Source organism: Paenibacillus sp. J53TS2 (genome assembly GCF_018403305.1).
Lineage (GTDB): Bacteria > Bacillota > Bacilli > Paenibacillales > Paenibacillaceae > Fontibacillus > Fontibacillus rhizolycopersici.
In genome coordinates, this window is record NZ_BOSK01000005.1 from 346,028 (window position 1) to 401,037 (window position 55,010).

The window sequence follows — 55,010 nt, forward strand, 5'->3', positions numbered from 1 at the left end:
GCAGTTGGACGTTCCTACATGGAGCATCTCCTGCTGCAGCATGCTTGCCGGGAGTTGATTCCGCTGTTGGACGAGGCGTTATCCCATCGCTTTGTTGATAACCGCGAGCTCAACCTGTTTTGCGCGAACCAAGGGAAAGCGAAGGCGTTTTTGTTCCGAACGGCGGTCATTCCCGGACTGCAGGGCGATCCGGACGTCTTCATCATGACCGGCGTGGACATCGAGGAGCGGAAGCAATTCGAGAATAAACTGCATCAAAGCTATCAGGAACTGGAGTCCGCCAATCTGGAGTTAACCGCCACCCAAGAGGAGTTAAAGGAGAACTACGATAAGCTGCTGGAAAACCAGGAGAGGCTGAGACGAAGTGAGGAACGCTATCGGCTGGTCGCTGAAGCCTCGAACGGCGGCATTTGGGAGTTGGATCTGGAACGAAATCGCCGGTACTACTCGCCAAGGTGGTTTGAGCTGCTTGGGTATAGTCAAGAGGACCCGATTAGCACCGAGAGGCTGGAACAGGTGATCCACCCCGACGATACCCCGAAAATTCAGCAGGAGATCACGGCACTGCAGGCAGGGGAAAAGGAAGTTTTCGAGTGCGAATACCGCCTGCTCTGTAAAGACGGGGAATACCGGTGGTTCCTGGGTCGGGGAAAAGCGCTGTTTAATGAACAGGGGCGCGCCTACCGGATGGTGGGCTCGAATATCGAGGTGCACCAATTGCGAATGTACCAACAGCGGATGCGGCATCTCGCTTATTACGACACGCTTAGCGATTTACCGAATCGGCTGTATTTGCTCGAAGAAATGGATGCCCTGGTTTCCAGGACGAACGCCAAAGCGGCCCTCTTTTTCGTGGATACCGACAATTTTAAGTATATCAATGATACGTTAGGTCATAAATTTGGCGACCGTCTGCTGATGCAAGCAAGCTCCCGCTTGACCTCCCTGATCGAGGATACGGGTATGTTATTTCGGTTGGGCGGGGACGAATTCGTGATTTTGCTGAAAGATGTGGAGAGGGAACAGGCGACAGCACTGGCGGACAAGCTGCTCCAGGGCTTCCGTGAGCCGTTCCGGATCGACGACAGCGATCTGTTCGTGTCGGTCAGCATCGGGATTTCGTTCTATCCGCAAGACGGCCGCACGCCGGAAGAAATCCTCAAGAACGCCGACGTGGCGATGTACGCAGCCAAAGAGGCGGGGAAAGGCAAATACGTCGTCTTCGATCCCGTATTTTTGCAAGCGTTTAATGAACGGGTACATTTGGAAAAAAACCTTCGGCAAGCCCTGACCCGGGGCGAGTTTACCATCCACTATCAGCCTCAACTCGGGGTGCGCGATGGCCATATTTGCGGCTTCGAGGCGCTGATTCGCTGGAACAGCCCGGAACTCGGTTACGTGTCGCCCTTATCTTTCATTAAGATCGCCGAGGACAGCCGCCTGATCGTACCGATCGGTGAATGGGTGCTGAAAGAGTCCTGCGCCTTCGCCAAACGTCTGGAGGACGATGGATTCGGGATGTACAAAATCGCCGTTAATATCTCGGTCGTTCAGCTTCTCGAAGAAGACTTCGTCAGCAGAGTTCTGCGCATCCTGCAGCAGACGGGGCTGGCACCCGTGTGTCTGGAGTTGGAGATTACCGAGTCCATGATTATGGAAACGGTGGATTCGCTTGTGCCTAAGCTGAACGAACTGAAAGCCTTAGGTATTCAAATCGCTTTAGACGATTTCGGCACGGGTTATTCGTCACTGGGATCATTGAAGCAGATGCCGATTACGACGCTGAAGGTGGACAGAACGTTCATCGAGCATTTGCCGGAGCAGGACGACAGCCGCTCCCTCGCCAAAGCGATCGTGCTCATCGGACGAAAAATGGGACTTCAGGTCGTCGCTGAAGGCGTGGAGACGGAGCAACAGATGCAGCATGTTCGGCGAGCCAAATGCGATATTATTCAAGGGTATTATATCAGTAAGCCGCTTCCGGAGGCCGGTATCCGCGAGTTGCTGCGAAGCTATCGGCCACAGATGATCTAACGCAACAAATAACCCGCAGGATCGTGAAGTAAACTCACGAATCCTGCGGGTTATTATCTATCGCTTAAATTCCGGCCGGCGTGTTGCCTTCCTGCGCTGGAACGGGATCCGGCTCGCTGAGGAACATGGTAATCGGCATGGATGCCGCGCCCAGCGCTGTAGAACGGATACCTAGATTGGCGAAGGCGACTCCGCTTTTCTTCCGGTGATAGGATAAGCTGCGGTTCTCGATGGTGCGCAACATGGCGTCTTGCAATAGGTCTCCGGCAAGCGACAGGCGGTTGCCGATCACGATCAGCTCCGGATTCAGGATGTTAACCAAATTGGCCAATCCCACGCCAAGCTGGGCGCCGATTTCATTCAGGAGCTGCACGGCCCGAGGTTCGCCGTCGCGAGCGAGCCGGATAATTTCCTCCAGATCGGGGTGCGAATCGTTCCACAGCTTGGCTGCCCGGTCGAGCAGCGCCTTCTCCGAGGCTAGCGTCTCCCAACAGCCGCGGTTGCCGCAGCGGCAGAGGGGACCGTTCTCGGCGACGGTCATGTGGCCAACCTCGCCGGAGAAATTCGACGTGCCTCGGTACAACTCGCCGCCAACGATGATACCGGAGCCGATACCAATGCCTATACTCAAGTAAATCAAATTTTGGGCCTCGCGGCCGGCGCCGTAAAGCTTCTCGCCAATGGCTCCGGCGTTGGCCTCGTTATCAATATGCAGATTGGTCCCTAATTCGGAGGCCAATGGATCGTACAGGTCCACCTGGTTCCAGTCCAGGTTGGGCGCCGATACAACGCGGCTCTTGTCGTCGACGAGCCCAGGCACCCCGATCCCGATCCCAACGATACCGTACGGGGATTCGGGGAGTTTTTTGCTAAACTGGCGGATCGTTTTGCGAATCTGTTCGACCACATGGTCCGGGGTGAAATCGGCGAGCGCAACCGTTTTTTCTAGCAGAACGTGGCCTTCCAGGTCGACGAGCACGGCCAGCAAATCATTTACGCGGATATCGATGCCGACCGCATAACCGGCGCTGCGGTTAAAGAGAAGCAGAGTAGGCTTGCGTCCGCCGCTAGATTCGCCGGGGCCGATCTCGGTGACAAGCTGGCTGTCGATCAATTCAGAGACGAGGGACGATACGGTCGCCTTGTTCAACCCAATCGCGGCGGAAATATCCGCGCGAGACAATGGCTGACGTTGACGGATCGTATCCAGGACGATGGTTTTATTCATTTTTTTGATGAGCTGCTGGTCGCCTGTGATTTTCATATAAACTCCCTCGTTATACCCATGCCTCTAGGCACGGTGAATGTATGTCTATACGCATCATAACATAAATGACCCGGGTTTAATCAATAACTTTGTTAGTTTACTAGACAAACTAAGTGGAACGTGATACGATCTAGGTGTAGAAAGCATGCTCCCGTGATCGGGTGGGCATGCTACTTATAATCCACAGGATGTAAAGGCTTACTTAAAATTTAATTTCTGGCTGGGAGGAATTAGTGGTGAGTTATTTTAAGAACATTAGCAAAATTCAGTATGAAGGCGCAGGTTCCAACAATCCGCTGGCATTTAAACATTATAACGAGAATGAAGTCATCCTCGGCAAATCGATGAAAGAGCACCTGCGTTTTGCAGTTGCTTACTGGCACACGCTGACGATGAACGGTAGCGACCCGTTCGGTCAAGGTAACATGATTCGTCCTTGGGAAACGGTAAGCGGCTTGGATCTTGCGAAAGCCCGCGTAGAAGTGAACTTTGAATTCCTGGAAAAGATCGGCGCTCCTTATTTCTGCTTCCATGACGTTGACGTTTCTCCGGAAGGCGCTACGCTGAAAGAATCGAACGAGAACCTGGACGTTATCGTTGCTAAAATCAAGGAAGGCATGAACCAAACCGGCGTGAAGTTGCTGTGGAACACAGCGAACATGTTCTCCAATCCGCGTTATGTACATGGCGCAGCAACAACTTCGAACGCAGACGTATTCGCTTATGCTGCGGCTCAAGTGAAGAAAGGTTTGGAAACGGCTCTTGAATTGGGCGCTGAAAACTATGTGTTCTGGGGCGGACGTGAAGGTTACGAATCCCTGTTGAACACGGATATGGGTCTGGAACTCGACAACCTGGCGAGATTCTTCCAAATGGCAATCGACTACGCGAAGGAAATCGGCTTCAAAGGCCAATTCTTGATCGAGCCGAAACCAAAAGAGCCAACCAAACACCAATACGACTTCGACGCAGCTACAACGATTGCGTTCCTGCAAAAATACGGCTTGCAAGACCACTTCAAACTTAACCTGGAAGCAAACCATGCGACGCTGGCTGGTCATACGTTCGAACATGAACTGCGCGTAGCTCGCATCAACAACATGTTGGGTTCGGTCGATGCCAACCAAGGCGATATGCTGTTGGGCTGGGATACCGACGAATTCCCAACTGACCTGTATTCCGTAACGCTGGCTATGTATGAAATCCTGCAAAACGGCGGCCTGGGCTCCGGCGGCGTCAACTTCGACGCGAAGGTAAGACGTAGCTCCTTCGAGCCGGAAGACCTGTTCTATGCTCATATTGCAGGGATGGATACCTTTGCGAAAGGCTTGAAAGTAGCCGGCAAAATGATCGAAGACAAGTTCATCGAGAACCTGTTGAATGATCGTTATGCCAGCTTCAAGACGGGAATTGGCGCGGATATCGTATCCGGCAAAGCCAACTTCAAAACACTGGAAGCTTATGCTTTGGAGCACAGCCATATCGTCAACAAGTCGAACCACCTCGAGCTGGTTAAAGCCCGCCTGAACGAATACATTTTCGGAACGAAATAAGATTCAAAAGTCGGCTTTTCACGCACAACTTTTTCAAAAAGGGACGCTTGCCGTCCCTTTTTGTGGTATAAAGCCCCTTTCGGGGACATGCGAAGGGAGAGTATCGCAATGAAGTATGTGATTGGCATCGATCTAGGGACCAGCTCGGTCAAGACGCTGCTCGTGAACCAAAACGGGGAGATCGCCGGGGAGGCGTCGGCTTCTTATCCGCTGATTCAAGAACGTCCCGGGTTCAGTGAGCAAGATCCCGAAGAATGGGTAAAAGGAACAATGACTTGCTTGAAGCAATTGCTGAAAGAGAGCGGCGTAGCGGCTGGAGACGTGGAGGGCGTATCCTTCTCCGGTCAAATGCACGGATTGGTCCTGCTGGATGAGCAGAACAATGTGTTGCGCAACGCCATCCTGTGGAACGATACACGGACGACCAAGCAATGTCGTGACATTGATGCAAAGCTGGGCAGCAAGCTGCTCGACATTACCCGCAACGCCGCGCTGGAAGGCTTCACGCTGCCGAAGATCCTCTGGGTTCAGGAGAATGAGCCGGAGCTGTTCGCTAAAGCTGCGCGGTTCGTGCTGCCGAAGGATTATTTGCGTTACCGCATGACCGGCCAAGTGCAAATGGAAATCTCCGATGCGGCGGGAACGTTGTTGCTTAACGTACCGGAAGGCCAGTGGAGCGAAGAGATCGCTGCAGCCTTCGGGCTTCCGGCTGGCTTCTGCCCGCCGCTCGTAGGCAGTACCGAGAACACCGGCTCGCTGCAGCCAGAGTTTGCCGCAGAGTCCGGTTTGTCGGCCGGCACGAAGGTATTCGGCGGCGGCGCCGATAACGCCTGCGGCGCGGTTGGCGCGGGCATCGTCCGCAAGGGCGACGCGCTTTGCAGCGTCGGCACATCCGGTGTCGTGTTGACGTACGAAGAAGACAAGAACAAGGATTTCGCCGGGAAGGTGCATTTCTTCAACCATGCGCATCCGGGTGCTTTTTACGCCATGGGCGTGACGCTGGCTGCAGGTTATTCCTTGAGCTGGTTCAAGGAATCGCTGGCGCCGGAGCTTAGCTTTGACGAGCTGCTGAAGCCGGTGGGCGATATCGCGCCGGGTTCGGAAGGGCTGCTGTTCACCCCGTATCTGGTTGGGGAACGTACGCCGCACGCGGACAGCGTGATCCGTGGCAGCTTCATCGGCCTGTCCGGCACGCATCGTCGGGAGCATTTGGCTCGCGCGGTGATGGAAGGGATCACCTTCTCGCTGCAGGAGTCGTTTGACCTGTTCGGCGCAGCCGGCATTGAGGTCGAACGCGTCATTTCCATCGGCGGCGGCGCGAAGAATCCGGTCTGGCTGCAAATGCAAGCGGATATCTTCGGTAACCCGGTTGTGGCGTTGAAGAACGAGCAAGGCCCGGCGATGGGTGCCGCGATGATGGCAGCTGTCGGCAGCGGCTGGTTCGGCAGCTTGAAGGAATGCGCCGACGCCTTTATCGGCTACGCCAAGACGTATGAGCCGATTCCGGCCAATGTGGAGAAGTACGCTCGCCTCTTCAAGCTTTACCAGCAAGTCTACGCGGCGACCCGTTCGCTGAACGAAGGGCTGCAGGAATTCCGCGGGTAAGATCCCGGCTCGGATCAATCCGCTATACATGAGAAGCGCCTGTTCCTATGAGGAACAGGCGTTTTAATTTTAGGAATGTTGCAGTACATGCAACATTTCAGCCTATTCGCCGCATTACAGGGTGGCAGCCCGGGAGCTTGCCGCTACCCCGTCAAGAACGGCTAATCCCATGTAGCCCCAAAGGCATGGTATAATTGACCTTGCACGAGGAGGGAAGACATGTTCATTCGGAACATTTATCGGAATTACTTCAAGAACAACTTGTTCATGAAGATCATCTTGTTTTTCTCGGTGATTACGATCGTTACGATCATTACGTTTTCATATTTAATGTTCATGTTTATGTCCGAGTCCGCGGTGCAACGGCAGCTGGATATCCAGAAGCGAGCGATCGAAAGCGTCAGCGATTACATCGGTGGCAAATACGACTCCGTGCAGTCCATGGTGCGGGACATTTATCGCGATGAGGAGCGGGCCTCGAATACTTCCTTTTTCCTGGAGCATCCGTATCAGGATTACGTGAATTACCGTCTAGACCGATTCTATATGGAAAATAGTTCGTCTACGGACACCGTGTTGTATTTCCGCAACGTGGTCGATGATGATCCGGACATTCGTAGTTTGATGTTATATAGCGCGGATCTGCAGCAGCTGTATGTCTTTGGCAGCGATAAGCAGTTTAAGATTATCCCCACCAATCAGGCCCGATCGTTCGTGCCCGATGTGATGTATCAACAGGAAGGGATGAACGTGGGGATCTCCAATATATGGGTGCGCAAAACGGTGGGTTTACCGAATACCCCGATGTATTCGGTTCGCATCCCGATCAGTAATAAGCTTACGCTTCGCAACATTGGTCAACTGGATGTTTATTTCGATACGGCGAATGTGTGGGGCAGTCTGGCGATGTACAGAGAAGACCTGAAAGGTTCAATCCTGGTCTTGTCCGCGGATGGCAACGTGCTGTTCGATACCTCCGGAACTTATTATGGCCGGAAATATCCCTATACCGAGCAAATTAACTCATTGTACGACACCGGGGTGCTCGGCAACGGGATGATCGCCACCAAGCTGACGCAAAGTCAGGGGGGATTCACGGTGCTCAGTACGGTCCCGAAAGAGGAGTTGGCCAAAACCTATCAAGGACTGCGCAACACGATCCTAACGATCAGTTCCATTTGCATTCTGTTTGCCATCCTCATCCCGGCTCTATTCATCAGCAATTTCGCGAAACGAACGAACGGCATTATCCGGTTTACCCGGAGAGTTCGCAATGGCGATTTCACGGCACGGATCGCCGATGTACGGGAGGACGAGCTGGGGCAAATCTCGAAAAGCTTTAACGACATGTTGGACGAGTTGAATTTGTATATCGACCGGGTGTTTAAAGCAGAGATCAAGCAGCAGCAAACGGAGCTTGTTGCCTTACAGGCCCGGATCAACCCGCATTTCCTGTACAATACGCTTGAGGTCATCCGCATGCGTGCGATCTCCCAAGGGGCCAGGGATGTGGGCGAGATGATCTACAGCTTATCCGTTCTGTTCAAAAGCATGGTGCAGCAAAAGAAAAACTATACGCTGAAAGACGAGCTGGAAGCCTGCCGGTTGTATCTGGAATTGTTCCGCATCCGTTACAAAGATCGCTTTAACTATGAGATCGAAGCCGATCCGGCGCTCTACGGCAAAGCGCTCGTCCGGCTTTCCCTGCAGCCGATTGTGGAGAATTATATCGTTCATGGGATTCGAACGGACCAATTTGATAATCAGATCTCGATCGATGTGCGGGAAGACGGGGATACCCTGGTGGCCGTGGTACATGATAACGGGAAAGGCATCGAACCGGATCGGCTTACGGAAATCCGCCGGGAGCTGGAGCGGGAGGAAGAAACCGGGCAAATGTTCGGTTTGCGTAGCGTGCATACGCGATTGCGTTTCTTGTACGGTCCGGCTTACGGGATAGAAATCGACAGCGTGCCCGGTTCAGGGACAACGATCATCGTTCGTTACCCCAATCGGGAAGGAATGGAGGGCGAAGATGTATAAGGTGTTTATCGTCGATGATGAACCATTTATCATCGAAGGTTTATATGATATTGTCGACTGGCCGCAGTTTGGCCTCGAAATCGTCGGGCATGCGGAGAACGGTCAGCAGGCATTGGATGCTCTGGGTTCAACGCCGGTCGATGTATTGATCACAGACATCTCCATGCCGGTGATGAACGGGTTAACGCTGATCTCCGAGGCGAGGAAGCTTCACCAGGAACTGAAAGTCATTATTTTAAGCGGATTTAACGAGTTCGATTATCTCAAAGAAGGCATGAAGCTAGGCATCGAAAACTACTTGCTGAAACCCATTAACCTGGAGGAGCTGGAGTCGACGCTGCGCAACACCGTGCAGAAGCTGGACAGCCTGCAGTCGGACGGACTATATGACGCCTATGATGTCCAGATTCTAAAGGATAACACGCTGTACCGCTGGCTGAACGGGCAAATCGCAGCCGCCGAATTTGAGGAGCGGGCCGAGCTGCTCGGACTGAATTTACATGGGCCTTGCGCTGCGGTTGCCGTATTGCGCACGGATGGCAATTCGGCCGAAATATTCGAACGAACCGAACGTTATCTCAAAGAGCAACGGGGAATTACCCTGTTCCGTGATGTGGACGGCGATATCGTGATTGTGGGTTCCCTCCCCAAAGGGGCAGTGGAAAAACGGACATTTGCAGAGTGGATGGAGCACCTGTCCCTCGAGCTGTCTGTCATGAACCGGACGATCCAAATCGGCGTTGGGAGTGTGGGCCGGCTTCCCGAGGCGGCTTCACTCAGTTACAAGGAAGCCAAACGCGCTCTAGAGTACTACTTGATTTATCCTGACCGGAGGACGATTGAATATAAGCTGCTGGAAGGCGACCACGGCGGCAACAGTGTTCTGGAGAGCGGTTATCCGCTAGCATGGGATGATTACGCCAAGTTGATTTTGGCCAAGGATAAGGAAGGCTTGAAGGAGTGCATTTGCCGTGATTTTGAGCAGTTGAAGCAGTTGGAGGGGGTCCGCCCCGAGGATTTGCAGAACGCTGCATTGGAGCTGGTTGTCCGCTTTAAGATGGAGCTTCAGCATATTAAATATACAGAAGAGACGGACTTGTTTAAGAAAGCGCTCCAACGTGTGCAACGCTGTGAAACATACCAGGGACTGATCGAAATTCTTGAGGGCTTAGCAGAGGAGACGGTTTGCTCCTTGCTGCAGGACGCGAAAAATCCGGTTGTGCATCAAGTGTTGACTTACATCGATACGCATTATGCCGATGAGTTGTCGCTAAAAACGCTAGGAGCGCAATACCATATACATCCGGTTTATCTCGGACAGTTATTTCACAAGGAGACCGGCGTGTCCTTTGCCGAGTACATTAATAAATATCGGATTGATAAGGCGAAGCAGCAACTCAAGAACACCAATCTCAAGGTGCACGAAATCGCCCGGAACGTAGGGTATTGGGAAATTGGTTATTTCTATAAGCAGTTTCGAAAATACGTGGGGATCTCCCCCACCGACTTTAAAGCGCTGCATTAGATAGGAAGGGGATGGGTACCCTGGATCAAGGAGATTTAGGCCTGCCGGAAAGGTAGGTTTTCCTTGGATCCGGGGTATTGTCCTTTTCTTTAATTTGTACCTCGATTTTTTAAGTTTATCTTCTTTTTGTAACGGCTTTCATCCGGTAAGGTTAAGGTAGTTAAACAAAACAAAAGAGCTTCAAAGGGGAGGATCAGCATGAGTAAAAACAAAAGAAGTTTTTCTTTCGTACTTGCCACTCTGATGGCCTTAGTGCTTGTACTAAGCGCATGCGGCGGCAACAAGAACGCTGAAAGCAATAACGGTTCTGCAGCGGGCAATTCGGAAGAAGCGGTCAACCTGATTTGGTACACAATCGGGACGCCTCAAAAAGACGTAGACCGCGTTATGGAAGAAGTCAGCAAGTACACCAAAGAGAAAATCAACGCAACGATCACCATGAAAATGATCGATTGGGGCGATTACACGCAAAAAATGCAAGTTAACGTTGCTTCCGGTGAGCCGATGGACATCGTCTTCACTTCCGCCGGCGGTTTCGACTACGTACAAAACGCTAGAAAAGGTGCATTCCTGGAGATTGATGATCTGCTCGAGAAATACGGACAAGATCTGAAAAACACCATCGACCCGGCCTTCCTGGAAGGTTCCAAAGTCGACGGCCATAACTACGGCATTCCTGCCAACAAAGAATTGCCACAACAAGAAGTATGGCGCTTTAACAAAACGTTGGCTGACAAATACAACGTAGACATCACTAGCATTCGTTCCTTGGAAAGCATCGAGCCATTGCTGAAAACGATCAAGGAAAACGAACCAGGCGTAACGCCTTTTGCAATGGACAAGAACTACGTTCCTTACGTGCCTTATGATTACATCATCCAGAACTTGCCGATGGCTGTGAAACTGGATACGACCGATTATAAAATCGTAAACATCCTGGAAACGCCTGAAATGCAAGCAGCTCTGAATCAAATGCACAAGTACTATCAAGCAGGTTATGTAGCTCCTGAAGCTGCAACCACCGGTTCCACCAGCGACCTGATGACTTCCGGTCAATGGTTCATGGACCGTGCGCAAACCCAGCCGCTGGCTGATAACCTGTGGTCTGCAAGCTATGGCTACCCTGTGGTTTCCACACCGGCTAGTGATGCGATCATCACGAACACTTCCGTTCAAGGTTCGATCATGGCGATCTCCGCGAACTCCGAGCATCCAGAGAAAGCAATGGAATTCCTGAACCTGTTGAATACCGATCCAGTGTTGCGTAACATGGTTGACTCCGGGATCGAAGGCGTTCACTACAAGAAACTTGACGACACGCACTACGAAAACTTGGCAGAATCGAAAAACTACGACATGCCATCTTACTCTTTGGGCAACAACATGCTCCTTTACTTGAACCCGAACGACGCAGACGACAAATGGGAGCAATTCAAGAAGTTTAACGCAGAAGGCGTCAATTCGCCGATCCTGAGCTTCAACTTCGACAGCACGAAAGTAGCAACTGAAATGGCAGCCGTACAGAACGTAAAAGAACAATTCTGGTCCTCGCTGATGACCGGTACGGTTGATCCGGCAGATTACTTGCCGAAAGCAATCGAAAAATTCAAAGAGGCCGGCCTTGACAAGGTCATTGCTGAAGCCCAAGCTCAGCTCGATGCCTGGAGAGCTGCGAACAACAAGTAACAATTAAAGAAACGAAAGGGATCGGGCGGGTGATTGTTGCGCCCGATCCTTTTTCATTATTTTTCGACAGGAGGGGAACATCATGACTGCATTTTTCAAAAACCTGCTCAAGAATAAAGTCATGTTATTTATGGTGTTGCCGGGTGCCGTCTGGTTTTTCTTTTTCTCGTACCTTCCGTTGGTCGGTACGATTACGGCATTTAAGCAATACCGCTTCAGCCGTGACGGTTTTTGGGCCAGTATTGCCCATAGCAAATGGGTAGGCTGGGATAACTTCAAATTCCTGTTCAGCACCAACGATGCTTTTACCATTACTCGCAACACTTTGTTTTATAACCTTGCCTTTATCTTCATCGGACTAGTCCTTTCTGTAGCTATGGCGATTTTGCTGTCCGAGCTGGTCGGCAAAACGATGGCAAAAGTTTATCAAACCGGGATGTTCCTGCCTTATTTCCTTTCCTGGGTTATCGTCGGCTATTTCGCGTTCAGCTTCCTGAGCATGGACCGGGGGATGATTAACCAAATCCTAGGCTGGTTTGGCGCGGAGCGGATTAACTGGTATTCGGAGCCGAAGTATTGGCCTTATATCTTGATTTTCGTCAACCTGTGGAAATCGATCGGCTATAACAGCGTAGTCTACCTGGCTTCGATTATGGGGATCGACAAATCGCTTTACGAGGCGGCGATGATCGACGGGGCCACCAAATGGCAGCAAATTCGGAACATTACGATTCCTCTGCTCTCCCCGATCATTATTATTATGACCCTGCTTGCGGTAGGACGGATCTTCTATGCTGACTTCGGCTTGTTCTACCAAGTACCGAGAGATTCGGGCACGCTTTATCAAGTGACTAACGTCATCGACACTTACGTATACCGCGGTCTGAAAACAACCGGGGAAATCGGCATGAGTACGGCAGCTGGCCTTTATCAATCGGTGGTAGGCTTTGTTCTTGTCATGGTTTCCAACTATGTCGTGCGAAAAATTGATAAGGACAGCGCCCTATTTTAAAACAGCTGAAAGGAGTGTCAGAGAATGGCGGAGATTGCTAGAAAAACCAAAGATTTTCATAACGTCTCTCGCGGTTGGAACGCCGTTTTGCACCTGATTGCAGGGATTTTCTCGTTCTTGTGCGTGTTCCCCTTTATCTTCGTGGTCATTATTTCTTTCACGGATGAAAAAACGCTGGCAACGGACGGTTACCGGTTGTTTCCGGCCAAATGGAGTCTGGAAGCTTACCGCTTCGTGTTCGAAAGCGGCGATTCGCTGCTTCGCTCTTACGGCGTGACGATTCTGATTACCCTCGTGGGAACTGTGATCAGTTTGATCATGATCTCGCTTTACGCTTACGCCATCTCGCGGAAGAGCTTCCGTTACCGGAGATTTTTCTCCGTATTTGCGATCGTTACGATGCTCTTTAACGGCGGGATGATCCCGACTTACATGGTGGTATCCCAGTTGATGGGGTTGAAAGATACGTTGTGGGCGCTAATTTTGCCGCTTGCGATGAATGCATTTTATATCATGATTTTACGTACGTTCTATAGTACGAGCGTTCCGGAAGCGATCATTGAATCGGCGCGGATTGACGGCGCCGGCGATTTCTTTATCTTCCTGCGCATCGTCCTGCCGCTGTCGCTGCCGGGCTTGGCGACAATCGGATTGTTTAGCACATTAGGTTATTGGAACGACTGGTTTAACGCGCTGCTGTATATCGACAATCCGAATTTGGTGCCGTTGCAATCGATGCTGATGCGGATCGAATCGAGTATTGCTTTTATTCAACAGAACTCGCAAAACAGCTCACTGAGTTTGACCGCACTGCAGTCCATTCCGCAAGATACGTCGCGGATGGCGATGGTCGTGCTTGCGACATTGCCAATTATTTTTGCTTATCCGTTCTTCCAACGGTATTTTGTACAAGGACTTACGGTGGGCGCTGTCAAAGAATAATAGTGGTGGTTCAAAAATTGCCTTTTGATCACGAAGTAGTACCAAGTAGTGTAATCGGCATCGAATCTTGAATTCAGCCGGGCCTTCCGTTGCTCACGTAGCCTCCAGCTACGCTGTGCTACTCAGTCCCTAGCTTCATCCAACCTTCTCGGTGCTGAACAGTCAATTTTTGAACGTCTATTTAAAATTTATCAAAACCTGATCAAAACCTGATCAAAACCTGATCAAAACCTGATCAAAACCTGATCAAAACCTGATCAAAACCTGATCAAAACCTGATCAAAACCTGATCAAAACCAGAGTTACTCCCTTTTGAACTCTTATGGAATGAAAGTAATAATTAAAGGAGCGAGGTGGAGACGTTGCTTTACAAAGACAGATCGAAACCCGTCCCGGAACGAGTGGAGCATTTGCTCGGACTGATGACATTGGAAGAAAAGGCCGGCCAGCTGGTCCAGCCTTTCGGTTGGCAGATCTATGAGCATAAAGACGGAGAGATCAAGCTGACCGATTTGTTTAAAGAGCAGGTGCAAAGCGGCGGAATCGGCTCGCTGTACGGCGTGTTGCGCGCCGATCCGTGGACAGGCGTGACGCTGGAAACCGGCTTGTCGCCGCGCGAGGGCGCAGAGGCGGTCAACGAAATCCAACGTTATGCCATCGAGAACTCGCGCCTCGGCATCCCGATCCTGATCGGGGAAGAGTGCTCGCACGGCCATATGGCGATCGGCGCCACGGTCTTTCCGGTGCCATTGTCGCTCGGCAGTACCTGGAACGTGGAGCTGTATCGCGAGATGTGCCGGGCAGTGGCCCGGGAGACGCGCAGCCAAGGCGGCGCGGTCACCTATTCCCCGGTCCTCGATGTCGTGCGTGATCCCCGCTGGGGCCGGACCGAAGAATGCTTTGGCGAAGACGCCTATTTGATCGGCGAAATGGCCGTGGCTTCGGTCGAAGGCTTGCAAGGGGAACGCTTGGACGGAGAGGACAGCGTGGCAGCCACGCTGAAGCACTTCGTCGGCTACGGCAGCTCCGAGGGCGGCCGCAATGCCGGCCCGGTTCATATGGGGCGGCGCGAACTGCTGGAGGTCGACCTGCTGCCGTTCCGCAAGGCGGTGGCAGCCGGTGCGGCTTCGATCATGCCGGCCTACAACGAGATCGACGGGGTACCTTGTACGACCAACGAAGAATTGTTGGATGGCATTCTGCGCGGCGTGTGGGGTTTTGACGGCATGGTCATCACCGACTGCGGCGCGATCGACATGCTCGCTTCCGGCCACGACGTGGCGGAAGACGGACGGGACGCAGCGATCCAGGCGATTCGCGCGGGCATCGATATGGAGATGTCCGGCGTGATGTTCGGCAAGCACCTGGTGGAGGCGGTACGTTCGGGACAGCTGGAGGAAGAAGTGCTCAATCAGGCGGCACGCCGCGTATTGACGCTGAAATTCCGACTGGGGCTGTTCGAACAACCGTACGCCGACCCGGCGCGGGCCGAGCGGGTCATCGGCAGCACGGAACATGTGGAGCTGGCACGGCAATTAGCCAGCGAAGGTATCGTGTTGCTCAAGAATGAAGGCGGCGTGCTGCCATTGTCCGCAGGCGCAGGTAAAATTGCCGTTATCGGCCCGAACGCCGATGTGGGCTACAATCAGCTGGGCGATTATACCTCGCCGCAGCCGCGTTCTACGGTAACGACTGTGCTGGGCGGGATCCGCAGCAAGCTGGCTGGAACGCCGGAGCAGGTGTTGTATGCTCCAGGCTGCCGGATTAATGGCGACTCTCGGGAAGGATTCGATGTTGCCTTGTCTTGCGCGGAGCAAGCAGACACGGTGGTTATGGTCGTCGGCGGCTCCAGCGCGCGAGACTTCGGCGAGGGGACGATTGACCTCCGAACCGGTGCATCCAAAGTGACTGGCAATGCAGAAAGCGACATGGACTGCGGCGAAGGCATTGACCGGATGAACCTCAGTTTGTCCGGCGTACAGTTGGAGTTGATTCAAGAAATTCATAAATTGGGTAAACCGCTTGTAGTGGTTTATATCAACGGTCGGCCGATTGCCGAGCCGTGGATCGACGAGCATGCCGATGCGATTCTGGAAGCCTGGTACCCGGGTCAGGAGGGAGGGCATGCCGTCGCGGATATCCTGTTCGGCGACGTGAATCCTTCCGGGCGACTGACGATTTCCGTTCCGAAGCATGTCGGACAGCTCCCGGTCTACTACAACGGCAAACGTTCGCGGGGCAAACGCTACTTGGAAAATGATTCGCAGCCGCGGTACTCGTTTGGATATGGGCTGAGCTACACCGAATTCAACTATAGCAACTTAAAGGTTGAGTCTGAAACGATCGATACGGACGGCACAACGAAGGTGACGGTTGAAGTGACGAACGTGGGCGACCGGGCTGGCGCGGAAGTGGTACAGCTGTACATCTCCGACGTTGCTAGTACCGTGACTCGGCCGGCGAAGGAGCTGAAGGGGTTCCGCAAGGTATTCCTGCAGCCAGGTGAGACGCAGACGGTGGAGTTCCAGGTTGGTTCGGAACAGCTGCAGTACATCGGACGGGATTATAAACCGGTGGTGGAGCCGGGAGAATTCCGGGTGCATGTCGGCAAGAATGTGAATGATACGCTGAGCGCCAATCTCTTTGTGCGGGAGGGTTAATATACATGGAACGCATCAGACGTTTTATCCGGGAGCTGTCGGAAGCTCAGTGGCTTGATCAGATCGAGCTGCGCGGGTGGGAGATTACTTCTTCCGTATACCAGGTTCCCGGAAGTTATACCAAAGAAACGCCTTATCTGGAGGGGCAAGCCTTCGAGCGGTTCCCGAGCACGCAGGGAACAACGTATTTCTTCCGGACTCAGTTGGAAATTCCGGAAGGATGGCGCGGCGGACAGGTGGGTCTCATCTTTGCTTCCGGCGGCGAAGGGTTGTTGCGAATCAACGGCAAATCAGCCCAGGGTTTGGACCGGAACCATACGTTCGTAACGTTGCCGCAGGAGCAGGGACAAGGCCCCCTCTCGCTGGAAATCGAGCTGTATGATCCGATCCCCGAGCCGGTGGATCCGCTGAACCAACAAGCGGTGATTCAGCCGCCGATTACGCGGATTGACAGCCGACTCGTGCTGGTGAACCGGCCCGTGCAAAGCCTGATGTATACGGCAACGATCGTCCGCGATGCGGCGGTACTGTTGCCGGAACAGGATTTTCGGCGCACCCGCTTGATCGAGGCACTATATAGCGCCATGGACGGGTTTGTGACGCTGGATGCGGAAGCGGTCCGCGAAGGCGGAGCGATTGCCGAGTTGGAGCAAAGCTTTGCGGAGCGTGTGAAGGCCATTGGCGGTAATGCCGAGGGCCTGATCCAGATGGTCGGCCAGTCGCATATCGACATCGCCTGGTTGTGGCCGGTGCGGGAGACGGTGCGCAAGACCAGCCGGACCTTCTCGACGGTCGACGCGCTGATGAGCGAGTATCCGGAATACCGCTACACGCAAAGCCAGCCGCTGCTGTTCGCCTTCCTGAAGGAGAACGACCCCGAGTTGTACGAGCGGGTGAAGGCGCGGATTAAGGAAGGCCGCTGGGAATTGGTTGGCGGCATGTGGGTGGAGCCGGATTTGAACCTGCCAAGCGGCGAATCGCTGATGCGGCAGATGCTTTACGGGCAGCGCTTCTATCAAGAGGAGTTTGGATTCACCTCCGAGATCGAATGGCTGCCGGACACGTTTGGCTATTGCGCCTCGTTGCCGCAAATTTTAAAGCATGGCGGGATTCGTTATTTCATGACGACCAAGCTTGGCTGGAATGATACCAACGTATTCCCGTACGATCTGTTCCATTGGGTTGGTATAGACGGTACGCCTATGCTGTCTTATCTGAACCATGGCGTAAACGAGAATACGCTGCCGAAGGACGTTCATGAGCACTGGCAGTCCTACCGTCAGAAGGCCGTCCATCCGGAGCAAATGCTGCTCTACGGACATGGCGACGGCGGTGGTGGGGTTACTCGCGAAATGCTGGAGTACATTAACCGCGCTGAGCTGATGGTGGGTCAGCCGGCGAGCGAATATAGTACGGCGACGGAGTTCTTCGCTGGCATCGAAGCGGCGCAGCCGAAGCTGCCAGCGTGGCACGGCGATCTCTACTTGGAATTGCACCGGGGGACGTATACGACCCACGGACGTAACAAGCGCAGCAACCGCAAGGCGGAAATTTTGTACCGCGAGGCCGAGCTGTGGAACGCGTTGGCCGCTCCGGCTATGCCGAAGGATCAGCAACGCGAGGCACAAAGCACGCTGCAGGCGGGCTGGAAGCTGATCTTGTTGAATCAGTTCCATGACATTATTCCGGGCTCGGCGATTACCGAAGCGTACGAGACGTCAACGAAGGAATATACGGATATTTTTGAAAAAGGCAACACCGGCCTGCGTCACGGCCTAACAGCGTTGGTCGAACGGGTAACCACCACGGGTGAAGGTACGCCATACGTTGTCTTCAACAGCCTGGGTTGGACTCGCGACGCGGTTGTGGCACTTCCGGACCAAGCTTATCGCAGCGGCGCGGCTGCTTACGATGAGCACGGTACGCGGCTTGAGCTGGACGTCCGGACCGGACTTAGCGGCGACTCGGCGGCTTGGGTCCGCGTGCCGGAGGTTCCGGCGTTTGGTTACAAGACGATTTGGTTACGGGCCGAGGCGGCTGCAGCCGCTGGAACGACGGCGACTTCATCGGCCGGAATCAAGGGTTTCCAAGGCGAGTGGGAAACGGAATTCTACCGCCTGAAATTTAATGACCGCGGCGAGATCGTTAGCTTGTGGGATAAGGAAGCCGGCCGGGAAATCGTGAAATCGGGCGAAAGCGCGAACCGCTTCCACTTCTATCACGACCGTCCGACCCTGTGGGATGCTTGGGACATTGACCCGCGTTATGAACAGCAGCCGGCCGGTGAGGCTGTATTGCTGGAGAGCGGTCTGGTCGCAAGCGGTCCAGTCCAAGACGTGCTGCGCTTCCGCTGGAATCTCGGCCAATCCGAAATCACGCAGGATGTGATCCTGTATCATCACGACAAACGGATTGATTTCCAAACGAAGGTGAATTGGAACGAAGCCCATAAGCTGCTGAAAGTCGGGTTCCCGATCGATGTTGTCTCGGACAAAGCGACTTACGAAATTCCGTTTGGCGCGTTGGAACGTCCGACGCATCGCAACACGAGCTGGGAGCAGGCGCAATTCGAAGTGTGCGGGCACCGGTTCGCCGACGTTTCCGAACGCGGCTACGGCGTCAGCCTCCTGAACGACTGCAAATACGGCTACGACATCCAGGGCAGCACGATTCGGTTGTCGCTGCTGCGGGCACCGAAATGGCCGGACGTGACCGCCGATCTCGGGGAGCATGAATTTACGTATTCGCTGTATCCGCATCAAGGCGATTGGCAGACTGCTCATACGGTGCGCGCTGCAGCCGAGCTGAACCACATGCCGGCCGTGCTAGCGGCCGGAGTGCAGGAAGGCACGCTGCCTTCCTCAGGGGCGTTGTTAGGATTTGCGGGAGAGCATGTTGTGCTCGACACCGTGAAACCTGCCGAGGATGGCGATGGCGTGATCCTGCGTCTGTACGAGTCGGCAGGCGGCCGCGAACGCGTGGCGTTGAATTGGAACGAGCCGGTTTCGGCCGCGTTCTTGTCCGACGCGCTAGAGCGGGAGCTTGAACCGATGACGATGGACGCTGGGCGGATCGAGCTCGATTTTGCCCCATATGAGATCAAGACGTTGAAGTTGAAGTAAGTAGGAATTGACGAGTTGGGGTGGTGTGGGGCTGCTCGGCAGGTAAATTAACAGGATAAAGTACCGTTAATATGTAAGATCACCCGCCCAGTCGCCCAGCCCCCCCTCACTCGATTAGTTGATACGAAATGAAATGACCTATAAAGGAGCGAGAAGACAAGCTCATGGAACAATTTAGACTCCCGAAAATACCGATGCCGCAGCTGGAATTGCCGCAAGCCGTCAAGGACGTACTGGCCGAAGCGGAAACGAAATTGGCGCATCGCCCCAAATTGCTGCAGCTGTTCAAGAACTGTTTCCCGAACACGCTGGATACAACGACGAAGCTGATGGACGACGGAACGACCTTCGTCATCACCGGTGATATCCCGGCCTCCTGGCTGCGCGATTCCGTGGAGCAGGTGATCCATTATGTGCCGTTCGCCAAGAACGATCCCGATTTGCAGCGGATCATCAGCGGGTTGATCAAACGCCATATCAACTATGTGCATATCGATCCGTACGCCAACGCGTTTAACGAATCGGCCAACGATTGGCACTGGAACACGACCGACGTAACGGAGATGTCCCCTTGGGTTTGGGAGCGCAAATTCGAAATCGATTCCTTGTGCTTCGTGGTCCGCTTGGCTTATACGTATTGGAAGGAAACCGAGCTGACCGATATTTTTGACGCCGGCTTTAAAGCCGCAATGCGGAAAATCTACGAGTTGTTTAAAACCGAGCAGCATCACTTTGAGCAATCGCCTTACCGCTTCAGCCGCAACAATGGGATCCCAACTGATTCCCTGCGGAACAATGGTTTGGGGATGCCGGTCAACTATACGGGAATGATCTGGTCGGGCTTCCGCTCCAGCGATGACGCCTGCGATTTCCACTACAACATACCAGGCAACATGTTTGCGGTTGTAACGCTGCGTCAAATGCAGGAATTCGCCGAATGGGTCTTCCGCGACATGGACTTCTTGGCCGAACTGAAGGAGCTGGAGTTTGAAGTCTACCATGGGATCCAGCTGTACGGGATTTACCGCCATCCGGAATTCGGTCCGATTTACGCCTACGAAACCGACGGTTTCGGCAACTACTGCCTGATGGACGACGCCGGCACGCCGGGTCTCATGTCCATTCCGTACCTGGGTTACGTTGGCGCAGACGATCCGATCTATCAAAATACACGGCGTTTTGCACTGAGCAAAGAGAACCCGTTCTACTTCGAAGGCAAAGCAGCCAAAGGCATCGGCAGCCCGCATACGCCGGAGAACTACATCTGGCATATGGCCCTGTCGATGCAAGGTATCACGGCGCAAACGAAGGAAGAGAAGCTGGAAATGATCGCGATGCTGGAGGCCACCGACGCCGGTACCGGCTATATGCATGAAGGCTTCCACGCCGATGATCCCAACACGTTTACGCGCAAATGGTTCGCTTGGTCGAACAGCTTGTTCTCGCAGCTGGTGTATCGTGCAATGCAGGAAGGTATTTTGTAAACTCATATCCCAAAGGAGACTTGACCATGAGCAAAATTATCGGCGAAGCCCTGAAAAATATCCCTTGGCAAGACAAACCGGCCGGTTCGAACGCGCCGGTATGGCGTTACTCCCAGAACCCGATCATCCAGCGTCACGCGATCCCGAACTCCAACAGCGTGTTTAACTCAGCAGTCGTGCCTTTTGAAGGCGGATTTGCCGGCGTGTTCCGCTGCGATTCCCGTTCGGTCAGCATGGATATTTTTGCAGGGTTCAGCGACGACGGCGTGAACTGGAAAATCAACCACGAGCCGATCCAATTCGAAGGCGACGAGGAAATCACCAAACGCGAATACCGTTATGACCCGCGCGTCACCAAAATCGGCGACCGTTACTACATCACCTGGTGTAACGGCTACCACGGCCCAACGATCGGGATTGCTTACACAACCGACTTCAAGACGTTCCATCAGTTGGAAAACGCCTTTCTTCCGTACAACCGCAATGGCGTGTTGTTCCCGCGCAAAATCGACGGTTACTACGCGATGGTCAGCCGTCCAAGCGACACGGGGCATACGCCGTTTGGCGATATATTCTACAGCGTGAGCCCGGACCTGACGTTCTGGGGTAAACACCGTTACGTCATGGGGACGATTAACGGCGATGCTTCCGCATGGCAATCGAAAAAAATCGGCCCAGGACCGGTTCCGATCGAAACCGACCAAGGCTGGCTGCTGATCTACCACGGCGTTATCAATACTTGTAACGGTTTCGTATACCGCATGGGCTGCGCCCTGCTGGACATCGACAAGCCATGGATCGTCAAAGCGCGTTCGCGCAACTACATCCTCGGCCCAGAAGAGCTGTATGAATTAGTTGGCGACGTGCCGAACGTCACCTTCCCTTGCGCAGCATTGACCGACGCCGAGACCGGCCGCATCGCTATCTACTATGGCTGCGCCGATACGGTAACCGGCCTCGCGTTCACCACCGTGGACGAGCTGCTGAAGTACATGGAAGAATATCCGCTGGAGACGGAAGCGTAAGCCGTCACGTGAGGATATCAAACCACGGAGGAAAGTGGGGGTTTAGATAAATGAGCAAGCAGAGAACGGCCCATATCATTTCCCATACACACTGGGATCGGGAATGGTATTTGCCTTACGAGAAGCATCACGTTCGCCTGGTGGAGCTGGTGGACGCGCTGCTGGATAAACTGGACGGCGATTCGGCGTTCCGCAGCTTTTACCTTGACGGTCAAACGATCATTCTTGAGGACTATCTACAGGTGCGGCCGGAGAACAAGGAACGTCTGGAGAAATATATCCGTGAAGGCCGTATTCTAATCGGGCCTTGGTACATTCTGCAGGATGCGTTTCTGACGAGTGGCGAAGCGAATGTCCGCAACATGCAAATCGGCCACCAGGACGCGTTAAAATACGGCGCTCCAGCGAAGATCGGTTATTTCCCCGATACCTTTGGCTTAGTCGGGCAAATCCCGCAGTTGATGCAGCAGTCCGGGATTGGGAATGCCTTTTTTGGCCGCGGCGTGAAGCCGACCGGCTTCAACAATACCGTGTCCGACGGCGGGTACGAGTCTTCCTTCTCAGAGCTCATCTGGGAAGGTCCGGACGGTTCCAAGGTGCTCGGTATCCTGTTCGCCAACTGGTATTCAAACGGCAACGAAGTGCCGGTGGATGAGACGGAAGCGAAGGCGTTCTGGGATCGCAAGCTGGCGGACGCGGAGAAATACGCAGCCACCGGCGAGCTCCTGTTCATGAACGGCTGCGATCATCAGCCGCTGCAGTTAGACCTCCCAGAAGCGATTCGCACGGCGGAGAAGCTGTACCCGGACACGAAGTTCGTTCATTCGAACTTCCCGGAATATTTGAACGAGCTGGAATCGGCGCTGGAAGGCCGCGAGCTGTCCACGGTGAAGGGCGAACTGCGCAGTCAACGTACGGATGGCTGGGGCACCCTCGTGAACACCGCTTCCGCACGCGTGTACCTGAAACAAATGAACCAAGAAGGCCAGGCTTTGCTGGAAAAAGTCGCCGAGCCGCTCGCCTCGATGGCGAACCTGCTCGGGAAGGATTACCCGCATCACCTGTTTACGTATGCGTGGAAAACCTTGATGCAAAACCATCCGCATGACAGCATCTGCGGATGTAGCGTAGACGAGGTTCACCGCGAGATGGTCACCCGCTTCGCAAAGAGCCGCCACGTTGCCGAGGCGCTCATCGACGACAGCAAGCGGGTGATCGCCGATGCGGTGAACACCTCCGTCTTCGCCGGATATGGCGAAGACCCGTTGCCGCTGGTCGTGTTCAATACGACCGGCTGGAGCCGTACGGGCACGGTGTCCATCGAGCTGGACGCCGCTCGCCTGTATTTGCGTGACGGCCTTGGCCTTGAAGAGACCGGCCGCCGCATGAAGGCGGTGGATCTGTCGGGCCGCGAGCTGGTCGACGAGCAGGGGAACACGGTGCCTTGTGCGGTGGAGGATCTCGGGCTGCTGTTCGGCTATGACTTGCCGGACGACAAGTTCCGCCAGCCGTACATGTGCCGCCGCGTGAAGCTGACGTTCCAGGCGACGGATGTCGCTGCTCTGAGCCTGCGTACCTACGCGTGGGTGCGCCGGAAGTCGGCGGCTGTGGCTGCTAAGCCAGCTTCGTTGTTCACCGGTCACTGGGTGATGGAGAATGCGAACCTGAAGGTGGAAATCGCGGAAGACGGATCTTTCGTGATGATGGATAAAGCGACGGGCCAGGTGTATCGGGACCTTGGCGTGTATGAGAATACCGGCGATATCGGGAACGAATACATGTACAAGCAGCCGGAGGGTGAAAAGGCTCTGACCACGAAAGGGCTGGCGGCGCAAATCCGTGTGCTGGAGGATGCTCCGTTCCGCGCTTCCGTGGAAGTGTGCCATGACTGGGAGATCCCGGCGTCCGCAGACGAGAAGCTGGACGAGGAGATGCGGGAGTTAGTGTACTATCCGTATCGCAAAGCCCAGCGCAGCAGTAAGCTGACGACGCTGAAGCTCCGTACAGTCATTTCGCTTGAAGCCGCCGGCAAAGGCGTTCACATGGAAACGACGATCGATAACACGGCGAAGGATCATCGGATTCGCGCGCTGTTCCCAACCGATCTGAAGGCATCGACGCATCAGGTGGATTCGATGTTTGAAATCGCGGAACGCAGCATCGAACCGGCGCCGGAATGGGAAAATCCGAGCAACACGCAGCATCAGCAAGCGTTCGTGGACGTCAGCGGCGAGGGAGCCGGCTTGACGGTGGCCAACCTCGGCTTGAACGAATACGAAGTGCTGCGCGACGGCCGAAACACGATCGCGGTCACGCTGCTGCGCTCAGTAGGCGAGCTTGGCGACTGGGGCTTGTTCCCGACGCCGGAGGCCCAGTGCCTGGGCGTACACACCGCTCGGATGGAGCTGATCCCGCATAACGGCGACGGCGTTGCGTCCGGCGCGTTTACGGAGGCTTACCAGTTCCAGATTCCGTGGACGGTCAGCCAAACAGAAATGCACGAGGGGACATTGTCCCCGGCGTATGCTCCGTTCCAATGGGAAGGCCAAGAGCTGGCGTTCTCCTCGCTCAAAATGAACGAGGCGACCGGCGACCTGCTGCTCCGTTGGTACAACATGAGCAAGCAGTCTTCGGAGCTGACGCTTGGGCTAAACATTCCGCATGAGCATTTCTATAAAACAACGATTCTCGAAGAAGCCGCAGCGCCGCTCTCCAAGAGCGCGGCAGGTTGCCTGTCGCTGCTGGCCGGCCCTTGTGAAATCGTCACGATCGGGATTCGCCGATAATTCGGGGAAACCCTGTTGAACCTAAACCGGAAAAAAGGATTATAAAGGTTATCCTGCCATTACTTGTAATGGCGGGATAACCTTTTTGTTTTGTCTATATTGTCTTTGGGAGCTCTTTGCAGGATTATCCCTTTTGTTCAGGAACCTGATTCCATCTGATTCAAGGGGATAATCGTGCAATGCTCTCGAAAAGTTTGTCTTTGCAGCCCCTTTGCAGGATTATCCCTTTTGTTCAGGGGTGGAGGGGGAGGAAGGAGCGGAGCTGGGAGTGACAATTAGATCTATACGGTGCAGCCTGATTCAAGGGGATAATCATGCAAAGCCCTGGTCAGTAAGGGGTGGCAGAGCTCAAAAAAAGTGAGGTATACGAAAGTATACCTCACTGAAGATGAATCTGAGTTAGACTTCGTCCCAGATGCGCCGGACGTTGTCGAAGGCGATACGCGTACCTTGCCGGCAGTCCTCCATGCCTTCGTATTCGATGGAGAGGTAGTCATCGTAGCCGGATGCCTTCACGATGCGCAGGATCTCCCATAGATCGAGGTCGCCCTGGCCGGCGATCGCGCCGCGCAGGTATTTGCCGCCTGCGCTGCGGAACCAGCCGGCGCCGGGGTTGCGGCCTTCGGGCCGTACGTAGAAGTCTTTGACGTGGACTATCGAGGCGTAGCCGATGTTCTTCTTCACGGCGACGACGGGGTTCTCGTCGACGCAAACGAAGTTGCCGACATCAAGCGTCGTCTTGTAGTTTGGCCGATCGACGGCATGGATCACCGCCTGAACCCGGTCGCTGGCCTGCACGTAATAGCCGTGGTTCTCTAGGCTGGTTGTGATCCCGTACTGCGCGGCATAATCGGCAATCTCCCGGCAAGCGTCCGCGATCCGCGGCAGGTCCTCCTGGAACCGGACGATCGAGGTGTCCGGTCGGGAGGCGACGTCATGCCGCATCAGCTTGACGCCAAGCGCATGGGCGTGGTCGACCTCGCGTTTGACCCGGGCGATCTCCGCCGCATAAGCCTCCTCCGAATCCACGATGAAATTGGCGCCGATCGCGTAGTTGGATATGGCAATCCCAGCCTGCGCCGCGCGCTCGCGGATTTGCTCGATCAGCTCGGGGGTTTCCCCAAAATCAAACCCCAGCGGTACGATTTCGATATGCTCTCCGCCGATGCCGGCAACCCAATCGATCACCTCAAGAAGGGTCATCGATCCGGACTGCATCGCTTGATAGAGACTGTAAGAGCTGACTCCCAGTTTCATGAAAGGTTCATCTCCTTTAGTGGTAGTGTGGCCGTCTATCCCCGGAACGAGCGGATAAAACCAACCGCTTGGCGAATATCCTCCTCCGGGTTGTCGCCGACTTCGCGTTCGATCGTCAGGTAGCCGGTATAGTCGATTTCCTGAAGGGCGGCGAAATAGGCCGGGAAATCGACGCTGCCCGCGCCGAGCGGCACCTCTTCGAAGCCCGCGCCAGAGGCGGCCATTTCGGCGATTTTCTCGTGGCTCATCTTGTCGTAGCCGAGGAAGCCGTACACGTCTCGCGGATCAACTGAGCGGCGGCGGATGCCGTCTTTGACATGCGTATGGACGATGTAATCCCGAAGCGTCTTAACGCCTTGGACCGGGTCATCTCCCGTGACCATCACCATGTTGGCCGGGTCAAAATTGACGGAGACGCCGTTGGTGGTGAGGGTATCCAGGAAGCTTTTGAGATGGGCGGCCGGTTCGGGTCCGGTTTCGATGGCAAAATAAGCGTTCAGGCTCTTGGCATAAACGCCCAGCTCCTCGCAAGCCTGCTGCATGGCCGCATAAATCGGACTGTTTGTGTCCTCCGGTACGATGCCGATATGCGTCGTGACTACGTTTGTGCCCAGCTCAACCGCGAGATCGAGGATTCGCTTCGACTTTTCGATTTTGGACGGATTGGAGGTGGCGTCCTGAAACCCGTGGCCGGCGAGGTCGCCGCACAGGGCGGAGATCTCTAGCCCCAGGCTGTCGATGTAATCGCGCAGCTCCTTGCGTTTGGGTCCGATCAGTACCGCCGGGTCCATCTCGCCGGAAACGGCATAAATCTGTACGCCTTCGGCTCCGGCCGCCTTCGCCTTTTTCAAGCCTTCCTTAACGCCTACGCCAAAGCTATCGACGATAATACCGATTTTGTTATTCAGCTTCATTCCGTTCGCGCCTCCTTAGATTCCAAATTAGAAATGGATTTCCCGGCCTTCAGCAGCCGATTCGTAAATCGCGTTCAGGATTTTGATCATTTCTACGCCGTCCTCCACTGGGCTGATTGGCGGGATGCCATCCAGGCAACTGGCGACGAAATGGTTGATTTCGTTCTGGAAGCCACCCTGAAAATCGAATCCCGGCGAGGTGATTTGCGGTTCGATGTTAAGAATGGTGTTGTGGCGTTCGGTCACGATCGATAACGCCGGTTCGATTTCAGCGCCGCCCTTGTCTCCATAAATGTTAACCAGGGCCGAATTTTGCTTGGCATGGAGGGAGAAGCTGACGTCGACCATCAACGAAGCGCCGTTCTCGAAGCGGATCAAGGCATTGGCCATGTCTTCGACCGTGTTGAAGGAAGCGTCGTAATCTGCCGCTTGATAAAAGGCATAGTTCTCGATATTCGAGCGATTGCCCAATTTCGCGTAAATGTTGCCGCTCACGGACTTCACCTTCGGTCGGCCCATCAGGTACCAGCAGAGGTCGATGACGTGCACGCCGATGTCGATCAGCGGACCGCCGCCCGAGCGTGCCTTGTCTGCAAACCAGCCGCCCGGATTGCCTAGCCGCCGGATCAGGCTCGCCTTTGCGAAATAAATTTCGCCGAGGTCGCCGGCGTCGATGAATTTCTTAAGTACCGCGATGTTGGAGGCATGCCTGCGCACGTAACCGACTTGCAACAAGTTGCCTGTCCGCTCAACCGCCTGCTGCATTTGTAACGCTTCGTCCACGGTGATGCAAAGCGGTTTTTCGCAGAGGACTTGTTTGCCCGCTTCCAGGGCGTCGATGCTGATGGCGGCATGGGAGTTGTTCCAGGTGCAGATGCTGACCGCCTGAACATCCGAGTTGGCTAGCAGGTCGTGATAATCCGTGTAAACGTGGGGAATGTCGTACTTGCCCGCTATGATACGGGCCCGTTCTTCATTAATGTCGCAGATCGCCAACAGCTTGGCCCGCGGGTTGGCGCGGTAAGCCTGAAGATGGGATTCAGAAATCGAACCGCTGCCGATCAAACCGATGTTCAGTTCACTCATTTTTCGCAGGTGCACCCTTTCGTTCTCCGCGCGAGTTTGCTACAATGAGAGCATTCATTCGCTAGGATATGTTTTATTTATTCAAAGTTATGATTAGGCACCCCTAATTTAGCACAGGCATTTTAAAGGGAGAATGTTCAGGATGACAAAGTATCTGGATTATATGATCAGTCCTGAGCCGATCCGACTGTTCAATCCCGCGGTGGATGCCAGCCGGCGCAAAATCCAATCGTTAGCTGTCGTGAACGCCGGCCATTTGCCTGGGCGCACGATGCAGCGCGCAGATGCGAGGTTCCGGTATTGGGCGTTTGTGGTGATCACGGGCGGAAGCGGGTATTACCAGGTCGGCAGCGCGGACAGGCAGGAGGTCACGGCCGGCTCATGGTTCTGCTTGTTCCCGGGCGAAACGTTCCATTACGGTCCGCACGCGGAAGGGCATTGGGATGAGTATTACTTCACGGTGGAAGGCTCACGGGTTGAGGAGTGGCTTGGCAGCTGGCTGCAGCATCCCGATCAGGTCCAAAAAGCAACGATCGACGACTCGGTCATCAACCGGATGGAGCTGATGTTCATGTTGATCGACAGCGGTATGCCCAGCAATCTCGACCGGGCTTCGCTGATGCTGGAGGCGTTTCTCTACGAGCTGGTGTCGCAAGCGGATCAGGCGGAGGCCGGGAACCGGGGGCGGTTCGTGCTCAAGGTGATCGAGGACATCTCCGCTTCGTTGTACGCGGATCCAACGCCGGAGGAACTGGCGGCGCGGCATCATATCTCGGTGTCGACGCTGCGGCGGATCGTGCATGAATATTCGGGTTATCCGCTCAACGAATTCATACACCGGCTGAAGGCGGCCGAGGCCAAGAACGTCCTGCTCAACACGGAAAAAAGCGTCAAGGAAATCGGTGAGGCGCTAGGGTATCAGGATACGTTTTACTTTTCGCGCGTATTCAAGCGAATCACCGGGTACTCGCCGCGGAGCTATCGGAGCCGGGGCGGACAGTAGGTCTGAGCGTAGGGGTTTACACTATAGAGGAGGTTCACGGGATGAAGCTTTATTTTCAAGGGATGGACAAGGAATTAGTTGATGGCGTGAAAGAGTTGGAGGCTCAGCTCGGATTCCAGCCGGACCCGGCGGGACTGCCGGTGGAAGTTGTGCGGTTGCCGCAGGACGCTGGGCATTTGCGGGTGTCGCTCAGCGGAGGGATGGGCCGGATCGAGTATGGGGAGAAGATTCATTTTTTCCGTGCGTTAGGGTTGTTTTTGGAGCAGGCCAAGATATCGGAGGCGTTTGATCTGACCGAACGGCCGAACTTCGATTACAACGGGGCGATGCTGGATGCTTCGCGCAATGCGGTGATGCGTGTGGACGCGATCAAGCAGATGCTGCGGTATATGGCGGTCATGGGGCTGAACGGGCTGATGATGTATACCGAGGACACGTATGAGGTGCCGGAACTGCCTTACTTCGGCTATATGCGGGGACGGTACACCGCGGAGGAACTGCGGGAGTGCGACGACTACGCAGCGCAGTTCGGCATCGAGATGATTCCGTGCATTCAAACGCTGGGACATTTGTTCCATGCGCTGAAATGGCTTTATGCCGAGCCGCTGCGGGACCATCCCGACATTGTGCTGCCGGGTACGCCGGCGACGTACGAATTCTTGGAGCAGACGATTCGGGCGGCTACGGCCCCGTTTCGGTCGAAGCGAATCCATATCGGCATGGACGAAGCGTTCCAGGTCGGACTGGGCCGCTATTTGCGGGACAACGGCTTCCGCGACCGGTTCGAGGTGATGAACGAGCACGTGGGGCGGGTCATGGAGATCACCGGGAAGCTAGGGCTTGAACCGATGATCTGGAGCGACATGTATTTCAACCTGCTGTCGAACGACGTGCAGGGCGGGTTGTACAACATGGAGGCGGATTTTTCCGCGGAAAATATGGCGAAGATCCCGGACGGCCTCCGGTTCGTCTACTGGAACTACTGGGGGACGGACGAGAACGCGTATAAGGAAGTGTTCGACAAGCACCGGCTGCTCGGGTCGGAGCCGCTCTTCGCGGGGGGCATCCACATGTGGAATTTGATGGCCCCGAACCACGGCAAAACGTGGTCGTCCATGCACCCGGCGCTGCGTGCGGCGAAACGGAGCGGCCTGCGAGAGGTGTTTGCGACCGCGTGGGGCGATAACGGGAACGAGGCGAATCATTTCGTGATTTTGCCGGGGCTGCAGCTGTTTGCGGAGTACGGGTACCATGACGGCGAGGTGACGGACGAGCATCTGCAGAAGCGGCTTGCCGCCTGCACGGGGCTCGATTTGTTCGGGCCGCTCGAAGCGTTGAAGGGGATGGACGAAGTGCCGGAGGTCCACGAGGGGAACTATTACGGCGCGAATCCGTCGAAGTTCTTGCTTTGGCAAGATCCGCTGATCGGCTTGTTCGACAAGCACGTGGAAGGCATGGAAGGGACGTTGCCGGATTATTATGGCGGACTGGCCGAGAAATGGCGGAGCTACCGTGAGGCAGAAGGAAGCGGGTTGACGGAGCTGTTTGCCGCGATGTTTGCCTTCTACGAAAAGCTCGCCGCCGCGCTGTCCGTGAAGTCGACGCTGGGCGTGACGATCAAGCGCCTTTACGACGCCGGGGACCGGGACGGACTGCGGCAGATCGCCGACGAGACGCTGCCGGAGCTGCGTCATCGGGTCGAAGAGCTGCGGGTGGCGCATCGGGAGCTGTGGCTTGGAACGTATAAGCCGTTTGGCTGGGAAGTGCTCGACATCCGCTATGGCGGGGTACTGAGCCGCGCCGCGTCGGCGCGCGACCGCCTGCTGGACTATGTGAACGGCCGCGTTTTGTTGCTGGAAGAGCTGGAGGCGGAGCGCCTCGTATTTAACCAGAACAATGTGTTCGGCACGCTGGACGTAAACGGCCTGTACCACCAGATCGCGACGGCGGGTTCGCTGTCGATGTAATATGGCCTAAGAATACTTCTCCAGCAGCTCGGTCAACCTCCGCTTGATCGAGTCCACCAACTCCGGCGGTTCGAGGGCGGTGGCATCTTGGCCGAGACCGATGAAGAACGAAGTGAGGTACGGGAGCTCGCTGGCCGGGATCGGTCCCTCCAGCCGGCCGGAGCCGTCCTCGCGGACGTTCAGCTTCAGACTGCGGCGGATAAGCAGGCCTTCGCACGCTTCGACGCCCAGCTGGCTGAGCTCGACAACGCAGTTGACCCGCGCCGGCTTGCGCCCGAGGTGTTCCTCCCAGTTGCCGAGGTGCACATGGCGCAGATCGAGCGGTTCCGGAACACCGGATCCCTCGGCGGGTTCGGCTGCGACGATGCGGTCGCAGCGGAACAAGCGGAAATCGCGGCGCTCGAAGCAGTAGGCAGGGCAATACCACAAGCCACCGCTGGCGAAGATACCGACTGGCTGAATCTGGCGGCAGGTAGAGACGCCGTGGCGCGATTCGTAGTTGATACGGAGGACTTGCTGCTGAATGGCTCCTTCGAGCAACAATCCTAAAAAAGGAAAAGCCGATTGTCGCGACGGGGTCACGAAGTCGATGCGGTTCTTCATTTGATCGATCCGGTCCCGTACGTCACCGGACATATAGTGATAGAACTTGCCGAGCGCCGAGGAGGCTTCCGTTTCGAACGGGAGAAACTCATAATGGCGCAGGGCGTGGCTGGCGAAGAAGATCGACACCGCTTCCTCTTCGGTAAACGCGATTGGAGGCAGTACGCGTTCGTTTAGCACCTGGTATCCGCCGTGCGGTCCAACCTCGGAATATAAGGGGACCCCGAGTTCGCCAAGCTCCTGCAGGTCCCGAAGGATCGTGCGGGGCGAGACGCCGAATTCATCGGCCAATTCCTTGACGGTGAACTTTCGTTTGCGGTTGACGGTCATCATCAGCTCCATGAGCCGTTTCGATTTGGACATGGTTTTAAAGCTCCATTCATCATTTTTTTAATTATGACAATAGTTGTCACTATTATGAGCTACACTAAGTACAAAGTCCAGCGAAACGGACTTGAACCGGCGCTTCGGTGTCCGGGGAAGTGACAACTAATAAGGAGCGGATCGAAAATGATCATGTTGGCTAGCCCGTTGATTGCGATGGATGGAGAAGCGGCAGAGGCGATTGCGTTTTATGAACAAGCGTTGGAGGCAAAGGTAGTCTTCAAGCAAACGTTCGGCGAAATACCGGAGCCCAAGGAGCCGATGAGCGAAGAGATGCAGAAGCGCATCAACCACTCGGTACTGAAGCTGGGAGACGCTGAAATGTACGTATCGGACAAGTTACCGGGAGAGACGCACAGCGTCGGCAACCAGGTGACCGTGTGCCTCACGGTAGACACGACGGAGCACGCGCAACGGTTGTTTGACGCCCTGAAGCAGGGGGGCGAGGTGCACCAACCGCTGCAGCCGATCTTTTTCAGTCCGGCGTATGGGATCGTCACCGACAAATTTGGCGTCACCTTCTACGTGTTTACGAAACGCCCGGCGTAAAGCCGGATCCTCGGCGGCCTTTTCGCTTTTTTGGCGAAAGGGCCGTTTTCCTATGCTATGATAGGGATTAGGAGAATGACAGGGAGGTGGGAGCCCGTGCCCCTACGCGAAATCACTGAGCAGGAATGGCTGATGCAAACGGAGAAGATGGTGGAGACAGAGTATGCGGAGAAGGCAAGCGGCAGAGAGGCTTTATTGTTCGTAACGGCTCTCTGCGGGACTTGCCAGTTGGCGGAAAAGATGCTGGAGATCGTCCTGGCGTCCGGCCCCTGCATTCCAGTTTCCAAGCTGAACATCAACTATACCCCGAAGCTGCGGGAGCGGTGGCAGATTGCCAGCGTCCCCTGTCTGGTCGTGCTGCAAGACGGCGTGCCGGTCCGACAGGAATACGCCATGCGTTCGGTGGTGGACTTAAGTGAGTGGCTTCGGGACTGATCGCTTTGGTCAATAGTAAAAGGAAAGCGGTAACAACGGACTCTTAATTTTGCGATAAAGGTGGTTTTACTATGGAACTACGGGAAGCGGTAGAGATCATCGGGCGGATTCGCCGCAATATCAGTGAGGTGGTGGTTGGGAAGGAGGACGTGGTTGATCTGCTGCTCGCCGCCTTGCTCGGGAACGGGCATGTGCTGCTGGAGGACGTGCCGGGTACCGGGAAAACGCTGCTAGCCAAGGCGTTGGCCAAATCGCTCGGCGGCGAATTCAAGCGGATTCAGTTTACGCCGGACTTGCTGCCATCGGACCTGAGCGGCATTAATTTCTATAATCAAAAGACCGGCGAATTTGAGTTCCGCTCCGGGCCGGTGTTCACCCACGTGTTGCTGGCCGACGAGATTAACCGGGCGACACCGCGAACGCAGTCCAGCTTGCTGGAGTGCATGGAGGAGCGGCAGGTGACGATCGACGGAGTCACGCATACGCTTGCGGCCCCGTTTTTCGTTATGGCAACGCAAAATCCGGTCGATCAGCAGGGGACGTTCCCGCTGCCGGAAGCCCAATTGGATCGCTTCCTGATGCGGATCGCCATGGGGTACCCGACGTCCGATGAGGGGGTGGCCATTCTACGGCGCTTTAAGGAACGCCAGCCGCTAACGGAGCTTCGTCCAGCCGCCTCTGCCGCGGAGGTGGCGGAAGCGCAGCGGTTCGCGCAGTCCGTCCGCGTGGAGGAAGACCTACTCGCATATATCGTGGCGATCACCGAGGCGACTCGCAAGCATCCGGAGGTTAAGTTGGGGGCGAGCCCACGGGCGAGCATGAGCTTGCTGCGCGCCTCGCAAGGTTTTGCGCTGCTGCACGGCCGCGATTACGTGACGCCGGACGATATCAAGACGGTGGCTGCGCCGGTTCTTGCGCATCGGCTGCTCTTGCGCCACGGGTTGCGCGGCGCAGACCAGCCTGGCGCCGAGGTGGTTCGCCAGGCACTCGAGCAGGTGGAGGTGCCGGCGGAGACCGTGCTTGCGGCAAAGGGGAGACAGGGGGACTAACCAATGTCGATGCAGCTACCATGGCTACTTGTCAGCGCCGTGCTGATTATCTTGCTGCTGGCGTTCGTGTATCGCAGGCGGGCGCTTAAAGGCATAAGCTATCGACGTTATTTCACCGAGCGGGCGGTGTTCGAAGGGGATACCGTCGAAATGGTCGAGGTCATCGCCAACGCCAAGCTGCTGCCGCTGCCGTGGCTGCGCCTCGAGTCGAGCATCGCCGCAGGCCTGACGTTCGGGCGGCAGAGCAATCTAAATATCCATGCCGGGGAAATCTATCAGAACCACAGCAGCTTGTTTTACTTGCGGTCCTACCGACAAATTACCCGGCGCCACGAGGTGACTTGCTCACGCCGGGGACAATACCGGCTAGAGTCGGCTACGATGACGACGGGCGATCCGCTGGGGCTGAATGCTGAGGTCAAGCGGTTCCCCCTGGATTTAGAACTGCTGGTGTACCCGCGGATTCTGGAGTTGCAGGAGCTGCCGCTGCCGAACCACAGCTGGCTGGGGGAGCTGCCCGTACGGCGCTGGATCATAGAGGATCCGTTCCTGACGGCGGGCATTCGCGAATACCGGGCCGGTGACCCGCTAGGCAACATCAACTGGAAAGCGACCGCTCGTACAGGCGAGTTGCAGGTACATAAACGCGATTATACAGCCGACCATCGGCTGATGATCTACCTGAACCTGGAGACCAGCGATTCGATGTGGAGAACGGTCATCGAACCGGAGCGTATCGAGATGGGGATCCGTTATGCCGCGACCGTGGCTGAACATGCGCTACGCAGCGGCCTGGCAGCGGGATTTGCCAGCAATGCGCGTTTGGCCGACGGCCCAAATGAGCCCATCCGCATCGAGCCGCATACTTCCTCTGATCAGCTTACGTTGTTGCTTGAAACCATGGCTCGGATGGTGCTGGACAGAACCGCCTCGATGATTCGGATGCTGGAGATAGAAATCGAGGCAGGGGCGACCGATACCGACTACCTGATCATCTCCTGCCACCAGGGTGAGAAGCTGGCGGAAACCGCCGAGCTGCTGCGACAAAACGGCAACGGCGTGGAATGGATGGAGATTCCCGCAGATTAATTCGATAGACATGAAAAAAGCGCCGGTTAGGAATCCGGCGCTTTTTCTATTAATTTTGCCGTAAGCAGCAACCGTTCTGGAGCTGGCCCGACATAGGTGAACGGGTAACAGGTAATCAGCGTGAGCAGCGGCTCGGCGGAGGACTGGACCGCATCGGCATCGCTCTCGTCGACGATTCTCCGCCCCGTCACCTCATAGGTGTAGCGTCCGGAGGTCGTTTCCACTTCAATCCGATCGCCCGCTTTCAACTTACCCAGATTGCGAAAAACGGTATCCCGGTGTCCGGCGAGCACGCTGTTGCCGTCTTCACCGGGGAGCGGGCTGCCGGTATAATGTCCGGCCCCCAGTTTAAGCGGTTCGCTCCCCGTCCCCTCTAAGATCGCATAGCGCTGATCGAGGGAGGGGAAGGCGATCTCGCCGAGAAGTTTGCCTTCCGCCGCCGTTCGGGTAGGCGCTGCCGAACTTCCATCGCCGCCCGTCTGCCGAAGATTTCCGACTAACGCCGGGGAAAGCGGGTTTTCGTCCGTTGTCCGCGCCGCGTTGCCACCCTCTGTTTCCCGCTGAAGCTCATCCCATTGCCGCAGGGCTTGCTGTGCCTCCAGCGGGGCACTGACTGCTTGGTACGTAGAGTAGGCCAACACAACCAAGGAGATGGAAAACACCAACCATGCGGCCATTCGCAGTAACGAACGTTTGCACCGCATGTTTATCCCCGTCCGGATTTGCGTAGGAACATTCCGGTTCCGACCGTGGCGAACAAACTGATCAGAATCAGGTTAAACCACGGATTCGCCGTTTGTGGCAGCTCTTCCATCATACCCGAGCCGCTGTCGCCCGGCCCCGGCCCTGGTCCCGGTTCCGTCGGCGTTTGGGTTTGCTCCTGCGGCGGGAGAGCGGGGTCTTCCGGCTGCTCTGGCGTGGTGGAATCGGGATTGTCCGCGGAGGGATTCTCCGGAGGTTGCCCGCCTGGTAAATCCGGCTTCACCTCAGGGTTGCCTGGAGGATTACCGCCGTCCACCGGAGTTGGATTATTCGGCTGGGAAGGCCCCTCGCCTGGAGGATTCGAACCTCCGCCTCCGCCGTTCGAAGGCTCCTCGGCATAAGCGGAGAAGCTGAATGCGATCGTCGCCGATTTGCCTTGATACTCGTTACCGGCCTCTTCCGGAAATACCACGCTTAAATCCAGCTCGTTCTCCCCGCCCGCCGCAAGGCGTCCCAGGGCGATATCCTGTTGCTCCAGATGCAGCGCGCCGTCATAAATGACGGTGTCTCCGTCCTTCACCGTTAACTGCAGAACATCGAAGAACTCCGTGTCCCCCGTGACGAAGCGCGTACGCACTTTGTAATCGAAAGCGACGGTGCCGTCATTGGCGACCGTAAACGTGCGCTCTACCCGGTCCCCGGGCTTTAAATTGCTCATCGGCAGCTCACTGCTTAACTCCGTTCCGATCCGCAGTTTGATTTGGTCTGCGGCGCTGGCCTGTCCTGCATGCCACACGACCCCAGCCAGGATGGAAGCGGCGTACACAGCCATGGCATATTTGCGGTAGCCCCGAACCCTCACCCTCTTCAAATGATCCCATCCTTTCCCTTACAACTCGGCCCTCCTAGCTTGCAGCAGACTGATAATGATGGAAGGTCAGTGTCATTCGCTGGTACGTTCGTTATAACGAACTAATACTTATGTCTATTATATATCAATTTCAATAAATGGGAAGGGGGAAAATCGGGCGAACGTTTCATCTCTCAGCGGGATCGGGTTCCTCGAACAAACCGTACCCAATCGCGCCCTGCTCTAAGAATTTCCTTAACTCCCGGAGGGCGGACGAGATAGTAGGGCGTGACCTGGCCGCCCCAGTTGGTCTTGGAGTATGCGACGGTCGGGAGATTGGCCCCGGCGAAATCGAATTCGGCGAAGCCGGCATCCGATAAATCCTGCAGGGCGAAGCTTTGCGATTGCTGAACCACGCCGCGGTTCAAATGTTCCGTCTTGCTGGCAGCGATCCACCCGAATGCGCGCCGGCCGTCTAATGCAACCACAACGCTGGCGCTGACCGGCTCTCCGCTTGGCGCATAGCAGACATAGGCGCGAAAAGCTTGATCCCCAAGCAGGTCCTGGACCCGCTCAAGATCCTGCAGGGTAAGCTGGTGGCTGAAGCCTTGCCGCGACTCCGTGCCCTGCAAGCACTGATGCACCTCGCCCATGTCCCGCGTCACCGCCGTCCGGTAGCCAGCGGCGGTCGCCTTTTTGATTTTCGCGCGGATCTCCGTACTGGCCTGATCGAGGGTGTAGGGGAGCTTCACGATATACGTGTACTTCACCTCTGCTTTAAAACCGCTCCACAAGAAAGGGCGGATGTCGGCAATCTCAGGAGGAAGTACGAAGCTTGCGCTACGCTGCGCCTTCAGCAAATCCGGAATCATCGCTTTGGCTGCTTCGTGCCATTGGCGAGTCAGCTTGTAAGGCTTGTCTGTCGGGGTCGGGTAGAAGGCAAAGGGGTGGTAAGGGTTCAACGGCGGCAAATACAAGTGGCCTTTTCGTTTGAAGAACAACAGTCCCTCCGCCCGCGCAGCCGAATTTGGGGCTTCCCAATGGGCTAGGCGTGCGCTGCAGCCCCATTTGCGGACGTGAAATTCCGCCCATTTTTCCAATACATCGCGATTGTCCATAGGATTACCTCTGGTTTCTTTTTAAGGCATACCGTGCCTTACTGCCAGCCTATGATCTTGTCCATACGAATATGCGTGGAGGCGGGCGGGACCATCATGGCCATCAGCCGCTCCCTTCGGAGAGACCTGGCATTATATATAATCAAACGAATGCATAGGAGGGAAGACCATGATAACAGTAACGAATTTCGGGGCGAAGGGGAACGGAGTTACAGACGATACCGCGGCGATTCAGAAAGCGCTGAACCAGGCGGCGTCAACCGGAGATACCGTTTATTTTCCCAAGGGAGTTTACCTGGTCAATCCGGCCAAAACGTTGAGGGTTGGGGGCAATACCACGCTCAAGGGAGACGGACGTACCTCGATCATTCGCGCGGGGTCCAGCGGCTTTGGGTGGGAACTTATGCGGGTGACGGGCAAAGACACTCTGTTGACCGGCCTTGTCCTTGATGGCAATCGGCGGGTGAACCGGGTGCTGACGATCGCCGGGGGTAGCGCACGAGTTACGGTTCAAGGGTTGCTCGTCCAGGGGGCCACGCATAGCAGTGACCGGCGCAGCGATTATTATGCGGGGGTTGTGTCCGGCATCGTCGTACTCGGCAACACAGAGTCGATTGCCATCCAGGGCGCAGAGATTGCGGACGTCATCGCTCGAAACGGAGGCGGAGCCGGTCTTGTCGCCCGAGGAATTTACGTCACAACAACCTGGGGGAGCAAGGAGCGGGCCGCACAAAAGGTATCGATCATCGGCTGCAGCATTCACCATATCGGGCCGGCGGACGATGGCGACGGCATTTATTACGAGGACCCGGCCATGGAAGAGAATCGCGGTACCCCAGTCGGTAGTCAAATCGTCGGAAACCGCTTCGATTATTGCGCCAAACGGGCGGTCAAGGTGTTTGCGAAAGGGGTCGCTGTGCGCGGCAATACGATCAACAATCCTTATTTGAGCAACAACTTCTATATGGGCGTGGAAAAAGGCCGATTGGCTCCGGACATGTATGCGGCGATCAGCATCTACGGGGGAGATAGCGAAGTAGAGGGAAACCAAATTGCCGGCAGGGGCAGCTTCTATGCCGCGATCGAAGTCGGGGCTGGGCCGGTCGTTGAGAATGTGACCATTCAAGGCAATGCCATCACCATGGGGAGCCAAAGTGAGATCAAAGGAACGACGGCGATTCGCCTCGGGAATATTCGCGATTTCGTCATCGGGGGCAATGAGCTGCAAAACGGCGAGCGAGGGATTTGGACTTGGCAAAACGCCGAGAATGGGCGAATCGAAAACAACGTGATCCGCATGCCGAAGGGCGGCGGGATCGACCTGACGACGTATCTGCGCGGGTACTCGCAAAGGAATCTCCTCTGTACGGGGAACCGAGTTACCGCTGCCTCTTTCAAGGTGAAGACCTCCTCGACGACCAATCAAAACGTGGTGGTTCAATAAAACGTAAGGTGAATTTTATAAATCGGGCTACTAAATTGGCAGGACGCGGAATATAAGACTATATAGCAACCAACTTGGTAGAACGGTAGATACCACAGCTTGGCCCGAAAAGAGGTGAGTCAAAATTGGCGGAGGAAGCGGGAATCTTAGTCGTTTCGCTCGATTTCGAGCTCTATTGGGGAGTCCGCGATCTTTATACCAAGGCGGAGTATGGAACGAAATGGTTGCGAGAGAGGGAACGGATTTCCGACGTGCTAGAGTTGTTCCGGGAGTCCGGTGTCCATGCAACTTGGGCGACGGTGGGAATGCTGTTTTTTGCGGATCGTCGCGAACTGCTGGCCGGTCTGCCGGCACTTAGGCCTAGTTACGCCGACAATAGGCTTTCGCCTTACGGTGAGATCGAAGCCGGATCTGTTGGGGAGGGTGAGGCAGAAGATCCTTACTTCTTTGCTCCAACGCTGATCGAGCATATCCGCCGAACCCCGGGCCAAGCGATTGGCTCGCATACGTTTTCGCATTTCTACTGTATGGAGAAAGGACAGACTGTCGACGAGTTTTACAGCGACCTGCAGGCTGCCGTAGCTGTAGCGGAGAAAAGAGGGATTCACCTCCAAAGCCTAGTGCTCCCGCGCAACCAGCTGCGCAGTCAGTACATGCGCAAACTCCCGGAACTCGGTTTCAAGACCTACCGGGGAAATCCACGCCACTCGCTATACAGGGCGGGATATTCGGTTTCCGATCACTTTCTGCGCCGGGCACTCAGGCTCGGCGACAGCTACATGAACCTGACCGGGCATCACACATACCCGGTGGATTCGATTTCGCCTAGACTGCCGATCGATCTGCCGGCAAGCTTCTTCTTCCGGACACCGCCAGGACCGCTTAGGCGGCTGGAGCCCCTTCGAATCAAGAGGATCAAGGACAGTATGACCCATGCCGCCCGGCAGGGACAGGTGTATCATCTCTGGCTTCATCCCTACAACGCGGCAGAAGATGAGACGTTCAGATCGTTGGAAGCCGTAGTGAAACACTACCGCCTTTTATCCGAACAGTACGGGATGATCAGCCTAAACATGGAAGAGCTTGGGGAACGGGTTCTGGCGGGAGCGGAGAAAGCGGCAATGGCTATCCCGGATGAACCTGTGGAATTTACAGAGAACCGGAGCTTGCAGGCATTAATCGAATGAGGTGAACAATCATGGATATGGTAGCCGTGTGGAATGCCGTCCGGCGGCATTTTCTGGCATTTATCATCGTATTGGCGGCTTGCGTCGGACTGGCTATTCTTCTGAATGAAGTGGTGACTCCCTCCTACCGCGCGAATGTAAGTCTGGTCGCCAATATCGCCTCGAATCCGGAATCGAGTACGTACAATGAGTTTCTGGCCAGCCAAATGCTGACCAAAACCTATGAGGATACCATTCAAAGCCGTTATGTCGCCGCCGAGGTCAAAAAGAAGGTATCCACCCCTGACACGGTCATCCAAATGCTGAAAAAGATCAAAGTCCGCACCGATCCGGGCACGCTGGTAATCCTGTTGTCATATACAGGAGACGAGCCTAAGCAGGCGGTAGCCATCGCCAACGCCTTCGCCGAAACGTTTATCGCCAAATCCAAAGAAATCGTGGAAGGAGCCAATGTTTCCATTCTCGATTACGCCAGTCTGGAGGAGACGAAGACGCCGGTCAGCCCGCGCAAGGCGTTGAATCTCGCGCTCGCCAGCTTCGTGGGTTTGTTTGCGGGACTGAGCTTGGCGCTGATTCTGGATGCCCGCCATATGCGCAACAAAAAAAGCCGACAGGCTCGTCGGCACCTGCCGGATGACTATTCGGAGCTTGGAGACGCCCTGGTCCGGATGGAGAAGAAATATAAAGGGAGGGCGGTCAAATGATGAATTTCGCCATCGCGGGCTGCGGGCATATTGCTTACAAGCATATCGACGCGATTGAAAAAACGGAAGGCGCTAGACTAGTGGCTATGTGCGATCCGAATCCGGCCCGTTTGGAGGAGCTGCGAGCGATCACGCCGGCCGCGTCTTATCCGGACCTCGGCACCATGCTGGCGCAGCAGCCGGACATTGACGCGGTATGCATCTGCGCGCCCAGCGGGTTGCACGGGGCACTGGCGCTGGAGGCGCTCCGGGCGGGCAAGCATCTCGTGCTGGAGAAGCCGGTGACGCTGGACCTGACGGAGGCGGAGCAGCTGCGGCAAGCCGTTCGCTTCAGCGGCGTCAAAGCAACGGTCGTACATCCGAATCGGTATCGACCGGCGATGAGAGTGCTTCAGGCGGCGCTGGCAGAGCAGCGGTTCGGCAAGCTGAGCCACGTGAACATGACCGTTCGCTGGAACCGCAGCCAAGCCTATTACGATCAGGCGGCCTGGCGGGGAACGAAGGCAATGGACGGCGGTGTTCTGCTGAATCAGGCGATTCATGGCCTGGACTTGCTGCAATGGTTGTTCGGCCCGGTTGCAGAGGTGAAGTCGCTGACAGCCACACGGCTGAAGCAGATCGAAGCGGAGGATGTGGCGATCGCGGCGATCCGGCTGGACAGCGGCGCGCTGGGCGTGATCGAAGCCGCCACCACGGTGTACGGGCATAACCTCGAGGAAAGCATCTCCGTGTTCGGGGAGGAAGGCTACGCCGTGATCGGCGGCAAGACGGCCAATTGGATCCGGCATTGGGTATGCGCTTCAATGTCACGGGAAGAGACGGAGGCGTTGATCCGCAGGGTGGACGAGGATCCTTACGGCGTGCCGGGTCACCAGTGTATCATTGCTGACTTGGTCCGGGCTGTTCGGGAAGACCGGGAACCGGAGATCTCGCTGGAGGACGGCATTCGCGCCGTGAAACTAGCCCTGGATATGACCGGCGGGGGCAGCGGTGAACCTGCCCAACCTTTAGATAGGAAGGAGGCGATAGCTGATGCATAGCGGGATGCAAAGCAGTTGGATGGAGAATACGAAGAATTCCGGGAACGGGCAAGCCGAGCTGCTGCGTAAGCTAAGGGACAAAACCGCGGTAATCGGTGTGATTGGGTTGGGGTATGTCGGTCTGCCCCTGGCGGTCGAGAAAGCGAAAGCGGGCTATCGGGTCATCGGCTTTGACGTGCAGAGCCGGAAAATCGAAATGCTGAACCGCGGTCACAACTACATAGGTGATGTCGTAGACGAGGACTTGCGCGGGATGGTGGAAGACGGGCGGCTGCTGGCCACCGCCGAGTATGCGTTTTTGCAGGAAGTGGACGCCGTAGCGATCTGCGTACCGACCCCGCTGGATATTTATCAGCAGCCGGATACGAGCTACGTGGAGAATTCCACGCGGGAGATCGCTCGTTTTCTGCATCCGGGCATGCTGGTCGTGCTGGAAAGCACCACATACCCCGGGACGACGGAGGAGCTGGTGAAGCCCATCCTCGAGGCGACGGGGCTTCGGTGCGGGGTGGATTTTTTCCTGGCGTATTCCCCGGAACGGGTGGACCCCGGCAACAAAACCTACAACACAAAGAATACGCCCAAGGTCGTCGGCGGCGTCACGCCTGCATGCTCGGAGGTAGCCGAAGCGTTGTACCGGCAGGTCCTGAACGGTGATGTGCACGTCGTATCCAGCCCGGCTGTCGCGGAAATGGAGAAGATTTACGAGAACACCTTCCGCCATATCAACATCGCTTTGGCGAATGAGATGGCTGTTCTCTGCAGCCGGATGGGAATCAACGTGTGGGAAGTGATCGAAGCGGCGAAGTCCAAGCCCTATGGATTTATGGCTTTTTATCCGGGCCCGGGATTGGGCGGACATTGCATCCCCGTCGATCCGTTTTACCTGACGTGGAAAGCGCGGGAGTACGGATACCATACCCGATTGATCGAGTTGGCGGGGGAGATCAACAATGCGATGCCCGAGTTCGTCGTGCGGCGGATCGGCGACATCTTAAACGGGGATCGCAAATCGCTGAGCGGCTCGACCGTCTATTTGCTGGGCGTCGCGTACAAAAAGGACATCGACGATTACCGCGAATCGCCGGTGCTGAAGATGATCGAGCTGCTGGAGGAGCGGGGCGCTACCGTATGGACCAGTGACACGCATATCGCGGAGTTCAAGCACCATGGCCTCACCTATACGTGTGAGGAACTGACCGAGCAGCGTTTGCGGGAGGCCGATATCGCGGTGATCGCGACCGATCATTCGGGCTTTGACTATGAGCTGATCGGCCGCACCAGCCGCTGTCTGCTCGATACCCGGAACGCCATGAAGGACCAGGCGAAGCCGGAGCGGTATTACTTGCTGTAGTGTTCGCTCGCCTGGCTTGGTGCTGCCGACGAGTTCAGTTACAGAATGCTGTACTTTTACATCAATTGGCGGTTTGCGCGGAGACTCACCCATTAACCTTATGAGGAGTTAATCACATGAACGGATACGGATATATTCATGAAACCGCGGTTGTCGACCCGGGGGCGCAGGTTGGGGAAGGGACGAAAGTGTGGCATTTCGCCCACGTGTCGTCCGGCGCGGTCGTCGGCAGCCGGTGCAGCCTGGGGCAGAACGTCTACATCGCAGACCGCGTCAGCATCGGCAACGGAGTCAAAATCCAAAACAACGTCTCCGTTTACGAAGGCGTCATTTTGGAGGACGAGGTGTTTTGCGGGCCAAGCATGGTCTTTACCAATGTGCGGACACCACGTGCGGCGTTTCCTCGCAACCGCAGCGAGGATTATCTCAGGACGCGGGTCGGGCGCGGCGCATCGATCGGAGCGAACGCTACCATCGTATGCGGGGTAACGATCGGGGAGTGGGCTTTGGTCGCAGCCGGGGCTGTCGTCACCCGTGATGTGCAGCCTTATGCGCTAATCGCCGGAGTACCCGGTCGGCGCATTGGCTGGGTGTGCCGCTGCGGCAAGACGCTGGGCTTTAGCGGGGGGGCAGGACGGTGCGGCGATTGCGGGCGGGAATACCGGCTGGAGCAGGACGCCGTGGCGATTATTAAGGAAGGGTGAGCGGGCATGGAACCATTACGTATCGGAGGACAACAAACAGACAGCAAGGTCGGTAATCTGACGGATTCGGGAACGGCGACGGCCGCAGGAAAACCGCAGTCGGCGATTCCCCTGCTGGATCTGAAGCGGGAGGTTGCGGAGCTTAAGCCGCAGGTGATGCAGGCCATCGAAAGTGTGCTGGACGAAGCGGCGTTCATTATGGGCAACCAGGTCAAACAATTGGAGCAGGAAGCCGCCGAATACCTGGGAACCAAACATGCGATTGCGTTGAATTCCGGCACAGACGCGCTGGTCATCGCTTTGCTGGCGGCTGGAATCGGGCCTGGTGACGAGGTAATTACGACGCCGTTCACGTTCTTCGCCACGGCGGAGGCTATCAGTCGGGTGGGGGCGGAGCCGGTTTTTACGGAGGTCGATCCGTTGACGTACAACCTAGATCTGGACAGCCTGGAGGCGGCGTTAACGCCGCGCACGAAGGCGGTTATCCCCGTGCACCTGTTCGGCCGTCCGCTGGACATGGAGCGGTTGATGGACCTGGCCAGCCGCCGGGGGTTGATCGTGATTGAGGATGCGGCCCAGGCGTTTGGCGCCGAAGCAGGGGGACGGAAGATCGGAACGATTGGGGAGATGGGCTGTTATTCCTTTTTTCCGTCGAAGAATCTTGGGGCTTATGGGGATGGCGGCTTGCTGGTGACAAACGATTCCAGGTTGGCCGAAAATGCGGCGATGCTGCGGACCCATGGCTCGAAGCGAAAATACTACAACGAACGTGTGGGCTTCAATTCCCGGCTTGATGAGATTCAGGCGGCCATCCTCCGGGTCAAGCTCCCCCATATTGAGGCATGGAACGAAGACCGCCGTCAGGCCGCGGCGCGCTATCATGATCTGCTGCGGGACATCCCCGGGTTGATGCTTCCAGGCGAGGTGCCGGACGGCAACAAGCAGGTGTTCCACCAATATACGGTGCGCGTGCTGAACGGCCAGCGGGATGCGCTCCAGGCGGGGTTAGCCGAAGCCGGTATCAGCAGCATCGTGTATTACCCGCTGCCGGTCCATCGGCTTCCCGTTTATGCCGACCGAGGCCTGACGTTTCCGCTGGCGGAACGGTTGTCGCAGGAAGTGCTGTCCCTGCCGATTTGGCCGCAGATCGAGGCGGACGTGCAGGAACACATCGCGGGACACCTTCGCAGGCTGATGGGCTAATTTATTTTATTAAAGGACGGCTATGCCAAACATGATGAAGAATCTCTTCTCCCCATTCATCCGCTATCTCAGGCAACTCGGGAAGCTGCTGCGGATCCGGAACCTGCCCGGCCTGCTGCGGAAGCTCATGAATGACGGGTTCCTGCGGAACGTGACCGTGCTGGCCAGCGGAACGATGATCAGCCAGGTGATCGTGATGGCGACGCTGCCGGTGTTGACGCGTCTTTATTCGCCGACGGAATACGGCACGTACTCCATGTACCTGTCCATCATCGGGATTTTGCTGATGGTCATCTCTTTTTCCTACGAAAATGCCATAACGCTGCCAGAGGATGACCGCACCGCCTCCAACGTGCTGAGTTTGTCGCTGCGCATCTGCGTCGGGGTCAGCATCGCCAGCGGCATCGGGATTCATATCTTAGAGGAGCCTCTGTCGGCTTGGCTGCACGAGTCCTATTTGACGCACTATTACCTGTTCTTTATCGTCAGCTTGTTCGGCGCCGGGTTTTACCAAATCCTGAACTACTGGTCGATCCGCAAAAAATACTTCAAACCGCTGGCACGGACGAAATATACGCAAAGCCTAAGCCAGGTTTCCTCGCAAATTGGGCTTAGCTTATTCAACCTCGGCCCGCTGGGGTTGATCATCGGTGACATCATCGGACGCTTCGGCGGTTTGCTGCCGCAGTGGAGGCTGTGGCGCCGGGATGTCAAAAGCCAGGCCATCACCTCGGATTGGGCCGACCTGAAAGAGAGCGCCTACCGGTACCGGAGGTTTCCGTTTCTGTCGATGGCCGCCGGTCTGTTGAATAGCGTTGTGCTGTACGTGCCAACCATCCTGCTCGCTTCGTTCTACGGTCCGCAGGTAGCCGGCTGGTTTGCGCTCTGCCAGCGCATTCTCGGCTCCCCGATGACGTTGATTATGACCTCTGTTCGCAACGTGTATTTGGCGGAATCCGCCGACTCCATGATCAATCATCCCCACAGACTTTATCCTTTGTTCCGTAAAACGGTTCGCAACGTCTTTCTGTTCGGCGCATTGGTCATTTTCTTCATCGTAGCCGTCGGCCCGTATATGTTCTCCTTCCTGTTCGGCGAGGAGTGGGCCCGGTCGGGCAGCTTTATTCGCATCTTGTCGATCATGTACCTGAGCCAGTTTGTGGCCAACTCCGTCGGCTCTACGATCGATGTCATGGAGCGTCAGGACCTGCACTTGTATCGGGAGATCATTCGCACGGCGTTGATCTTGGGTTCCCTGTACTTCGCCTGGTATACGCAGCAGTCGGTGGAGGTTGCCATCGGGCTGTTCAGCGCAGCGTCCACGCTGGGATACGTGCTGCATCTGGGGCTGTCGTGGCATTCGGTGCGGAAGTACAAAGGGGCGGACAGCGAAGGGGAGGCCTCCATAGGCACCTCCGCAGAAGCTTCCACCGAAGTCTCTGCAGAGCTATCACTACTGGGCAAGGAGCGAGGATAACGGGATGCTGACGATTTATTCACCTCCAGCAAGGGCCGCCGAGAGAGAGTACATCTACCGCGTGATCCTGGGCGAGTTTCTTGGTCTGGACTATACCATCGCATATAGAGATGGGGAACATGTCGAGTTGGCACTGACTTCGGAAGCCGTGGTGGAACGGGGAGATGCTCCGGTCCGCAGGCTCCGCATGCCGGACGTGCTGCTGCAAATACCCGACCAGTTGTGGCTCACTCCTGCCTCCTTACCGAAACAGCCGCTGGATCGGTTTACGCCGCCTGCGAAAGGACCCGAGGAGAAACCGTTACCGGTCATCTTTGGGAAGAGGGGCCGCGCCGGCCGCTACCTCGAGACGCTTGGCGAAGAGGGCGAGGCAGGGTTCTATCTCGGTCTCGATGTATTTGGCAGCGGCTTGTTTATGCTGACAAGGTATGAGGAGGTTGCGTTTCGGGAGCGAGACCGGCATGGCCGGTTTCCGGGACGGCGCTCTCTGGCTTGTCGCGAGTCCTTCTTGCATCGTCCGATCGTCAACGAGTATGTGGAGCTGTTGTGGGAATTGTTGCATAAGCTTTGGCCGGAACTGGCTCGCAGGAAGCGGGAGGCATCCGTCTACCTCAGCCATGACGTGGATTATCCATTTTACGTTTATGGCCGCAGCCGGCTGCGTATGATTCGCGACATTCTGATGGACGCCCTTCGCCGTCGGGATTTTGAGTCCGCCCGCAAGAAAGCCGGAATAATCCTTCGATCCCGGCGCGCGCTGGACCGGGATCCGTACAACACGTTTGACTGGTTGATGGAACTAAGTGAAGAAGCCGGACTTCGCAGCGCCTTTTTTTTCATTACCGAAGAGCATAGGGCGAAATCCGGTTTGGATGGGAATTACTCCATCGACGACCCTGTGATTCAACGTCTCCTGCAGGAGATTCATGCACGGGGGCATGAGATCGGACTGCATCCAGGCTACCACACGTTTTTGAACCCTGTGCGCATCCGCAGACAATATGAGAAACTGCGACAGATTGCAGAGGACAATGGAATCCGCCAGGCGGTGTGGGGGGGGCGGCAGCATTATTTGCGATGGCGGGCGCCGGATACATGGCAGTTCTGGGAGGATGCCGGGCTGGACTACGACAGTACGCTTAGCTATGCGGATCGCGCGGGCTTCCGCTGCGGTGTCTGCTACGAATTCCCGGTCTTTAACCTGAAGACCCGCCGGGAGCTGGCGCTTCGGGAGCGTCCGTTGATCGTGATGGATCAGACGATCCTGCACCCGGAGTATATGGGGCTAGGCCCCGAGCAAGCCTATGAAACGATCCGCGATCTATACCTGGAATGTCGAAAGTATAACGGCGATTTCACCCTGTTATGGCACAACAGCCAGCTCGTGAAATCGTCGGACCGATCCGTTTACCGAAGATTGGTGTTGGAACTGCTGGGGCCTAACAGCCGCAAGGGGGAGAAGTCGTGAAAATTGCCTATCTGATTCATTGGAACGAAGGGCCGGAGAGCGGTGTGTTCAAAAAAATCATCAGCCAAGCCCTTAGCTGGCAAGCGTTAGGGCATGAAGCGGCGTTGTTTCTGTTCAGCCGCGGAACCGCTGCTGCGTGGACGGAGGCAGAAACCGGCGGGCTGCCGGTATTCCGTGAGGAGTACCGCGGCTGGCTGGGCCGTTCCCCTCGCTTTAAGGCGTTGACTGCCCAGGTGCGGGCTTGGAATCCGGATGTCATCTACCATCGCTTCGACTTGTTTTATCCTTCTCTGCCCCGGCTGCTCCGCGATTATCCCTCCGTACTCGAGATCAACACGAACGATGTGGCTGAACTGGCATTGGAAGGAGGAGTCTTGAGACTCCGCCGCTTCTACCACTTGTTGACACGCCGACTTGTGCTGGCGGCTGCAGGGGGCTTCGTCTTCGTTAGCGGCGAGCTGGCCGAAGCCGACGGCTTCCGTCGATACGCCAAAAGTTACGCGGTCATCGGCAACGGTATTCCGTTGGATCAGTTTGCGGAGGTGACCGCTTCGAAGGATGCGGACACCTCCGCGAGCGAGGAACCTGTCCGATTCGTGTTCATCAGCTCGCCAGGCCAGGCTTGGCAGGGTTTGGATGAGATCGCCCGGTTGGCTGCGGCGAAACCGGACTGGTGGTTCGACATCATCGGGCCGGAGCGCACGGAGTTGGAGACAGCCAAACTGCAGGCCCCGGCGAATATGGTGTTCCACGGTCAACTGACGCGCGATCGTTATCAGACATTGCTCGACCGTGCCGATCTCGCCATCGGCACGCTGGCGTTGTACCGAAAAGGCATGGAGGAGGCTTCGCCGCTGAAGGTTCGCGAATATTTGGCTAACGGCTTACCGGTCATCGCCGCTTACCGTGAGACGGATTTTCCGGAGCCGGTGCCGTTCTTTCTTCAGCTGCCGGGAGAGCCGGAGAACGGGATTCGCCATCTCTCCGCCATAGAGCGATTTGCCCGTGAGTGGCGCGGGCGGCGGGTGAGTCGGGAGCATGTGCGTCATTTGGACATCACCGTCAAGGAGGCGGCTCGTGTGGCCTATATGCGGCGTATTGCTGGAGAGAGGGAAAGAGGGAACGGATCATGACGGAGATCAGCTTAGTATGGGTGGCGTTACTTGTTGCGACAGTTGTATTTTTCACTCTCCAATGCCTGCTGTCGCTAAAAATGAAGGTAGACGCCGCCTACCTGTTTGCGTTTTGCATCTACTTTGATTTCTTTGCCTATTTCTATAAATTGGCCATTCCCGGCGAATCGTTAGTCCTGTTAATCGGGGCACCGCTGCTGCCCGTAGGCGTTGCTTTGCTGCTCAAACCGTCCATCGTGCTCGAAACGTTGCGGGATCAAGGGATTTGGCTATGGGGAATTTTTCTGGCCTATGCCTTGATTTCGCTCACTTGGGCCCCGGCGGAGTCGAATGGAATCATGAAGGAAGTCATTCTGTTGGCGCACGGAGTGATTCCGGCGTTGTATGTCTATCTCATCTATCGAAAGTACGGCCGATTTTCCTGGACCGTTGTTGCTTTGGCGGGGATGGCTTATGCGATCTTACACTTACTGCTTGGCGAGTATAGCGAGGAATATCCAGGCCGATTAACGCTTCCCGGCGGGAATCCGATTTTTAACGCTCGAACCTCGCTGATCACGGCGACGGTCTGTCTATGGGCTCCGCGAATTCCGTTGCCGGTCAGGCTACTGTCCCTGGGGGCGGCATTGGCTTCGGCTTTAGCCACGCAGTCAAGGGGACCGCTAGCTGCTTTCTTGCTCGCCAACGCGCTGTATTTCGGCCTATGGTTTATTCGCAAATTTCGGGAGCGTAAGCTTGGAAAGTTGACTCGCTTGGCTATGCCCTTGCTCTTCCTGTTGATTATCGCAGGCGGGATCGCATCGGCTTATGCGGAGCAACTGGCGGTTTGGGTGGAGAGCAGCCGGTTTATGGTCCTGTTCGACCGGAACCAGCTGCAGGGCGACGACAATTATATCGGCCGGTTAGATTTGCAGACGAGAGCTTTGGAGAAGCTGGAGTCCTCCCCGTTTCTCGGCGCCGGGTTAGGTAGCGTGACGCCGCCTTTAGCTCGGGATTTTCCGCATAATTTGGTGTTGGAGATCGCCGCGGAAGGGGGATTTGCGGGTCTGACGTTGTGGACGTTCGCCGTGTTGTTCTCCTTGTGGGCCGCTATTCAGCGCACGCCAGTGCTGGCCATCCTGCTGGTTCAGTCGATCGGTTACGCCTTGGCTAGCGGGGACTTCGGCTTCAACTATGAATATGTAGTGATGGCCATGACAGCTTTGGCGCTGCTGCCAGCAAAGCAACAGGAAGGAGTGGGAATGAAACATGAAGCTCTTGTTTTTGATCACCGGTTTTGATTACGCGGGGGCGGAAAATCAGGTGCTGCTGCTGTGCCGCGAGCTACGGGCCAGAGGCTGCGAGGTCCGTCTGGTGACGATGATCCCCCCGGTCGCGTACTTAGAGGAGCTTGGGAAACTGGGGGTCGATGTCGTCAGCCTCGGCATGAAGAAGGGCGTGCCGGACCCCCGAGCCATAGTTCGCTTGGCCAGTATCATTCGGCGAACGAGGCCCGACGTGGTCCACAGCCATCTGGTGCACGCGAATATTTTGGCTCGCGTCACGCGGTTGTTCGTGCGCATCCCCTACTTGGTTTGCACCGCCCACAACGTAAATGAGGGAGGCTGGCGGCGGGAGTTGCTGTATCGAATGACCGATCCGCTGGGCGATTTGCTGACCAATGTCAGCCGGGAAGCTGTGCGCGGTTATACCGAACGCCGGATTGCTCCGGCCCGAAAAATTCGGTTGATGGAGAACGGTATCGATCTCAGCCGTTTTGGTGGGGACGAGCGGGGGCGCCTGCAACTGCGAGCCGAGCTGGGAATGAGGGGGGAGGAGGAAGGTCAGCCGGCCGTTGACGGTCCAAGCCCATTTATCTGGCTGGCAGCCGGACGCTTCGTTCCCGAAAAAGATTACCCCGCCATGCTGCACGCCTTTGCCGACGCACGGAGGAGCTTCCCGAATAGCATGCTCTGGATCGCCGGGATCGGGCCGGAACGTCCGCATATTGAAAGACAGGCCGCTGAGCTGGGATTGTCAAACAGCATACGGTTCCTCGGGATCCGCACGGATATGCCGGCACTGCTGCATGCGGCCGACGGATTCGTGCTCTCCTCCAAATGGGAAGGCCTCCCGATCGTGCTGTTGGAGGCCTGCGCCGGGCGACTTCCGATTGTCGCAACTGCGGTGGGCGGCAACGCCGAGGTGGTGCTGGACGGCGTGAACGGCTACCTCGTACCGCCGGAGGATCCGGTAGTGCTGGCTCGTGCGATGGAACGGGTCATGGCTCTGCCGCAGGAAGAGCGGGGAACCATGGGGCAGCGCGGGTGGGAGCATGCCGCGGCAAACTATGAGATGTCCCGCGTCGCCGGGAAGTGGATCGAGCTTTACGAGCAGGCGTCCGGCCGGAAGCTTCCGGCATCCCGGGCCCTGCCGAAGGAGGCGCATGAGGGATGACGCGAAAAGCAGCCTATGTCGCAACGGTCTACGCCCATTTGGCGGCGTTCCACCTTCCTTTTATGAGCGACCTCCGGGATGCCGGGTTTACGGTTCATGCCTACGCCGCCCCGGATCATGGCCGGGCGGATGTGGACCATGCGGGGTTCGAGTGCCGAGATCTGCCCTTTAGCCGTAACCCGCTCGCTCCCGGTAACCTCCGGGCGCTGCGGGAGCTCATCGGCTGGTTGAAGCGGGAGCGGTACGACCTGATTCATGTGCATACGCCTAATGCGAGTGTGGTCTGCCGGCTGGCCGCTCGGCTGGCGGGTCAACCCTTTTCCAAAGTCGTATATACCGCGCACGGTTTTCATTACTATGCCGGGGCTCCTTGGCGTAACCGGCTGCTGTATTATCCGCTAGAGCGATTCCTGTCCCGGTGGACCGATGTTCTTGTCACGATCAATCGGGAGGATGAACGACAGGCGTCTGCTTTTCCGGTGCGCGGCCGATCGGTTTACGTCCCTGGGGTCGGCGTCGACCTGCCGCTGCACTCGGCCTTGGAGGACGGTGAACGCGAGCGGCTGCGCCGCGAATTGGGCTTGGCCCCAGACGATTTTGCCGTGCTTTGCGTCGCCGAGCTGAACCGCAACAAAAATCAGGGTCAGCTGATTGGAGCCATCGCTGAGCTTCGCCGCCGGGGCCTCCCCGCAGTGTTGCTGCTGGCGGGAATTGGTGGGGAGGAAGCGCGCTGCCGACAGCTCGCCGCGGAGTCCGGCGCAGCACAGGCGGTGCGCTTCCTCGGATACCGCCGCGATGTGCCGCAGCTGCTGCAAGCCGCCGACGCCGTAGCGCTCCTGTCAAGGCGGGAGGGTCTGCCCAAGGCGCTGCTGGAGGGACTGGCCGCAGGCAAGCCGCTGGTGGCGACGGAGGTACGGGGCAGCCGCGACCTCGTTGTCCCCGGCCGCAACGGGTACCTCGTGCCGGTCGGGGACGTGTCGGCAGCCGCCGCTGCACTCGAGCGGCTGCAGCAGGACGCCGGGCTGCGGGGGCGAATGGGCGAGTACAGCCGCAAGCTGGCGGGGCTGTACGATCTGGAGCGGATTTGCCGCGATTTGACGGCGGTCTATGCGGGGCTTGGGTTGATGGAGCGAGCGGAAGCTCGCAGGGTACGGCCGCGCCTGGGGGAAGCGGAGGAGGGGGAAGCTTATGATCAAGCTTTATCGGAATAACGGGATGAAGGCGGTTCTCTTGCTGCTCGATCTCCTGGTGATCTATGCCAGCTACCGGCTTGCAGCCGCGCTGCTGCCGCAGGAGGATTTGCACTCGCCCGCCGTTCTGGGGGATAGTCGGTTCCGCAGCGCGCCTTGGCTGGGGATGTTTACAGTGATGACGTATTATTTTTTTAACCTATATGATTTGGCGGGACGGCGGAAGCCGGTGCAATTCCTGTGGAACTTACTGCTGGCGCAGTTATTTGTTGCCGCGGAACTTATCGTATTTGGGTATGCGAGCAACCTGTTCAGTTTAACCCCCAGCCTGCTTCTCTACGCATTTGCGGCCCAACTGCTGCTGTCGTTCGGACTGCGCCTCCTGTTGTTTTATATTCAGAGCAAGGGGTTTAGTCGCAAAAAGACACTAGCTGTCATCAGCAATGAGGCTCCGGACGATGAGGTGCTTCGCATTATGCTGGAGCAGGGTAAGCCGTGGTTCCGTGTTGAACGGATCGTTCGCGAGGAGGGCCCCGGGATGGGTGCAGCGCTGCCAGAGCAAGCGTGGGAGGGGATGGAGACGCTGCTCATCGGGCCAGGGCTCACCCCCGAAATGAAGGCGGAGTGGGCTCGGAACGCGGGGCGACGGAATATGGAAGTGGTCATCGTTCCTGATTTTTACGAGCTCTATCTGGCCGACGCCGAACCGCAGCAAATTGGCGACTTGCTTGTTTACTCGCTTATGCCGCCGCAGTTGACGCTGCCGGAGCGGGCGTTTAAACGTTTGTTTGATCTTGCGGTGTCCTCGATGCTGCTGCTTATGGCGTCTCCTGTCATGTTGGTGATGTTCGTCCTGATCCCGCTGACGTCCCGGGGGAAGGCGTTGTATGTGCAGGAGCGCATCGGATTGCAAGAAAAACCGTTTCCGCTGTATAAGTTTCGCAGCATGGTGGATGGGGCGGAAACTGGAACTGGACCCGTGCTGGCCGGGCGGAATGACACACGGGTAACCCGGCTGGGGCAATGGATCCGCGCCACCCGTATCGATGAACTGCCTCAGCTGTTTAACGTGCTTCTGGGTCAAATGAGCTTGGTCGGACCTCGGCCGGAACGGGCGTTCTTTATTAACCGCTTCAAGGAGGAGCTGCCGCATTACACCTACCGCCTGATGGTGAAGCCGGGGTTAACCGGATATGCCCAAGTGATGGCGGGGTATGCAACCACGCCCTCCGACAAGCTCCGTTACGACCTGATGTACATCAAAAGATATTCGCTGCTGCTCGATCTGAAGATCCTGTTCCAGACGATCCGGGTTGTAGTCCAGCGAGAGCAGGCCAAGGGTGTAGAGGCAGGCGGAGGGACGGAGATGGCGGCGACATCGTTGAGTACGGCTGTTGCCGTTTCACCCGTATCCGCGTCCAGCGGGACGGCTACGGCCACAACGATGGCATCGACGACAAGCTTGCCGCCATCTTAGCTTGCCTGGTACCTTCACCAACAGGAGGTTAAACGTCGCTGTCCATAGTCCACAGCCCACAGTTCGCGATCGCAGTTCTCCTCACGCATTCCTCCACCTTGGCCGCGTTAAACTAAATGGATCTTATCCCACCTGTGCCTATCTGGGAAATGTTGTATTTTGTGCAACAATTTATTCGGTACTAGAGACGAATGGCCGAAATCGGCCAGGCCCCCGAATATTGGACACTTTAGGATCAAACCTTAGTTCGGCTCAACTATACGGCGATTCTAAACGCGTTTACTTCGTTTCTCTCCAGTTTCACTGCAAATTCAGCGGGAGAGTAGCCATATAAACTCATGTGAATTCGGCGGTTATTGTAAAAGTCCATGAATTGGTCAAGAACATCGAATGCTTCTTCAAAACTCATAAAGATATGCCGCTTGAAACACTCACGCTCCAAG

The 55,010-nt window shown here is 56.2% G+C and carries 42 protein-coding genes (1 of these 42 cut by a window edge); 33 read left to right on the forward strand and 9 right to left on the reverse strand.

Annotated features, from left to right (window positions below; translation table 11 throughout):
- Nucleotides 1–2,034: the 3' portion of an EAL domain-containing protein gene (locus KJS42_RS13835; protein WP_213623190.1), read on the forward strand. The gene continues 1,011 nt to the left of window position 1, outside the view; 2,034 of the gene's 3,045 nt are visible here — the last part of the coding sequence; the start codon falls outside the window, past its left edge; it ends in the stop codon at nucleotides 2,032–2,034.
- A gap of 64 nt (nucleotides 2,035–2,098) precedes the next feature.
- Here the strand turns inward: KJS42_RS13835 and KJS42_RS13840 are convergent, their stop codons facing one another.
- A complete protein-coding gene (locus KJS42_RS13840; protein WP_213623191.1) occupies nucleotides 2,099–3,298 on the reverse strand; it encodes an ROK family transcriptional regulator in 1,200 nt (399 codons plus the stop codon).
- Nucleotides 3,299–3,537: 239 nt separating this feature from the next.
- Between KJS42_RS13840 and xylA the strand changes: the two genes are divergently transcribed.
- From xylA to KJS42_RS13900, 12 genes are all read left to right on the forward strand, one after another.
- On the forward strand, nucleotides 3,538–4,854 hold the full coding sequence (xylA, locus tag KJS42_RS13845) for a xylose isomerase (RefSeq protein ID WP_193416783.1): 1,317 nt from the start codon (nucleotides 3,538–3,540) through the stop codon (nucleotides 4,852–4,854).
- A 108-nt stretch (nucleotides 4,855–4,962) separates the two neighbouring features.
- Complete coding sequence (gene xylB, locus KJS42_RS13850; protein ID WP_213623192.1) at nucleotides 4,963–6,459, forward strand: xylulokinase; 1,497 nt, start codon at nucleotides 4,963–4,965, stop codon at nucleotides 6,457–6,459.
- A gap of 219 nt (nucleotides 6,460–6,678) precedes the next feature.
- Complete coding sequence (locus KJS42_RS13855) at nucleotides 6,679–8,502, forward strand: sensor histidine kinase (protein ID WP_155606774.1); 1,824 nt, start codon at nucleotides 6,679–6,681, stop codon at nucleotides 8,500–8,502.
- Complete coding sequence (locus KJS42_RS13860; RefSeq protein ID WP_213623193.1) at nucleotides 8,495–10,027, forward strand: response regulator transcription factor; 1,533 nt, start codon at nucleotides 8,495–8,497, stop codon at nucleotides 10,025–10,027. Before KJS42_RS13855 ends, KJS42_RS13860 begins: the two co-directional genes overlap by 8 nt.
- A gap of 198 nt (nucleotides 10,028–10,225) precedes the next feature.
- The gene (locus tag KJS42_RS13865) at nucleotides 10,226–11,713 is read left to right on the forward strand and encodes an ABC transporter substrate-binding protein (protein ID WP_155606772.1); all 1,488 of its coding nucleotides are present in this window, start codon (nucleotides 10,226–10,228) and stop codon (nucleotides 11,711–11,713) included.
- An 82-nt stretch (nucleotides 11,714–11,795) separates the two neighbouring features.
- The gene (locus KJS42_RS13870) at nucleotides 11,796–12,725 is read left to right on the forward strand and encodes an ABC transporter permease (RefSeq protein WP_213623194.1); all 930 of its coding nucleotides are present in this window, start codon (nucleotides 11,796–11,798) and stop codon (nucleotides 12,723–12,725) included.
- 24 nt (nucleotides 12,726–12,749) lie between these two features.
- A complete protein-coding gene (locus KJS42_RS13875) occupies nucleotides 12,750–13,667 on the forward strand; it encodes a carbohydrate ABC transporter permease (protein ID WP_155606770.1) in 918 nt (305 codons plus the stop codon).
- A 422-nt stretch (nucleotides 13,668–14,089) separates the two neighbouring features.
- On the forward strand, nucleotides 14,090–16,327 hold the full coding sequence (locus tag KJS42_RS13880) for a glycoside hydrolase family 3 N-terminal domain-containing protein (protein WP_244868482.1): 2,238 nt from the start codon (nucleotides 14,090–14,092) through the stop codon (nucleotides 16,325–16,327).
- 5 nt (nucleotides 16,328–16,332) lie between these two features.
- Nucleotides 16,333–19,449, forward strand: coding sequence for an alpha-mannosidase (locus tag KJS42_RS13885; protein ID WP_213623196.1), 3,117 nt, complete (start codon nucleotides 16,333–16,335; stop codon nucleotides 19,447–19,449).
- 164 nt (nucleotides 19,450–19,613) lie between these two features.
- On the forward strand, nucleotides 19,614–20,933 hold the full coding sequence (locus KJS42_RS13890) for a glycoside hydrolase family 125 protein (protein WP_213623197.1): 1,320 nt from the start codon (nucleotides 19,614–19,616) through the stop codon (nucleotides 20,931–20,933).
- A gap of 26 nt (nucleotides 20,934–20,959) precedes the next feature.
- A complete protein-coding gene (locus tag KJS42_RS13895; protein ID WP_213623198.1) occupies nucleotides 20,960–21,958 on the forward strand; it encodes a glycoside hydrolase family 130 protein in 999 nt (332 codons plus the stop codon).
- A 50-nt stretch (nucleotides 21,959–22,008) separates the two neighbouring features.
- Nucleotides 22,009–24,744 carry an alpha-mannosidase gene (locus tag KJS42_RS13900; RefSeq protein ID WP_213623199.1) on the forward strand — a complete coding sequence of 912 codons (2,736 nt, stop codon included), beginning with the start codon at nucleotides 22,009–22,011 and terminating at the stop codon, nucleotides 24,742–24,744.
- A 399-nt stretch (nucleotides 24,745–25,143) separates the two neighbouring features.
- Here the strand turns inward: KJS42_RS13900 and KJS42_RS13905 are convergent, their stop codons facing one another.
- From KJS42_RS13905 to KJS42_RS13915, 3 genes are read right to left on the reverse strand one after another with little or no spacing between them, the layout of a single operon-like run.
- Complete coding sequence (locus KJS42_RS13905) at nucleotides 25,144–26,001, reverse strand: sugar phosphate isomerase/epimerase family protein (RefSeq protein ID WP_213623200.1); 858 nt, start codon at nucleotides 25,999–26,001, stop codon at nucleotides 25,144–25,146.
- Between the two features lie 35 nt (nucleotides 26,002–26,036).
- A complete protein-coding gene (locus KJS42_RS13910; protein ID WP_213623201.1) occupies nucleotides 26,037–26,915 on the reverse strand; it encodes a sugar phosphate isomerase/epimerase family protein in 879 nt (292 codons plus the stop codon).
- Nucleotides 26,916–26,942: 27 nt separating this feature from the next.
- The gene (locus KJS42_RS13915; protein WP_213623202.1) at nucleotides 26,943–28,001 is read right to left on the reverse strand and encodes a Gfo/Idh/MocA family protein; all 1,059 of its coding nucleotides are present in this window, start codon (nucleotides 27,999–28,001) and stop codon (nucleotides 26,943–26,945) included.
- A gap of 142 nt (nucleotides 28,002–28,143) precedes the next feature.
- On the opposite strand from KJS42_RS13915, the gene KJS42_RS13920 reads away from it, so the two are divergent.
- Complete coding sequence (locus KJS42_RS13920) at nucleotides 28,144–29,004, forward strand: helix-turn-helix domain-containing protein (RefSeq protein ID WP_155606761.1); 861 nt, start codon at nucleotides 28,144–28,146, stop codon at nucleotides 29,002–29,004.
- A gap of 41 nt (nucleotides 29,005–29,045) precedes the next feature.
- On the forward strand, nucleotides 29,046–30,971 hold the full coding sequence (locus tag KJS42_RS13925) for a beta-N-acetylhexosaminidase (RefSeq protein ID WP_213623203.1): 1,926 nt from the start codon (nucleotides 29,046–29,048) through the stop codon (nucleotides 30,969–30,971).
- A gap of 6 nt (nucleotides 30,972–30,977) precedes the next feature.
- Here KJS42_RS13925 and KJS42_RS13930 read toward each other — a convergent pair whose 3' ends face one another.
- A complete protein-coding gene (locus KJS42_RS13930) occupies nucleotides 30,978–31,937 on the reverse strand; it encodes a helix-turn-helix transcriptional regulator (protein WP_213623204.1) in 960 nt (319 codons plus the stop codon).
- Between the two features lie 147 nt (nucleotides 31,938–32,084).
- Here KJS42_RS13930 and KJS42_RS13935 point away from each other — a divergent pair, with 147 nt between their 5' ends.
- The 4 genes from KJS42_RS13935 to KJS42_RS13950 all read left to right on the forward strand — a co-directional run bounded on the left by KJS42_RS13935 (nucleotide 32,085) and on the right by KJS42_RS13950 (nucleotide 35,080).
- On the forward strand, nucleotides 32,085–32,507 hold the full coding sequence (locus KJS42_RS13935) for a VOC family protein (protein WP_155606758.1): 423 nt from the start codon (nucleotides 32,085–32,087) through the stop codon (nucleotides 32,505–32,507).
- Nucleotides 32,508–32,603: 96 nt separating this feature from the next.
- The gene (locus KJS42_RS13940; RefSeq protein ID WP_244868477.1) at nucleotides 32,604–32,942 is read left to right on the forward strand and encodes a thioredoxin family protein; all 339 of its coding nucleotides are present in this window, start codon (nucleotides 32,604–32,606) and stop codon (nucleotides 32,940–32,942) included.
- 71 nt (nucleotides 32,943–33,013) lie between these two features.
- Nucleotides 33,014–33,991: an AAA family ATPase gene (locus tag KJS42_RS13945; protein ID WP_213623205.1), complete on the forward strand. Its 978-nt coding sequence runs from the start codon at nucleotides 33,014–33,016 to the stop codon at nucleotides 33,989–33,991.
- Between the two features lie 3 nt (nucleotides 33,992–33,994).
- Nucleotides 33,995–35,080 (forward strand): DUF58 domain-containing protein, encoded by a 1,086-nt coding sequence (locus KJS42_RS13950; protein ID WP_244868478.1) that lies wholly within the window; start codon nucleotides 33,995–33,997, stop codon nucleotides 35,078–35,080.
- A gap of 26 nt (nucleotides 35,081–35,106) precedes the next feature.
- Here KJS42_RS13950 and KJS42_RS13955 read toward each other — a convergent pair whose 3' ends face one another.
- The 3 genes from KJS42_RS13955 to KJS42_RS13965 all read right to left on the reverse strand — a co-directional run bounded on the left by KJS42_RS13955 (nucleotide 35,107) and on the right by KJS42_RS13965 (nucleotide 37,750).
- Complete coding sequence (locus KJS42_RS13955) at nucleotides 35,107–35,784, reverse strand: class D sortase (protein ID WP_213623206.1); 678 nt, start codon at nucleotides 35,782–35,784, stop codon at nucleotides 35,107–35,109.
- A gap of 2 nt (nucleotides 35,785–35,786) precedes the next feature.
- Nucleotides 35,787–36,653 carry a hypothetical protein gene (locus KJS42_RS13960; protein ID WP_213623207.1) on the reverse strand — a complete coding sequence of 289 codons (867 nt, stop codon included), beginning with the start codon at nucleotides 36,651–36,653 and terminating at the stop codon, nucleotides 35,787–35,789.
- 173 nt (nucleotides 36,654–36,826) lie between these two features.
- Nucleotides 36,827–37,750 carry a GNAT family N-acetyltransferase gene (locus KJS42_RS13965; RefSeq protein WP_213623208.1) on the reverse strand — a complete coding sequence of 308 codons (924 nt, stop codon included), beginning with the start codon at nucleotides 37,748–37,750 and terminating at the stop codon, nucleotides 36,827–36,829.
- Between the two features lie 169 nt (nucleotides 37,751–37,919).
- On the opposite strand from KJS42_RS13965, the gene KJS42_RS13970 reads away from it, so the two are divergent.
- The 14 genes from KJS42_RS13970 to KJS42_RS14035 all read left to right on the forward strand — a co-directional run bounded on the left by KJS42_RS13970 (nucleotide 37,920) and on the right by KJS42_RS14035 (nucleotide 54,567).
- Entirely contained in the window at nucleotides 37,920–39,194 is a 1,275-nt protein-coding gene (locus KJS42_RS13970) for a right-handed parallel beta-helix repeat-containing protein (protein WP_213623209.1), read from the forward strand.
- 125 nt (nucleotides 39,195–39,319) lie between these two features.
- Nucleotides 39,320–40,381, forward strand: coding sequence for a polysaccharide deacetylase family protein (locus tag KJS42_RS13975; RefSeq protein WP_213623210.1), 1,062 nt, complete (start codon nucleotides 39,320–39,322; stop codon nucleotides 40,379–40,381).
- An 11-nt stretch (nucleotides 40,382–40,392) separates the two neighbouring features.
- On the forward strand, nucleotides 40,393–41,085 hold the full coding sequence (locus KJS42_RS13980; protein ID WP_213623211.1) for a YveK family protein: 693 nt from the start codon (nucleotides 40,393–40,395) through the stop codon (nucleotides 41,083–41,085).
- Nucleotides 41,082–42,125: a Gfo/Idh/MocA family protein gene (locus KJS42_RS13985; protein ID WP_213623212.1), complete on the forward strand. Its 1,044-nt coding sequence runs from the start codon at nucleotides 41,082–41,084 to the stop codon at nucleotides 42,123–42,125. The genes KJS42_RS13980 and KJS42_RS13985 overlap by 4 nt, the downstream gene beginning before the upstream one ends.
- 19 nt (nucleotides 42,126–42,144) lie before the next feature.
- Nucleotides 42,145–43,479: a nucleotide sugar dehydrogenase gene (locus KJS42_RS13990; RefSeq protein WP_213623234.1), complete on the forward strand. Its 1,335-nt coding sequence runs from the start codon at nucleotides 42,145–42,147 to the stop codon at nucleotides 43,477–43,479.
- Nucleotides 43,480–43,595: 116 nt separating this feature from the next.
- A complete protein-coding gene (locus tag KJS42_RS13995; RefSeq protein WP_155606749.1) occupies nucleotides 43,596–44,183 on the forward strand; it encodes an acyltransferase in 588 nt (195 codons plus the stop codon).
- Between the two features lie 156 nt (nucleotides 44,184–44,339).
- Entirely contained in the window at nucleotides 44,340–45,386 is a 1,047-nt protein-coding gene (locus KJS42_RS14000; protein ID WP_244868484.1) for a DegT/DnrJ/EryC1/StrS family aminotransferase, read from the forward strand.
- A gap of 31 nt (nucleotides 45,387–45,417) precedes the next feature.
- Complete coding sequence (locus KJS42_RS14005; protein WP_213623214.1) at nucleotides 45,418–46,863, forward strand: lipopolysaccharide biosynthesis protein; 1,446 nt, start codon at nucleotides 45,418–45,420, stop codon at nucleotides 46,861–46,863.
- Nucleotides 46,864–46,867: 4 nt separating this feature from the next.
- Nucleotides 46,868–48,331, forward strand: a complete 1,464-nt coding sequence (locus KJS42_RS14010) for a polysaccharide deacetylase family protein (RefSeq protein WP_213623215.1) — start codon at nucleotides 46,868–46,870, stop codon at nucleotides 48,329–48,331.
- Nucleotides 48,328–49,464 (forward strand): glycosyltransferase, encoded by a 1,137-nt coding sequence (locus KJS42_RS14015; RefSeq protein WP_213623216.1) that lies wholly within the window; start codon nucleotides 48,328–48,330, stop codon nucleotides 49,462–49,464. Before KJS42_RS14010 ends, KJS42_RS14015 begins: the two co-directional genes overlap by 4 nt.
- On the forward strand, nucleotides 49,461–50,744 hold the full coding sequence (locus KJS42_RS14020; RefSeq protein WP_213623217.1) for an O-antigen ligase family protein: 1,284 nt from the start codon (nucleotides 49,461–49,463) through the stop codon (nucleotides 50,742–50,744). Before KJS42_RS14015 ends, KJS42_RS14020 begins: the two co-directional genes overlap by 4 nt.
- Nucleotides 50,713–51,900, forward strand: coding sequence for a glycosyltransferase (locus tag KJS42_RS14025; protein WP_213623218.1), 1,188 nt, complete (start codon nucleotides 50,713–50,715; stop codon nucleotides 51,898–51,900). The genes KJS42_RS14020 and KJS42_RS14025 overlap by 32 nt, the downstream gene beginning before the upstream one ends.
- Nucleotides 51,897–53,111, forward strand: coding sequence for a glycosyltransferase family 4 protein (locus tag KJS42_RS14030; protein WP_213623219.1), 1,215 nt, complete (start codon nucleotides 51,897–51,899; stop codon nucleotides 53,109–53,111). The genes KJS42_RS14025 and KJS42_RS14030 overlap by 4 nt, the downstream gene beginning before the upstream one ends.
- Nucleotides 53,089–54,567: a sugar transferase gene (locus KJS42_RS14035; RefSeq protein WP_213623220.1), complete on the forward strand. Its 1,479-nt coding sequence runs from the start codon at nucleotides 53,089–53,091 to the stop codon at nucleotides 54,565–54,567. The genes KJS42_RS14030 and KJS42_RS14035 overlap by 23 nt, the downstream gene beginning before the upstream one ends.
- Nucleotides 54,568–54,823: 256 nt before the next feature.
- Here the strand turns inward: KJS42_RS14035 and KJS42_RS14040 are convergent.
- The coding region (locus KJS42_RS14040; RefSeq protein ID WP_213623221.1) for an IS3 family transposase at nucleotides 54,824–55,010 on the reverse strand (187 nt) is incomplete at its 5' end.

Bases quoted from the DNA above. Each gene is read 5' to 3' on its own strand.
- KJS42_RS13840 (WP_213623191.1), bottom strand. From the start codon at position 3,298: ATGAAAATCACAGGCGACCAGCAGCTCATCAAAAAAATGAATAAAACC.
- xylB (WP_213623192.1), top strand. From the start codon at position 4,963: ATGAAGTATGTGATTGGCATCGATCTAGGGACCAGCTCGGTCAAGACG.
- KJS42_RS13855 (WP_155606774.1), top strand. From the start codon at position 6,679: ATGTTCATTCGGAACATTTATCGGAATTACTTCAAGAACAACTTGTTC.
- KJS42_RS13860 (WP_213623193.1), top strand. From the start codon at position 8,495: ATGTATAAGGTGTTTATCGTCGATGATGAACCATTTATCATCGAAGGT.
- KJS42_RS13865 (WP_155606772.1), top strand. From the start codon at position 10,226: ATGAGTAAAAACAAAAGAAGTTTTTCTTTCGTACTTGCCACTCTGATG.
- KJS42_RS13870 (WP_213623194.1), top strand. From the start codon at position 11,796: ATGACTGCATTTTTCAAAAACCTGCTCAAGAATAAAGTCATGTTATTT.
- KJS42_RS13875 (WP_155606770.1), top strand. From the start codon at position 12,750: ATGGCGGAGATTGCTAGAAAAACCAAAGATTTTCATAACGTCTCTCGC.
- KJS42_RS13880 (WP_244868482.1), top strand. From the start codon at position 14,090: ATGACATTGGAAGAAAAGGCCGGCCAGCTGGTCCAGCCTTTCGGTTGG.
- KJS42_RS13885 (WP_213623196.1), top strand. From the start codon at position 16,333: ATGGAACGCATCAGACGTTTTATCCGGGAGCTGTCGGAAGCTCAGTGG.
- KJS42_RS13890 (WP_213623197.1), top strand. From the start codon at position 19,614: ATGGAACAATTTAGACTCCCGAAAATACCGATGCCGCAGCTGGAATTG.
- KJS42_RS13895 (WP_213623198.1), top strand. From the start codon at position 20,960: ATGAGCAAAATTATCGGCGAAGCCCTGAAAAATATCCCTTGGCAAGAC.
- KJS42_RS13900 (WP_213623199.1), top strand. From the start codon at position 22,009: ATGAGCAAGCAGAGAACGGCCCATATCATTTCCCATACACACTGGGAT.
- KJS42_RS13905 (WP_213623200.1), bottom strand. From the start codon at position 26,001: ATGAAACTGGGAGTCAGCTCTTACAGTCTCTATCAAGCGATGCAGTCC.
- KJS42_RS13910 (WP_213623201.1), bottom strand. From the start codon at position 26,915: ATGAAGCTGAATAACAAAATCGGTATTATCGTCGATAGCTTTGGCGTA.
- KJS42_RS13915 (WP_213623202.1), bottom strand. From the start codon at position 28,001: ATGAGTGAACTGAACATCGGTTTGATCGGCAGCGGTTCGATTTCTGAA.
- KJS42_RS13920 (WP_155606761.1), top strand. From the start codon at position 28,144: ATGACAAAGTATCTGGATTATATGATCAGTCCTGAGCCGATCCGACTG.
- KJS42_RS13925 (WP_213623203.1), top strand. From the start codon at position 29,046: ATGAAGCTTTATTTTCAAGGGATGGACAAGGAATTAGTTGATGGCGTG.
- KJS42_RS13930 (WP_213623204.1), bottom strand. From the start codon at position 31,937: ATGTCCAAATCGAAACGGCTCATGGAGCTGATGATGACCGTCAACCGC.
- KJS42_RS13935 (WP_155606758.1), top strand. From the start codon at position 32,085: ATGATCATGTTGGCTAGCCCGTTGATTGCGATGGATGGAGAAGCGGCA.
- KJS42_RS13945 (WP_213623205.1), top strand. From the start codon at position 33,014: ATGGAACTACGGGAAGCGGTAGAGATCATCGGGCGGATTCGCCGCAAT.
- KJS42_RS13950 (WP_244868478.1), top strand. From the start codon at position 33,995: ATGTCGATGCAGCTACCATGGCTACTTGTCAGCGCCGTGCTGATTATC.
- KJS42_RS13955 (WP_213623206.1), bottom strand. From the start codon at position 35,784: ATGCGGTGCAAACGTTCGTTACTGCGAATGGCCGCATGGTTGGTGTTT.
- KJS42_RS13965 (WP_213623208.1), bottom strand. From the start codon at position 37,750: ATGGACAATCGCGATGTATTGGAAAAATGGGCGGAATTTCACGTCCGC.
- KJS42_RS13970 (WP_213623209.1), top strand. From the start codon at position 37,920: ATGATAACAGTAACGAATTTCGGGGCGAAGGGGAACGGAGTTACAGAC.
- KJS42_RS13980 (WP_213623211.1), top strand. From the start codon at position 40,393: ATGGATATGGTAGCCGTGTGGAATGCCGTCCGGCGGCATTTTCTGGCA.
- KJS42_RS13985 (WP_213623212.1), top strand. From the start codon at position 41,082: ATGATGAATTTCGCCATCGCGGGCTGCGGGCATATTGCTTACAAGCAT.
- KJS42_RS13990 (WP_213623234.1), top strand. From the start codon at position 42,145: ATGGAGAATACGAAGAATTCCGGGAACGGGCAAGCCGAGCTGCTGCGT.
- KJS42_RS13995 (WP_155606749.1), top strand. From the start codon at position 43,596: ATGAACGGATACGGATATATTCATGAAACCGCGGTTGTCGACCCGGGG.
- KJS42_RS14000 (WP_244868484.1), top strand. From the start codon at position 44,340: ATGCAGGCCATCGAAAGTGTGCTGGACGAAGCGGCGTTCATTATGGGC.
- KJS42_RS14005 (WP_213623214.1), top strand. From the start codon at position 45,418: ATGATGAAGAATCTCTTCTCCCCATTCATCCGCTATCTCAGGCAACTC.
- KJS42_RS14010 (WP_213623215.1), top strand. From the start codon at position 46,868: ATGCTGACGATTTATTCACCTCCAGCAAGGGCCGCCGAGAGAGAGTAC.
- KJS42_RS14020 (WP_213623217.1), top strand. From the start codon at position 49,461: ATGACGGAGATCAGCTTAGTATGGGTGGCGTTACTTGTTGCGACAGTT.
- KJS42_RS14025 (WP_213623218.1), top strand. From the start codon at position 50,713: ATGAAGCTCTTGTTTTTGATCACCGGTTTTGATTACGCGGGGGCGGAA.
- KJS42_RS14030 (WP_213623219.1), top strand. From the start codon at position 51,897: ATGACGCGAAAAGCAGCCTATGTCGCAACGGTCTACGCCCATTTGGCG.
- KJS42_RS14035 (WP_213623220.1), top strand. From the start codon at position 53,089: ATGATCAAGCTTTATCGGAATAACGGGATGAAGGCGGTTCTCTTGCTG.